Below are 41,238 nucleotides of genomic sequence, written 5' to 3' on the forward strand. Positions count from 1 at the left end.
GGATGGATGCCATTCACTTAAAAACCCTAAAATTAAGACATATCACCACAGAGCAACGCGCCAACTATCGGGGTTCCTTCCTGGATCCAGGCAGTGAAATATCCCCCGGAAAACTATGGATGGGCGGTAATGCTGGCTTAGATATTCTGGATATTGAGCAGGGCCAACGTCGGACCATTAAGGCTGATCCTGATCGACCCAGCGGTGTCAGTGCCAGTGTGTTATGGAAAGTGTTTAAAGATCGGGATGGTGGTGTCTGGTTGGCTACGGAAAATGGCGTTGATCACTACCAACCTAACCGCCTGAGCTTCCGTCATTTTTTTCATAATCCTTATCAGATCGACAGTTTAAATAGCAACTTGATCTATGCCCTGCATCAAGATCATCAAGGCAATATCTGGGTAGGTTCAGAAAAAGGATTACAACGATTTGACTTACAAACAGGTAAGGCTCTGGACTACCCTCTGAATTGGAACCTAGAGCAACCCAACCACGCCATTCAGATTACCCATATCACTTCAGATAGCACCGGCAACCTGTGGGTTGCCTCCCAAGCGGGTCTACAAAAAATTCCAGCTGATCATCAACCCCCCATTCACTATTGGGATGGTGCCAAGTCGCCCTACAGAAAGCTGGCGGATAACTTTATACAAGCCCTGGCTGTTGGTGATGATGGTACGGTTTGGCTGGGTAGTAAAGCAGGCGGGCTCACACGCATTGATGGCCATAGTGGGCATGCTACAACCATTCGAGAACATGGCACGTTAGGTACCTCCTTTGATTGGTTGAATGATCTTATGATCGACAAAAATGGTATTTTATGGGCCGCCACTGAAAATGGGGTTAATCGCTATAATCCAACGACCAATCAAATTACCCGTTTTTTACACAACCCCAAAGACCCAACATCCATCAGCAGCCATTTAATCCGAACAATATTTGAAGATCAGCAGGGTCGGTTTTGGCTGGCAACCAACCAAGGGTTAGATCTGTTTGACCCCAAACAGGGGCGTATACGCAACATTGCCCAATCTGACGGGATACCAAGTAACCTTATTCAATCTATACAGCAGGATAGTACAGGAAAACTCTGGCTTGGCACCGACCAGGGGTTAGCCAGCTATCATCCTCAAACAGGGGAGATACGCCGCTATGATGAGAGCCAGGGCGTTCAGGGGTTACAGTTCTACAGACACGCTGCACTCAGCTTAAATGATGGAACGTTATTAATGGGGGGTGGCAATGGTTTTAACCATTTTTTGCCCCACAAACAACCACGCTCTCAAGCACAACCCCATGTGGTTTTAACCGACTTTAAACTCTTTAATCAAGCTGTGGAGATTGGACCTGGGCATCCTCTTGGCCGGTCAATTACCTATACCGACGCTGTAACGCTCAACCCTGAACAGAGCACCTTTTCTTTCACCTTTTCAGCGTTGGATTACACCGCTCCACAAAAGATTCGTTATGCCTACACGTTAGAAGGCTTAGATAAGCAATGGGTTGAAACAGATGCCAAAAATCGGCAGGCAACCTATACCCATCTTGACCCAGGTTCCTACCAGTTTCGTGTAAAAGCCACCAATGTTGATGGGGTTTGGAGCCCTTATGAAGTTAATTTAGGAATTACAATCCTTCCCCCCTGGTGGCAAACAAAACTCTTTTTAAGCATAATGGTACTGACGTTTTTGCTGCTTCTATTTGGCATCTACCAACTACGGATGCAAACCATCCGTCAACGGCATCAACTTCTCGAGGAGCAGGTTGCACAACGCACCATTGAGCTCAAAAAACGTGAACATGACCTACGACAGGCCCATGATACCGCCCAACGGGCAAACCGAGCTAAAACCGATTTTTTAGCCATGGTCACCCATGAGATCCGCAGCCCATTGAATGGTATTTTGGGTATGATACAGCTGCTCAAGACCCAACCCCATGCTAAAGTCACACAAGAAAAACATGAAATTATAGAAGATTCCGCAGAAACACTCACAACACTGGTCGATGATATCCTCAATTTTTCTGCACTAGAAATGGGACGCCCACAGTTACAAAACAAGCCATTTTCCCCCTTACGGGTCATTAAGGGTGTGACCAATAGTTTTGAGGTAAGCATTCGTGAAAAAGGGCTACAACTCCACACGGAAATTCATCTGCACCCTGGGGAAGAGTTGGTAGGAGATGCAAACCGGTTGCGGCAGATCCTATTTAATCTACTGAACAATGCCATTAAGTTTACACACAAGGGGCATATTCATGTTCGGGCCAACTTGGATAATGACCATCAGCGGTCCCTTCTCAAAATTGAGGTTGAAGATAGTGGTATCGGTATTGAACCTCATCAAATAGAGAGCATTTTTACCCTTTTTCATCAGGCCGATCCCTCATCGCGCCGTCGACAAGAAGGTATGGGGCTAGGCTTGGCCATTACCCAACGCATTGTACAAGCACTGGATGGCGTTATTTCCGTGGAAAGTCAGGTTAATATCGGCAGCTGTTTTTACGTCCACCTGCCCTACCTACGCGGCCAATCCATTCAACAAGACTTCCGGCATAAACCATCCGAACATAAGCAAACTTTAGAGATTTTGGTGGTAGAGGATTTAGCCATCAATCGAGAGGTATTGGCGGGTATGCTCAAAAGCCATAACCATGAAGTCACACTGGCACATGATGGCACCCAAGCTTTACAGTTATTAAAAACCAAACTGTATGATCTAATTTTTTTAGATATTCGTATGCCAGATATGGATGGATTTGAGGTTTTGGCTAAGCTACGCCAACAAGCGGACACAACGTTAGCCCAAGTTGCTGTTTATGCCTACACCGCCAACCAAACGGACCCTGATGGATGCCAAGACTATTTACAGGCAGGATTTAACGGCGTATTGGCCAAACCCGTTCGTGACACAGCATTAACAGAAATCTTAAATGATTTTGGCAATCCCTTAGGTGACCTTCCAGCAACGTTACCCGTACAAAACCTGTCTGATCATACGATTTTGGATATCCCCTTTATTGAGCAAGATCGTGCGCTGTTAGGCACGACCAAACTGCAAGAGCTGACACAACTTTTTGAACAAAATGCACAGCAGATTTTTTCTCACATCGCCCAGGATATTGAAGAAGCAGATACGCATAGTCTAAGACAACGCTGTCACGATCTGGCCAGTGGAGCACTTAATATCGGGCTCCACAGCTTAGGGCAACAAGCTAAAAGCGTGGAAAATGAACTCTTAGAAAAAGGGTGGGATGGTGATGTTAAAAAATTTGAGTCCCTGACATCCCTTTACCACACCTCAATACATAGCCTTAAGGCACACCTTAAACACCCCTAAGTGGTTCTTGTTATGCAAGGATAGAGGTATTAGCAAGAACTCCTCATGCCCAACAATCAGGATAACTGTGTAGCTTGCTTACGCCACACAGTTTCTCCCAAACAGACGGTCACTCAAACCTTCTGTAGAAGAGATAATCTCAGACAGACATTTCATGTTTTTTTTTTCTAATGTCATCCAAAAACAAAAACTGCTCTCCCCATCGCATTCAAATGAGAGGGCGCCATGAAGATCCTCTTCAATGGTTTTTTTAACTTCTATCAACCTGTTATCGTCTTTGCCAAACTCTGATGTAAAAGGGTTATCACAAGTTTTATCGACAGGATAGCTGCCTGCTGGCTGACGTGATTCAACCCATAGCATCATCTTTTGGCCAAGATCCCGACACCCAATCACAATAAGAGAAGTGTTGCCCACACTCTCGCGAACTAAACGGGTTAGCCCAACCACTACTTTTTCCAGTAGCATGCCATTGGTATACAGATAAATATCATCTGAAGTGGGGTCCAACTGTACATGGATAGATGCAACCGGACTGGAATTATTATGGTTGCTACGCACGACATCCCTTAATAGTTGCAACGCATTAAAAGGCGTCTCAAAATAGGTTAACTGCCTCATGGTGCACGTCCTCTGTAAAATACCAGCCCCAGAATGGTGAGATCTATAACCATCTGAGTATAAAAATCTAGTTGAAGGTCAACATATTGATGTTGACGCCACATGGTATCGCAGAAGTTACAAGTCGTGAAGATAGGGAGATTGCCTAGGTAAAATTACCTGTTGCATTCGGTATTGAACGAGTCGTGCCCATAAGAAGAATAATCAGTGAAGAGAGAGCAGAGCTAAGTGATTATTCACAATATCGTATATTTTTTCAAGTAGATCTCTTGCCAAGGTTAGCATAAAAAAACTATCATACATCAATAAACTTAATCTAAACTACCTAGGTAAAAATCCTTAACCTGCGCATATTCATACGGACAAGTGTTATGGGGTCTTTATAGACTTTACCTAACCATTAGGGTTGTTAACATAGCTGAATTTTTAATTCCACAACAGACCATTATATACTGCACCAGGAGCTTCAATGTGTCCCAGAAAACAACAAATCGCCGATTGAAGATCAGCTCAATCATACGATTTAAATGGGATCAGCTACGCACATATGCCGGACGCCCCTACCATAAAATGCTCTTATTTTTCATTTTAACATTATTATTCATACCATTAAAAACTCATGCTGCAACCGTAATCATTGATGAGAACCTACCCCGAATCTCACTCGGACATGAACTACTACTGTTTGAAGAGCAGGATAATCAACAACGAACCATTGATGAGATTATCAACCAGGACAACACGCTCTCTTTTTTCTCCCCTAAGAAAAAAATTCCCTCATTTGTTGGAAAGAGCTACCCAATTTGGGGAAAAATCACGCTGTTAAACTCTTCTAATAAGCCACTTGATCGGCGTCTTGTGCTGGCACAAACCTCTCTTCATCATCTATCATTTTTTTCCCCTGAAGCTGAAACGGGGCGATATGTGGAAAAGAGATCAGATGCATCTAAACTGCTGAGGGATGTTGACCAACGACACCGACACTTTGTCTATAACATAACACTGCCCCCCCAACAGGTGATGACTTACTATGTACGTATTCAATCACCCAATATTAAATTATATCTCTACCTGTATGAACCAGACTATTTTGCGGATCAAACCTTACTAGGGACCATTATTCATGGGACTTTATTTGGATTTGTTTTGGCCGTTATTGCTTACCAATTAGCGCTTTTTTTTATGGCCAGAGATCCCTCTTATTGGTCTTTATTGCTATTTGCCATGACGGGGTTACTGCATCAGTTTTGGAAACTGGGCTACCACAATATGCTGCTAGAAGAGTATAGCGGCATCTTTTCTCTCTCGTGGGGGGTTATTCAGAGTTTAACATCTTCTTCCGTTGTCTATTTCAGCCGAGTATTCCTAACGACAAAGACGCATTTTCCGCGTTTGGATACGGCTTTAAAATTTTTTCAATATGCCGCTTTGGCAACCGCCGTACTCTCTTTAATCGATTACATCTCTGCCATGCGTGTTCTACAGGTTATCGTGCCTTTAGGTGTGCTAGTCATCTTCTGGGTAGCCATACGCGCAGTCATGTTAGGTATGGATCACTCACGGCACTATCTGGCAGGATGGATCCCAATTCTTGTCACTGGTTTCTACTCGGCCATGGTCGGTTCTGGCATTATGAGCGTTCAAAGTTGGGACCATCTTATGGTCCCTCTAGGGGTAACGCTTGCTCTCTTTCTTTTTGCCTTTGCCGTGGCCAACCGTATTGGCCATGAACGTATGGAACACAATGCGCTACGGGAAGAGCGCTCTCGCCTAACAGGTATTTTAGAAGCCAGCCCTGTGGCAGTGTTGGTTGTGAACCCTGTTAATGACTTGATTACCCTAGCTAATCGCAGAGCCAGTGATTTATTGCATTGGCAACAGGAGCCGTTAACCGATGCTCCAATTGCTCAATTTTTTGAAAATTCAGATGACCAAGAAGCACTTTTTGATATGGCTCGACAGGGTCAACTCATCCAAGATCATGATCTAATTTTACAAACCAGCCAAACCAGCCTTTTTCATGGTCTGGTCTCTGTCGTCCCCACAACTCTGGGTAAACAGGCACACTTTATTGTTTGGATCTATGATATTAGCCAAAGAAAAAAAGCCGAAGAACAGCTGCTCATTGCCAAACGTGAAGCCGATCGTGCTAACCGGGCAAAAAGTGACTTTTTAGCGATGATCAGCCATGAAGTCCGTACCCCCATGAATGGTATCTTGGGCATGGTTCAATTGTTATTACGCTCAACATTGAACCTGCAGCAACGGCACCAGATGGAAATTCTCTACAGCTCAAGCCAAAATCTATTAACTTTACTCAATGACCTGTTGGATCTCTCACGTATTGAAGCTGGTAAACTTAAACTCAATACAGCCCCGTTTTCCCCTTCACACATGGTGGACCGGGTCATCTCATTAGAGATGTCCCGTGCCGACCGTAAAGGGTTAAAGCTCTCCGTACACATAGACCCTGATATACCGGACTGGCTGTTGGGAGATGAAGACCGTCTACGTCAGGTTCTATTAAATCTGGTCAGTAACGCCATCAAGTTCACAGAGCAAGGTGAAGTAAAAATCCTTTTAAGCTATGAAGCTAAAGACCTAGCACGTGGTCAATTTATCGCCAAAGTTCAAGATACCGGTATCGGCATTCCAGAATCTTTCCAAAAACATCTGTTTGATAGCTTTGCCCAACACGATATGTCCAGCCAACGTACGCGTGAAGGGGCTGGGCTTGGTTTATCCATCTGTTTAAAGCTGATGGCAGCGATGAACGGCCAAATATTTTTTGAAAGTACAGAGGGAAAAGGAAGTCTATTTTGGTTCACACTGCCTCTTTCATTGACCCAAGCTCCCACAGAGATCCAACAGACGCAGAAGCATACTCCGATACCGCAGCCCCTACGTATTTTGGTTGCTGAAGATATGTATGCCAACCAACAGGTTATTTTGGGGATGTTAGAAGCGGGAAAACACCAAGTGACCCTCACATCCAATGGAAAAGAGGCGCTTGAAACCCTTCAAGAAGAGGATTTTGATCTGATTCTCATGGATCTAAGAATGCCTGTGATGGATGGTATAAGTACCACCCAAGCCATCCGTGTTTTAAAAGATCAGCATAAAGCAGCCATACCCATTGTCGCCATGACAGCCAACCTAATGGAAGATGTCATCACTAAGTGTTTGGATGCTGGCATGAGCCATGTTCTGGGTAAACCCATTGATTTACAACTACTGGATGACATTCTACTGGCCGCATCCACGCAGCAAGGCGCATCTCCCATCACGCAAGCATCCCATATTACGGCAACAGACAACCCCGTCGATTTCCAGTTATTTGAAAGCATTACTCAAAGGGCAGCAGGCACAGAGAGTCAGGATATTATCCAGCTCTGTCAACAGGCTTTAGACAGCAGTTTTAGCATATTTAAACAATCTCTTACTGAACAACATTGGCCCTCAGCCAAAGACGAGATTCACAAAATAAAAGGCGTAGCAGGACTCTATGGTTTTTCTATCGTATTGATGGCAGCTGAAACCTTAAACACCTACCTGCACACACATGAGCGACCTAGGATCGATACAGATGAGTTTACAGAGATGATGAAAAACCTTCAGGTCGCAATGGAAATCACTCAATCCACACTAACAGATATGAGAAAAAAGAGCTCAGAGCGTGTATCCTCTGTATAAATCTGTCGGTAAAGCACGTATGGTCTTGTTCCGTTTTGGTGAAGCATCTAGAGGTTAGCTATGACCCACACACTTCAAACCGCTTTGATCGCCGATGATCATGAAATTGTTTGTGATGGTATTGAACAACTTCTCAAAACCCGTTGGCCTAAAATCCAGGTGTACAAAGCCATGGATGGTGTTGCTGCGCGGGATCTTGCAATTAAAGAGCAACCCCAATTGCTTATCCTGGATCTCTCCATGCCAAAAATGTTTGGGTCCGATGTCGCTCGGGAAATTCGTCGAAGCTGCCCCAAAGCACATATCATCATTTTGACAGCATTTAGTAATGAACAGAATATCCGGGAAGCTGCTCGCGCCAATGCAGATGCCATTGTGCTCAAAGATGATGGGAACCAACAGTTATTGGATGCTATTGAGAAAGTCCTTAATGGGGCTCGCTACTACTCCAAAAAACTCCATCCACTGCTTGCATCTCTACAGAATGAACAAGAGGGAGATCAATCCACCAAAAAACGCAGTGACACCTTAACCCCTAGAGAACGCCAAATATTAAAGCTTGTGGCGGAAGGATACTCCAGTAAGGAGATTGCGCGCTTTTTGGAGTTAAGCCCCAGAACGGTGGATAACCACAGACGACATTTAATGCTCAAATTGAACGCAAAAAATGCCCTTGAACTATCAGCTTATGCCCACTCAGCTGGAATTATTTAATTTCCCAATAACAGGTCAGACATACAGACCTTTTAACCACACATCCACCAAGTAAAGCACGGCCAACCGCTGCGGATATGCGCTTACGCTCTTGACAGATGCATGCATCGCTTACATCGCATCAACATTGAATCATCTCAGTTAAATGCCAGAGCCGCAAATCATCGTAGATATGCCCTTATTCTCAGCTAGGTGTGTGCAGCTTGCACACCCTCAACACGTCCATCATCCTGCTTAAGGGTGCGCACGCCCAATCGTAGGATGATCTTGAGGGATTGACCAATAGCGCTGCTGATCCACACTCTCTCTCGGCTGTAAGGCACGTTCTGATACAGACTTACCGAGAAAGACCCCCCGAATATCTTTTAATAGCTGGCGGATCTTAGCATAGTACCCGTGCCCAATATCACTCACGTTCACCTTTGAGACATCCACCATATCAATGCCAGAGACTGGCACAATGGGTTCACTAGAGTCCCCTAAACGATGAAACCCCCCGTGAAACTCTTTAGATACTCTTAACGCCATATCCTGACTGGCAGCATAAACCGTGGTTCTTTTAGCCAGCTGACGCATGGCCGGGGCAATCTCTTTTTGGAAGGTTCCTGCATCAATATCCGGTGCTGCTAGAACAATTTCATTAAACAAGGGTCTGGTGTTTTCTTTCAGTTTACCTTCAATTTTTTCCAAGGCCATACCCAACAGATTTGTTCCCATACTGTGGGCTAAAAGGTAGATGTTATCGACCTTTTCACGCTGCGCAATGGTAAGCAAAAACTCTGCAAGGTCCCCTTTAGACCAATCCTTATTGGTCCAGGCATAGGAGTACTGTAATGGCGAAACAGAATCACCAGAAGGCCAAGTAAACAGAACAGGAACCAACGAGATACCTTCTGCATTCAGATCATAGGTAATTTGTGCGGTTCGGCGGGCAGCTTCTTCAAAACCATTATTAAAGCCATGGACATAGACAAGCATATCCCGTTTTTTTTGGCCATCCAAAGTCTTGGTCAACGACTGTTTAAAAGCTTCTTTGCTTAGGCTTTTAACCTTGAGTAACACCACATGTTTGCTGGGGTCCTGGGTGAACTCAAACCGTATCAGATCCGGACTTTCCATCTCACCCGGTGCATGGTTGGGGGGAATACTCACCCAAAGATGCCCAAATTCAAGTTGCCCCCGCTGGTTTCCAAACAGCTTAACACCCCGATCATTTGGCTTTTCCTCTGCCCGGTTGGTGCCGTAAAAAACCTTAACCGAAACAAAGTCACCCCCCTGCTCTTTTTGGATAACACCACGGGTTTTAGCCTTCTTTTTACCTTTGCGAACAGCCTTTGATGCCCTATTGACCTGTACTGGAAAGCTCACTTGATCGGTAAACCACTCTTCAGGAACCAGAGAAAAACTCCCCCGCTTGTTGCTCATGGTATGCTCAAAGAGTTGTTCCAAAGGGTTCGACCCTCCCCGTGAGGTCGCAACGGCTACGGCTTTACCTGTTAGTCCTCGACTCTCTAACAAACTGGCACGGATGGGTGAGGGAGAGACCAGAATTTTCAGTATCTCCTCCCCGTGACTCTCTACTTCAAAGGCATCATTTAAATCAACGGTACTTTTGGCGGATATCTTAGCTGAACTGGTCAGGTGCATTTTTTTTCGGGGTGGTGAGATCGCTTCAACCTTACCCTCTTCAGTGATATTAAGTATATAGACAAACCAATCCTTATCGGTTGGGTTATCTATTTGAAAGGTAAGGACATCTCCATAGTTGAGCGTTTGCTTGGCCAAACCATGCATTGGCTGCGGCTTACCGACCCGGTAACTCACTTTTTTGCCACCAGGTTTAGGGCGAGCCGTCACACAGTTTGCAGACCGACGTTTACGGCAGCGTGTATCGGGCACTAAGTGTGTGACCTTAATCTTTAACGGGCTAGGCTTGCTGCTGCTCAAGGCCTTCAACTCACGTAACCGTAAAATTTTACGTAAATTATCCTGTAGTAGAGCGATCCCTGATTGGGGCTCCTGCATAGAGATTGACAGTTGGTTAAAGAGCGGCTTACCTGCTGGGCTTAAAATCCATAATTCAGGCTCCCCTTCCCGGTAAGCAGGGGGTAATACAGAAAGACGCCCTTGGGCATCATACTGAGCGCGGGGCGTCAGAGCTTTCCGTCGGTCCAAACGCATAACCCGCAGCAGCATATCGGCTTGTTCAGAAGCAGATACCAGCTCAAATCCCGGTAAGCCTGTTAGCTGCTGCTGTATGCGCTGGAGTAAAGAGGCATCCAGATCCTTGGCAAACTCCGCACTCAGGTGGAGCTTCATCGGCTCAAAGGCATGGACATGCTCAATCTCTTCCAACATATCCCCCACCACCAAGGGTGCAGAGGCTTTGCCAATGCTGGTGAAGGTATCGACCTCTGTCAGAACTACCGTTGTTAAAGATTGGGGGTCTTTAACATGGGGTTGATACAGTCGATAAACAGATCCCTCTGTCGCGCCACTTAACTGCCCAGTCTCTAAGAGTACCTCCCCCTCAGTATAAACTTCAGAAATGGCAACCCTTGGTAACTTGGGAGCAAATTGCCCCCCAAATACCTGGCGGTTCCCGACCCCTGTCAGTTGAGGCGTTTGATCACCGTTGCCCTCTAACTTGACCTGAGCTTGAGCACGCGTAAACAGGTCTTCCCAGGTCTCACCAGGCTGAGTCTGTTTCATCGCTTCAACCCAGCGCCAAGTAAAGAGCCCATAACTGGCCCCGTCATCATTTCGGTATTCCGAGGCTGTTTCACTATCCCGGGCAGAACCAATTTGGATACCTTTGGAGAAATCCGGCGCATTGTAGGTTGCGCGCCCCAAGGGGTGTAAGCGCTGATCCAAAGGTACAGCACGTGAGGCTACGGTCTTCACACCGCGGGAGACCGTTGCTGAATGGCAACTGTCTGAGACTAAGATAACCTGACCCGCTTTGGCATAGATGGGTGCTAACCAATGGCCTAACTGATCATCCAACAGATCATAGTTATCCTTCGCCGTGCTCTGGGTATCGTGCCGTGCACCATAGACCACCCAGGTTTGATCTTCTCCAGAGGCTTCATCACCATTTAAATCCGTGGTAAACGAGCCATGACCAGAGTAGTGGATATAGACAAAGTCCCCCTGGTTAATACGGTTAAGTAGCGTTTTAAACCCCTGCTCAACCCCACCTAGCGTGGCCTGCTCATTGAGTAGCGTGGTAATGCCTTGCTCTGTAAACCCAAAACGCTCTAAGAGTGTTTGCTTAACAATTTTTACATCATTCACAGCACCCGATAGAGAGGTCAAACCGCTCTTACTGTAATCATCAATACCAATTAAAAGCGCGTGTTTAGCAGCCTGGGCAGGTGTAGAAAAGAGAAATATTAAACCCATTAAAAATGGTACACAGCGTATCATCGCATATCCCTCACGGATGAGTTCTCAACCTAACTGAACATTTGGACCGTATCCCTCTAAAGACTATCTTTACCTCTATAAGCTAAGCCAGGATCAACTCTGCTCGATGTTGCGATTAAAGAGATCTACTTTAGTTAAACAAACCAAAATAACCATATATTAGAATGAAAAAAAATACGCTTCTTACTTTTCATTTTTTATCCGCCAGACCGCCACACAAACAGAGCTTCATGTTTTTTAAGTCATCGGGTCTCATTCACAGCAGCGAAATACAGATCATATACCCCTCGATACGCCATCTGTTTGTCTAAGTATTCAATAGCCGCCAGCCCCCTCAGCCCATGAAGGTGTTGCCCAAACGTGAATGCCCCCATATGCTATGGAGATTATTAAAAGCCTACCTTACTGGCTGGGGGATATATTGTGTCGATAAAAAAAAGACATGTCACAGGCGACCATCTATCTATACACAACATTTTTTTCTTTTTTATATTTGCCTTACTTAACCTACTCTCCAGCCCACTGTCCTGGGCTGATAAGCCGATTATACTGACCTACAAGCCCCTAAAAAATGCCAACGTCCATGATCATTATCAGACGAATATGACGTTTCGCTACTGGAAGCTCCAGGGGCAGAAACGCGTTGATGATCTCAAAGATTTCAAAACCTATATTACGGGTCGTGGGCGCTATCAAACCTATGCTTTTTCCACCGATGAGAACAATCAGCCATCCATTATGCGGTATGTTTTTGCGGATGAAAACCTTGGAGCAACAGGAGTCTATTCCAAACCAACCTACACGCAACGCCCCCTACATCGCCAAGGTTACACCGTGACCAAACAGCTGGATGGGAGTTGGTCCTTTACCCCGGATGAAAAATTCACCCCAGATGAAAAGCTCAAAAAACGTTTAATAAAGCTGGCCGATGCACCCTTTCTATTTGCAACCCTCGGCCAATGGATTGCTCAACACCCCTGGCAAAAGGGTGTACCACGCCCCTTTACGCCCGATCTATTAAACCGATTAAAATTAAAACAGGGCAAACTGACCCTTCTTCACCATGAAGAGCGTTGGCAAAGGCCGGTTTTACGCTTTGCGGTAACATGGCAGGAAAAAAGTGGACCACTGATCGCTCAGCAGATGCAAGGGGTGCTCTATATCGATGCCTTGAGCAGTCGGCCCATAAAACTTTCCCTCTCAGGCCCCATTTCTAAACCGTTATCTCTTAAAAAACAGCCCCACTTTATACAAGGTCAAAAGACTTTTTATCGAGCTTGGAGCTACAGTGACGACCCCAATATCAGCCTATCCGTTGAGACCATCCCCCAAATTGCCCCCGAGAGCCAGGTTGTCTCTATGGATCTCTCCCCAGATGGTAAAACATTGAGTTTTTTAACCGACTCAGAACAGTTGGTTTTTTGGGATGTAGATACACGTCGTACCATCGCCACCCATCAGGAATCCAAAAATGTACTGATGTATCATCGAGCTCCGATCGAGACCCCAGCCGAGACATTACCTATGCTGGTTCTCTTTGATAATATTGGCTATACAGCCGGTTACTCAGGTACCAGCGGAAAACTACGCTGGACCGGTACCCGCGATGCCGCACGTCGAGAGGTTAAAGACCGACCTAGAGCTTTTACCACCCTTGGCATCTATCCCATTATTGGCTACCCAGATAGTAAGATCGCCATGTTAAACATGGGATTTAGAAAAAATATCCCTATGTATTTTAGTACCGAGCAAGGGGGGATTATGGCACTCGGTAGTAATGACCGTGGTAATTTATTGGCCTCTTTGGGTAAGGATGGAACCTTACAGTTAAGAGAGCTTGCCTTTGATCATAACTGTACAAAGATGGAATTCGATCTCGGTGAATGGTGTGAAGATCTATATTTGGATGAAGAGACCCTTATCGCACAGTTGGATCAGGTCAATACTCAAGCTGTTCAGAGCTTATATGTACATCCGCAAGGCTCTTTAATCGCCTGGAGTGACGCAAACGCAGACATACACCTATGGTACCCTAAGCAGAATCATAGACATGTCATTAAGCAGGCAGGACGCTTTATAAGGTTTGATCAATCCGGTTTATTCATGGCGTCCGATCAAGGGATGTGGGATCTCTCATCCACCACACCTAAGCAAACTCAACGCTGGCCCTCAGATACAGCTGGACCCGTCGCACTGTCCAAAGATGGAAAAACTGTATTTCTAGCCCGCCAACAGCAGGAACGTTTTTTTGTCGAAATGCGAGACAGCAAAAACGGGGCACCATTGGATACCATTCATTCCAGCAGTTGGGGCATTACTTTTACCAGCCCCTTTAGTGATGGCCATACGTTTACACTGGGCAAGAACAAAAGTGGCATATGGGATCTCAAGACCCCATCATTTAAAAGCATGTCCATGCCCGTCACCCCAACTTTGACCGATGCAACCGTGCAAAAAAAAGGGGCAAGCCTTGCCTTTGGTACACCGGGTATGACGGTGGTCTCAGACTCTACTACAAATAATCAGGCAACCCGTATTAACACGGCTGGTTCAGCTCTGGCCTTGGCCAAGGATGGACGTTTGGCACTGGGAGGGTGGAACCTGAAGGCCCAGATCTTACTGTACAAAACCGACAGTGAAAAAAGACAACGGACCATTAAAACCGATGAAGAAGGGTTTGTTTGGAACCTTGCTTTTACCAACAGCCAAACAGGTATCGATCTAATTATGGTCACCAGTGATGGTGTCATAACGGCCTGGGATAAAACCGGGGAAAAACCGGTATGGCGCGTAGAGGAGGATAAAGCCTACACCACTTTAAAACTCGCGATGGATGCCAAAAGTCGCTATCTGGTGGTTGGGCCTGTTTCATCACTCAAAGGGGGTATGTGGAATAAGAGGATCCCGGTTATACGCATCTATAACTTGCAAACCGGTGAGCTTATTCGAGAAATGAACCCATTGTGGGATCTTAACAGTCAAATACAACTGGCGTTAAGCCCCGATGGCACAACCCTGGTCTGCTCCACAGAGAAGGGGAGCGTTTACCTGTATGATGTCGCGTCGGGTGTTACCCGCTCTAATTTTAAAGCCCATGATGTTGCCATTACCAGCCTTCGGTTTATGGAAGAGAGTACGCGTTTTTTTACCGCCAGTCAGGATGGTTCTATAAAGATTTGGACTGTACAAGAGCAGCCACCTATGAGCGCTGTTTTCTCTAAGTCGCGTCATCAGCTCATGTTAAAAGACCTTGACCTTCATAGAAAGAGCCATCATATCGCGACCTTAATTGGTGTCGGGGATGAAGAGTTTATCATCACCACACAAGATGGATACTACACAGCATCCCCAGGTGCATTACGGGCATTGGCGTTGGTTCAAGACAGTAAAGCTTTTGATTTTGAATCGTTTGATCTCTATATGAACCGACCGGATATCATCCTAAAGCGTTTAGGTTTTGCCGATGAACAGTATCTTAAGGTTTTAACAACAGCTCACCAAAAACGGTTAAAACGCGAAGGCTTTTCAGAGCTTCCTTCCCTACGTCTGAACGGGAATCAACCCCCCTCACTGGAGCTGTCCACCCCTGCCCCAGCCTTCACCAAAGCCCGTTCCGTTTCACTCCAACTTATGGCAACACGTGGGGAACAAGCCTTAAAGCGCCTAAGGGTTACGGTCAACTCTGTTCCTGTACCTAAGTGGAATGACCTCGCCATAGAGGATCAACCCACTTGGACACAAGAAATTGAGCTTAACCTAGCCCCAGGCCAAAACCGTATTAAACTATGGGTAGAAGATGTATGGGGTATCCGCAGCCCTGCACAGACGATGGTCATTACTCAAACAGCCCCACCACGCCAGCCTGACCTCTATTTTTTTGCTGTGGGGGTCTCTAAATACAACAACGCCAACCTGAACCTCAACTACTCCGCCAAGGATGCTCAAGATCTGGCGCAGTTATTTGGTCAATTTTCCGGTCAATCCTTTAATAAGGTCCATATAAAGACCGTACTGGACCAACAAGCCACAACCACCACGATTAAACAACAAGCTCAGAGCTTTTTGGCCAAGACACGTCCGAACGATCTGATCATTCTCTTTTTTGCTGGCCATGGTTTGTTGGATGAAAAGCTGAACTACTACTTCGCCACCACAGATATCGATCCCAACCAGCCACAAAAAGCTGGCTTAGCCTATGATGATATTCCTGGGCTACTTAAACAGACAGCCGCCCATAACCGTCTTATTTTGATTGATAGTTGTCACTCTGGTGAAGTGGATCCGGATATGACCAACCTTAAGCAGGTCTCTATGGAGCAGATCAACAATGGAAGTGCCAACATACGGGGTAGGATCATGGGGGTGAAATCCTCCAAAAAAGCCAAACCCAAGGTGGGGCTAAAAACCAGCTTCAAGCTCATGCAAGATCTGTTTGCCAATGTTGGAGATAGCGCAGGGGCAGTGGTGCTAGCAGCAGCAGGTGGGGCTGAGTATGCATTGGAGAATAGCCGGTGGCGTAATGGTGCGTTTACCTTCTCTTTACTTCAGGGGTTGAATACTGGTTTGGCCGATTTAAACAAAGATGGGGCGATTAAAATTACCGAGTTAACCCGTTGGGTCAAAAAACGTGTGGCAGAGTTAACCAAAAATGGTCAACACCCCACAGCCCGATCAAGAAATATTGATCTGGACTTTACCATTACCACCGTTTCCAAACAGGCGTCCCCTTAGAGAAATCAGGGGAAGATACAACCCCTTCCCCTGATCATAGCCTTAGACACAAGATCCAGTCAGTCATCGCTATAGTCTAAGACTTTCCTGCTCTCATCGTTATCTGAAGCACGATTGTCTAGATTAGGCAGCATATATGCCTGCATAGAGGGCCCACAAAAGAAGCTTAACCAAGATTTATAGGAACACACCCATAAAGCTTATGGGCACCCTTTTTTACCATGATTAACAGGGTAGGACAGATCGTTTTTGTGTCAAGTCCACCTGATCCATCCCACATCTTTATCTCGCCCGCAACACATGTCATCCCCTTCCCCATAGGAACAGAGTTAATTCTAGAAAAAAACCGGCTTTATAAAGATTTAGCATGTTTAACCCTATACGCTTACGATATGCTGTTTACTCTATAAGGCGAACGGCTTTATCTCTTGTGAGAGGTTATCCTTGTGTTAGCTACTATGCGTCGCCTGTTAGGCATTCAACAAGCCGAAGTTTCAGCTTTTCGTGCCGCCTACCTGCTGGCTTTTATCGATGGTCTGGGCAACCTTTTTTTGGTTGTTCCAGCAATGACCCTCTTTTTGAGCCACTATCCGGCAGATGAGCTACCCATAGCCTATATGTCTGGCGCTTTAATATCGGTTATTCTTTCTCTACTGCTGCTCAAATTACAGAAACTTCTTTCTACAAAACAACAAATTATCACTCTGTTTTTGATCCGCTTTGTAACCCTGCTTTTACTTACGGTAACATTGATATGGTGGCCAGAAACATGGCTGGCCATGGTGGTGCGTGTTTGGGCACTCACCGAAGGGCTCTTACGAAGCTTAAGTTTTTGGCAGACAATCCGCCCAATTTTTACCCCCAGACAGAGCAAACGCCTATTGCCTACCATTTTAGCCGGGCAATCTTTAGCCGCGGTAATCGCCGGGTTAAGTGTTGGGCACCTCGTCGCATCCATCGATATCTCTGGTGTTTACATCATTGTACTGCTGCTGAATATCATCTCTGTCTTTTTGACACTATCAGCCCTGAAACACCATCATCCGGCTGTTCCTACTCAGCAAGCAGAAACTCATTCATCCAATACCCTTAGCTGGTCACTACTCCGTCGTGGTTCAACAACCCCGCATCTTCGCCATTTATTATTTTTAAACATTGGGTTAACCGTTATTTATCTCCTGCTTGATAATGCGTATAACTCAGCATCGGTGGCGCGCTATTCTGACCCGAGTGAACTCTCTGGCTTTTTAGGTATGGTGGCCAGTAGCATCGAACTACTCATGCTCTTTGTTCAGTTTGCCTTAGCGGGACCACTAATGCGCCGCTATGGGCTTAGTCTTGGTGTGTTGGCTCCAGCAAGCATGACTGCACTGGTCACTTTTGTGTTTTTTATTCTAAACTTACCAAGTTTTCAACAGCTTCCAAATATGGATACACTCCTATTTGCGCTGGTCATACTAAGCTTTGCCGGCCAAAGCATCTGCTATAAGTTTGCTCGGCCCACCCTTGTAACCCTATATCTACCCCTGGGTAGCCAAGCACCATCCTGGCAAACCCTCAATGATGGCGTGTTATTACCGCTTGTTACCACACTGGTCGCAGGCGGTCTGCTGCTGCTGCGTGAATGGACCACCGTTGACGCCACCTTGTTACTCCAAATTGTTCTCCCCGTCAGTCTTATTACATTGGCGGCAGGTTGGGCGCTACTGCGCCAGTATCGGGTGACCATAGAGGGGCTCATCCATCGCGGAGGTCTTGCTTCTTATAGCCCTGTCAACTGGACACCGGCTATGGAGACTTGTCTTGTTCAAGAGTTATCCAGCCCCCATGCTCAACATGTTATCTACTGCATGGATCTACTCAAAGCCCATGATGCCGATGAGACCCTACAAGCAGCCCTACCAAAACTGTTAGAACATAAGGATGCTACGGTTCGCCGCCATGCCCTTCAAGCGCTGGATGTCACCCACTATGAGCAGTGGTATCAACCCATCATCAAACTGATTAAACACGACCCTGACAGCCATGTTCGGCAGGATGCCGCCACCCTGCTTATGAGCCACGAGCAATGTGATGAACAGCACCGGGTAACATCTATGACAAACCCAGACCAAGCGGTCTGTGAAGGGAGCATGGCCGGTGCCTTACGCTCTGGAGATGTCACCGCCATTGTTGCTGCGGGTACCCGGTTACAGACGTGGTTAGTCTCGGAGGACAAAGAGTGGCGTAAGGCCACATGCCGGGTCTTGATTCTCTATCGTCAACGGGGCTTGCACCAAACCCTTAAACAGCTACTGGATGATGAAGAGCCTGAGGTGATTTTATTGGCGATGGATGCTGTTCTAGCCAGTGGAGATCCAAGGGGTTGGCAGCAACTTGTCTCGATGCTTGGTGGTCCTTATACCCAGCAAATTCTGCGTCTGTTAAGGATGGGGAATGAAGCCGCTATTGATGCCATGATCGAAGGATTTGGCCATCATACACACCACCCTGCTTTGGGGCTTCGCCTACTCCGAGCGCTAGAGGCCCACCCCAACAGTCGTGCTCTTCCCTTCTTACTGGATCAGGTCACACATGGTCCAACCTGGGCACAGATTGGCAGTTTACATACCCTGGTTAAGTGGGGCTATACACCACCAACAGAGGTTGCACAGCAGTTACAGAAAGAGCTATCCACCCAGCTGGATTATGCACGAACCATGTTGGCAGCAGAGGTGGCCTTTAACCAGTCTTCAGATCCTGGTAAAGAAGACCTATCCTCCCTTATTCAAGCTGCTAAGGATGCCGTTGCTGGTGCCACACAACGTATTCTCTACCTATTGTCACTTTTGCACGGACCACAAGCTGAGCGGGTTAGACGTTCTTTTGAACAAGGAACCATGGCTGAAAAAGCCTTTGCTGCCGAGTGGCTGGATAGCACCTTAGCCGCCCCACTTAAAAACCATATTGCCTATTTACTGGATACGCAGGCTTCACCTCTAGAGCGTTTACGGGGCATGGGCGGATCTGTAGCAGACCTATCTGCAACGGTACAACAGTGGTTGCAACCCGAAACAAATGGTCTGGATAGCTGGTTTAGTTGTGTCGCTTTACACTATATGGTGTCAACCGATCCCACCCTGGCAAGTGCGTTCTGCCAACACCAACAAAAACACCCAGATCCCCTAATCACCCAACATGTGGCCTGGGCACAAAGCATACTCGCAGGGGATCAGCCAAGCAGTCCGCTCACCCTGGTACAACAACTCCGTAAGTTCTCCCTGCTTGCATCCTTTGGTGATGCCTGGCTCGCCCGGCTACTACCCTTGCTGCAAGAGCATCACTATAAACCCGAAGAGATTGTCGTCTCTGCACAGAGCATGAATCAAAGCCTCTATCTCATATTAGATGGGCAAATTGAGGTCTCTTTGCATGGCCAACAAGTAGCTGTTGTCGGTGCGCATGACTATGTGGGAGAACTCGGCAGCCTAACCGCAGGGCACTACCCGGTTGTTTTAAGAAGTGTACAAGAGAGCCACTGTTACGAACTGGATTTCTCAACCCTTTGTGAATTAATGGCTTGGAACCGAACACTGATCGCCCAGTTAACCGAAGCCACCTTTAACCGTGTACTGGATTATGCCGATGTGGTGGGGGTAAAATCATGAAGAATGAATCCATACTCTTTCAAAAAATCATACTGCTTCAAAGCTTTCCACTGTTTGCTCACCTTTCTCGGAATACATTGACCAGCCTTGCTGCTTCGGTAGAAGAAAAAACCCATCCCAGTGGTACCATTCTGTTTAAAAAAGGTGATCCAGGTCACACCTTACATGCCATCTGTTGTGGCCAAGTAACGGTCACCTTAGAACCCCAGCCTGCACAAACCCTAGGCCGTGGCGACGTTGTGGGGGAGATTGCACTTCTGACGCAGCGGCCACGTAGTGCGACCGTTATGGTCACAGAACATGCACGGTTACTAACCCTGGACCGGAACCATTTTTTAGATCTGGTGGCCGAAGATCCCCAGGCCCTGCAAGCCATGACCACGATGGTTCTCCAGCGTTTTTTAGCCTAAAAAAAAAGAGGAGGCAGCGCCCCCTCTTTTTAAGAATTCGCTGGCCCATCCTATCTAGTTTAAGGTCGGCCAAACACATTAAAGGCAGCCCAAGCTGCAGGGTGGGCTAGATCCCCTTTCATATCGATCATCTCTCGCTGTGCACGAGCTAGCGCACTGAAGATATTCTTCCCTTCATCCAGATGACCATAAAAACGACGCATCAAAGCTAAGGTGGCCTGATCATGTACCGACCAAAGGGATGCCACCACCGTTGGTACTTGAGCATGGGCAAAAGCGCGCGCCAAGGTGACATACTCCATGCCATCCCGCCCAATGCCAGATTGACAGGCCGATAATACCACTAAGTCGGTCTGCTCCAGATCCAGCATGGCGATATCAACCATACCCAATTGGCTTTTTCCTGCCAATAACAGATAGCTATCCGCCGGTTTGTCCTGATCAAGCAGGCCGTGGGTTGCCAAGTGAACAATACGCTTATCTGAGATGGCATCTGTCATACTCTCCAAAGAAGCCTCTGCACCAATGAGCTTGGTTGAGGCACTCTCTAGAGACTCCCCGACCGCTTTGACTTCAGCCCGCGCCCCCGGCAAACTACCATCAGGATCTGCCAATAAGAGCACATCATCGGCAAAGGAAGGTTTGGCTCGTAATACCAAATTTAGATGAAACAGAGAGGGCATAACCCCCAGTTGATAACGCTGAGCCGCATACTCGGGCTGTTGACCAGGTGCGCGGATGAGCGCACTGAACGGTAGATATGTTAAGGGACCAACAGGGGTTAAATAGACCTGCTTGGCCTGATCCAGCTCATACTCAACCGGCCGTAACAACTGTTGGTAGAGCCAGTGAAGATCCTCATTCAACTGTTCTGCTGAAAACTCCAGATCATCCTCATCCTCATCTTTCAGTGAAAAACCATGACCACGCTTGTTCCGGGTTAAACGCCCCTCAATTTTCAGATAATCCACAGAGCTTTGTAGAATACGGGCCACGCGAACAACCCGTTCAAACAGTTGCTGACTGGGTACCTGGACCTCCACAATACGAGAAGCATCCCGGCTGGCCAGCTGAATAAATAGTTTCTGGGGCGTGGGCAGATACTGCACCATCAACTCCCCTGCTTTCAGCTCCTTACGCATAGCCTGGAGCTCTCTAGGATCCAGGCGTAGCATTTGGAACAGACCGTAATGATCCTGCTCTAACTGGTTGAGCAGACGTTTCATGGCACGTTCGCGGCTTTTAAGCCGTTTTTTATAGCTTTGACTCGTCTCTTCTTGCGTCTCGGCTCTCGCCCCTTCTCCACCACTGGTTTGGCGGATCCCGCTGTTATTCTGTTTTCCACCCCCCGTTAAGTGTGCTTTAAGCTCATTAAGCTCACGATCCAAGGCTTGGTAGCGTGTAAGGATACGGCCCTGTTTACTGGCAGGGTCGATTTTATCCAAGAAGATATCCTTAAGCGCTGCTTGCTGCTGGCTCTCTTGATCGGCAAAAACCGAGTGGGCATAGCCATTGTCGATCAAGAGTGAGGTTACATTGTGGGCTTCATAAATGGTCAACCCAAGGTCCGTACCCATATAGATACGCCCTTTAGGGTCGGTGGCAACAGCGTGTACTGTACGTGCCCCATATTGACCAAAGGCCCGATCCTCTGGTAACAGTTGGTTCAACCGATCTGGGTAGAACCAACGCCCATCGTGGTAGAGCACCACACCACCAGCGGCAGGGAAGATCCAATCCTTTTTATCTTTACCCAACGCCGCCCCTTTGCGCCCCAACCAGAGCATGGGAAAACGCTCTTTTAGTTTGGCGTAGGAGTGAATTTCTGTATAATTCCGTCGTGGTGCCCCTTTGCGATCTTGGAAAAAACCATCTGAGGTTCCCACCACCGCTTGTGTATCATCAAGCTTGGTATATCCGGTCACAAAAAAACCACGTTTGGATCTTTTTAGCCGATCAAAACCTTCACCATTCCACTGCAATAAACCGCCACTAAGCTCCACCCCCTGCTCTTCCAAATGCCCTTCATCCGATGCAATAACCTGGATATGACCTTCCACATTTTCAAAGACTCTGGAGATCATTTCACTCCGACTTGGAAAACGCTTGGCATCCATCAGCCAATTAAACTCTTCCGCTTTTTGGCCGGTCTTCCAACGAAAGATCGAAGAGCCTGAAGCCACCCAGATCGTACCATCTGCCGTTGGTAAAATATTTTTTACCGGCCCCTGCCAACCTGCTTTATCGGGTGTACTGCGGGCTTCAAACAGCTCATAGGGTTTTTCATTCCCAGGGAAAAAACGGATAATCCGATGATGATCATTGGCCAGAAGTGAACCGTCTGCAGCCATTGCCAACTGTGTAGCTGCTGCTTGGTTGAAAAAGCGTGGGGTCATCTGCGGATCATCATGGTCAACATAATCAATACGCTTGCCACGGGCCAGGTAGGTAATGCCCTGCTTGTGGTCTACAGCGATAGAGACTACTGGCAGACGTTTATCCTGCCTGACATCACTAAAGCGAAAACCATACACACCATCCTGAGCCGATAACCAGAGGTTGCCACGGTGATCTTGAGCAGCCAACTCCGGTCCAATTTTTAAACCACCCCGTGCTGATGAAAAGGGCATTTCCATATATTGAAAGTGCGCTTCATGGAACAGAGCCAACCCCTGATCGGTAAGTACCCCCAACCGATCCCCTTTACCGGTAACCGGAATACGACTGAGACCATGAATAGCACGAGCTGCCAACACATCGGCTTTGGTCGCCAGTAAAAGAGGTTTGCCTTCAGTGAGAGTTAAACCATCCCAAACCACCCGGTAAATACGATCTCCCGAGAGCATGTACAGCCACTTTGATTCAGGCAGATAAACAGCATCTTGCATGGGTTTATCATGAAGTTTTACAGGGGTATTTGTCTCATTTAATGCATAAACACCATCCGCCTGCCCAACCAATAGATGCTCTTCTTCTTGCGCTGCTGAAAGAAAGGAGACCTCACCCTTCATCAACAAAGGTGGCTGTGGGCCGTGTTTGGTGAGCGGTTGAATACCTGCACTGGTGGCAACATACCCCCCCTTTTTATGGAAGGCTAAGTGGGTCACACGGGGTGCTGCTAGCCCTTGCTGTTGGGTCATCCAATATTGGGTTTCACCCGCATAAGTCGGCCCAGCCAAGCGGATTAACCCATTGGCAGTACCGACCCAGAGGGTACCCTGCTTATCTTCAGCTAGGGCCAATACCTGAGCACTGGCTTTTAACGAATTTTTGGAGATTGTACTGGAAAAACGTTGATTAAGAGCATCGTACCCCATCCAAACCCAATGTCCTTTTGTAAAGACATTCAGCCCCTTATCCCCACCGACTAAAACATCACCATTTTGCCGGATCAACAGGGTGTGACGTGAAGCGGACTCGCCCCCTAGAACGCGGTTGGTATAACGGTGCCAAAACCCTTCGTTGGTTAATTCGGAGTGAGCCAACCACTTGGTGTCTTTCAACAGCTTTTGAGGCCTCTCATCTAGCTTGGCCAATACCTGTCCAAAGGGATTTCCAACCCCGGCATGGACCATACCCCGCAGCCAATTTCGGTGGGTGGACCACTGTTCAAAATCTTCAACCGGTAACCCGCGGGGCTTAACCTGGAGATGGAGCTGGCTCCAAAGCGCTATGGCCTGCGCAGCCTGTTGTTGTGCCTGCGTTGGCTCGGACACAACAATGCTTTGGTGAATGCCTGCTTCGATGTGTTCTTCCAACAGATCTTTGGCTTGTGAGTAGTAATCTCGATTATCCGCAATATGCTCTACCAAGTAGTGTGCATACGCCAGCTCTGCTTCTTGTCGTTTAAGCCCACGGCTAGAGAGCATGCTCTGTTGCAAAGCATCATGTTTTACATCGGTGAAGGGAATACGGGGTAGACGATCATTACGCTGGTAATTTTCAAAAATTTTGGCCATGGAGAGCAAGTTTTGGAACGCTTGCGTCACCTTTAAAGCCATGCGGTGGCCTTGATCAGATTTGACCGATTCTATCTCACCTTGTGCATCGTAACGTACCCGGATCGCACCAACACCTTCAATACGGATGAGGGTGGGTTTTTCCAACGCACCATATTCAAAGCTTAAGACTTGATCAGGTTTATTGGGCTGTTGACCAACCATACTGGTGATGAGATCACGTGAATCATAGATCAGATCAATCTGTTTACCGGCTGAGGTACGCATTTGGCTAAGATTACCGCGATCATCATACTTGGCTGAAATATAGGAAGCCCCCATACCCAAATGGACGATCTTGCCAAAAATGGGGTGATCACGACGGGTCAACACCTCTCCATTGGGGTAGATGATCTCTACCTCTGCCTGATCGTTTTCAAACTTGTAGTGAATTTGATTACGATCCTTTGTCAACACCTGTTTGCGGGCGTTATGGTACCAGTTGACATACCGGTCACTATCACTAATAGCCTTACTCCCCATGTAGGAGGCAAAGCCAGAGACAGTATCCCCCAACTTGGAACGTGCTTTTTTCTCGTAGTAGCTCAAGTTGGTGTCTAGTCCCAGTTTTTTCACACGATCAATATGTTTTAACGACAGGATCGGACCATTTAACCAGAAGTTCAGAAAACGGACATATTGCTGGCTTTTTTTAATATTATAAGGATCACGGCGTACCATCGTATATCCATACGCTTTGGCTTCATCCCGTGTATGCTCTTGATAGTCCGTCGCCAAGTTGCTGTAGATACTTGTACTATCCAGATTAAACTTGGAACGGGCAATGACATGTTCTGCCGCTTTTTTCTTATGCCCCAAAGCCCCTTGCATCATCACCATATAACGATGGTACTGATCTAAATTTCCCCCTTCGTCACGGTAGATGTTCAATGATTCCATCTGTTGTTTAATCAATGCCTTATCAACACGCTGTTTACGACTTTGTTGGTTCACAACCCAGGCGATTAGAATACGTACGAACAGTCGCTCCCCCCAGCTTTGCGATGAAGCGGCAACGGAGTGTTGATAATTCCGCAAAATGGCCAGAGCTTCACCCCATTTCTGTTTATTCAGGTAGAGATCAGAGAGCTGTTCATGCCCCCATAACCTATCGGGGGTACGGGCCACGACACCACGCCAAAAAGCGACGCGTTCGGGTTGGTTTTTAAGTTGGTTACTGGCATACCAGGTGTGCAAAACCTTAGACCATGGGTAGTGGGCTAACTGTCTCTGCCAAAAAGGCAAAACAGCCCCTTTATCAAGAACCTTTGTCGCCGATTGATGTAAGGCTTTAATGGTCTCTTCATGTTGAGGATTTTGCTCCAACTGTGCTTTTAACAGATCAAAAGCTTGTTGATGCTTGCCCATCTTGACCAACTGTTCAGCCCAAGCCAGCTGAGCGGCAAGCTCCAGAGGAAACCTTTGGGCAATCTGCTCCAAAAGGCGTGACTGCTGTTCTTTTTTACCCAATGCCCCCATCAGTTCCACCCCTTGATGGAGCAATGCCCGATCAGGGGTATGGGTATCCTTTTTTAAAGCCTGCCAAGCGACCAAAGCTTGCTCATGACGCTTTAACGACTGCAGCAACTCAATTTCCAAGGTGCGACCAGTGTGATCTTTAGGATCAAGCTTACGGATCGCCTGCACTTGTTCCAAAGCATGGGTAAAGCGCTTATCATGCTTTTCAATCTTTGCCAGTAAGACCCGCCACTTAATTGAGCCTGGGTTGACCTTAATCTCATCTTCCGCCAACTGCCGTGCTTTACCATAATTCCCTGCGTCTTTAAAAGCATAGGCAACCTGTCGCCGGGACCATCCATCCAACTCACGTTCTGAAGGCTGCTCTAACTGACTGAAGTTAGGTGCGAGTATTTTACTGTAAGCCAAAGCCTGATCAGGACGGTTAAGTTTGACCAGCTGGTCAATACCATTGTCATAGTTGGCATAAAAAGGGGAGAAAACGAGCCCTTTTAAATGGGCTAACAGTGCGGCCTCATGACGGTTATTACTCTTGAGGTCATATCCTAAGGAGGTCCAAGCCCGTCCATCGTGTGGAAAGGACTGTAACCACTGTTCGGTTAAGTAACGTTCATCGTCTCGGCTTCTTCGGTGTAAAGAGAGGATGGGGGCAATCATCTTGGCAAACTGGCTGTTTTGAACCCCAGGTTCTGCCAATAACGCCTGCACCTTCTGCCTCATGATGGGTTTTTCCAGCAAATTACTGTCAGAGAGAACCCAGGCCATTTGGTAAACGTTAGGGTCCAGCCTCACCGCAACGGTGAGATAATTCATCATCTGTTCATAGTCCGACAGTGCTTTGGCAGCATACGCCAACTTTATCAGAGCAAATAGATCATGCTTTTTAAATGCATAGTCAGGAGGGTAGAGCTTAAGAGCCTGCGCCTCACGCTCCTGAACGTCCATCTGTTTCCATACCGCATAGGGAGCCAGTACATTCTTGAGCTTTTGATCGTGTAACTTCTGCCAAACCTGTTCGAAGGCATTGTCATTGTTATTTAATGTGACCCAGGCAATAACCGCAATAGGGTGTGGATGATCAGAGTTTAAATTGCGTTCCAGAGAACTTTTAAGTCGTTCATGCGCATAGGCTAGATAGAGTGCATTCCAGTAGTGCACCAAAGGGGATTCAAAAAGCCCATATGGCTCAGTCGTCTGTTTGGGCTCCTGCATCTGAGCCACCAATTGTTTTAATACACCGGTATGACCATGCAAAATGGCATAGTGCCAAGGTAATAGCCCATCACCATCGGCTTGGTCGGTGGCTATGCCTTGCTTAAGAAGTGCATCCATCACCCCTTGCACACCATGAATAATGGCCAAAGAGAGCGTATTTTTTCCGCCATGCCCTTTCAAAGAGGGATCAACCCCATGGGACAATAGCCATAGCGCCAATGGGTCATTACCTTGGGCCAAAACCATATGCAGAGGACGCACCCCCTGACGGTCTGCAAAATTGGGGTCTGCCCCCAGTTCAACCAACTGCTGAGCCAGTTTTGACTGCTTGTTATGTAAAGCCAGAGTTAGGGGCGTACGTCCCTGATCATCATAGACATTCAGGTCCAACCCCTGTTTGGCCATGCGCGCCAACAGTGGGGCGCGATTATGTTTAACACCATAGTGAAAAGCATTTCCCCCCCCATGGATGGATACATCCACCTTTAACCCTGCAGCCATGCTTGCTGTTAGGATGGCCTCACTATCCAGATCAAGGACCATCTCTAAAAAGGAGGTCGCTTGGTCTTGGCCAACAGTAAACTGTGCACCATGCTCTAAAAGCAGTTGAACCAACTTCGGGTGCCGATTGGTCAACACTTGCTGTAAGGGGGATGTGTCATCTTGACCAGCAAGGTTGGGATCCGCCCTGTTCTGAAGCAATAGCGCAACAGCTTGCTCGGCATCATCCCGATTCAAAGCCAGCAAAAGGGGGGTATCCCCCGCACGATCTATAAGGTTGATATCCTTAATAGAAGCTAAAAAATATTCCACCGTCCTAAGCTCTGCTTGAACCATGATCTGATGGAAGAGTGTGGTCTCCCCCATGGGCATGGAGGGATCCAACCCTTGATCCAACATGAAGACCAACACCTCATGGTTATTGTCTTCATACATCAACGCACGAATAGCTTTCTGTAACGAAGAGGAGGTGCTGTCAAACTTGGCCCCTTGCTCGATCAAAGCCTTTACCTGCTCTAAATCATTTTGAGCAAGTGCTGAGTGCAACTGCATCGTTCGTTTGAGTCGTTTTTCATCATCGGTAAAAAGAGGTTCCAGAAGAGCCAGAATCGTCGGGCTCTGTATTATCGGCAAAAAATCTATGGGTCTAACGACAGGGTCGGAGCTGAGCATATACCGTAAATCTGCCCCTTGTTGCAGAAGCTGCTTAACCAGACCATCCCGTTCATTTTCCAGCGCATAATAGAGCCAGTGCCCTAAGAGATGCCCACGCTGATCATCACTAACAAGCGACTCTAATGCGTTAAGGATTTTGGGGTGCATGTCATTAAAAGGATAACGTTCCGATACATCAGGCTGACTGTTATTCCAAGGGGGGGTTACATGGTCAAGAAGCGCACCCTGCTTTAATAACCCTATTAATCGCGAAAGGTCGCTCTCTGCTAATGCATAGTAGAGTTGTGCGTGTTGAATCTGCTTTAGTTCTTGGGCGTTCAGCAAAGGGGTGATCAGAGCTGTCAGTGCCTTATGATCAAAAATACCGACCATCTCCACAGGCATTTTGTCATAGTTCGGAGAGGGTAAGCGAATATCGGCGCCATGCTTTAGCAGCATCTCCACCAAAGCAACATCAAACGGCTCCCGGTCGAAAGCGGCCATAAATGCCGTAGATTCATCCCCCTCTGGACCGTTGGGAGATACCCCAGCTTTAAGCAGGGCAAGCGCATGGGAGCTGCCTGCGCCATAGGAGACCATTCTTACCAGCTCATCATACTGCTCAACTGTTGTTGATGGGTTGGTCGCGCTCTGCTTACTTTGCGTTTGTGGTGTGCCGTGGCGGCTTTGTGCAAAGCCTGCTGACACGGTTGTGAGCAAGAGCAGACAGGTTAAAAAGCCAATAACCTCAAATCGTTTAATAAAGAGCGTCGGCATAAGACTTTACCTTTAGATGAAACCGTTGAGAAATACCGATAAACCATACACATTAAAAGATAGGACGGACAGACCTACAAAAAATGAGAAAGAACCTGCTCTTTTTTGAACGATACCGTCCGCACAGTTGCTCAATGAGCCGAATCGACCTTCTAGATCTCTTTATAACAAACCATTAATGAACCACCTTATGCCCACGGCGGAAGATAAACCGCCCACCTTCATGGCCAGATCGATGAATGGGCGCCAGTTGGGGGGATTGCTCAGAGTGCCCGGCCACCTGTTCCTGGATATGATCACTAAAAAGCTGATCTACGGCAAATTGACGATGGGGAAAAGCGTTAAGACCTTCGAGCAAGGCACGGGCAAACACAGAGTGACCCTGACCACCTTGGTCCGCCACGGGTTCATCTGAACCGCTCGAGAGAATCATCCGGGATTTACGGCTATGCAGTTTGGCCAGTAGTTGTGTTTTTTCCGAATCGGCTAAATGCCCCTCTTTGGCTTCATGGCCCTCTTCAGCACCTCGGTTCATCGCACCAGAGTAGCAACTGTCAGAAATGATAAGAATATGGCGTACAGACATCATCCGCACCTGATCGGTGATAAAACTGGCGGAAAGGTAGGTGCCAAAATCATCATGCTCAGCATCAACAGGTAACCAATAGGCCTGATCAGCCCGGTGGCTACGCCAGCCATGCCCAGCATAGTAGATCAACAAGCTATCTTCTGGTTTAAGGTACCGCCGTAATTTACTGATGGTAGAGGTTATTTGGCGGCGGGTCGCATTGTTTAACAGCAGGGAAATCTCTTTATGGTTTGGGAGCATTAACGATGTTTTAAACCCAAACCCCGTATGTAAGAGATGTGCGACTTGTTGAGCATCTTGCAAAGGGGTCACCAATGATTTAAAGGCAGGATCGGCATAATCACGATTACCAATAATCAACGCATATTGTTGACCTAAGGGTAAATCTCCCCCTTTGACTTTGATCGGAACAACCTGCCTTTCAATGGCCCCATTGCGATAGATGGCAAGTAAGGTGACGGACTCTTTTCCCATCATTTGGGACAAACGCCCACGAAAAGCTCCTTCTGGATCGATGTGTAATGGTTGACCATCTGCCAACAGGGTTAATAACCCCTGAACAGGTTTAACCCGGCCAGCAATCAGAGGTTGTTGACCTTTAAGGGCAAGAAAACCGCCACGCATGGGAGAGAGCCCATCAAAAGAGAGCTCAATGTTTGGCTCATGAGAACCCTGCATGACAGAGCGGGTCAACGGATCCATGACAGAGACAACCGAAGGAAAAGGCTGTCGCTCAGGGTGGGTGGATTCGAATTGAGGTCGAATTTGCAGATCTTGAGTCCACGCCTCCACCTTTTCCCGTTGTTGATAGAATTGGTTCACTCTCTCTGCCAAGGCCTGAAATGAGCGCGCTTTACCTTCCAGCATGGTTGTTGCCAAGGAGAAAGAGAACTGGCCAAAGTGTTTTTGTTGCGCTTGATCCACCCCCAAAGGAAGCTGTAACTCCATGGCCAGTTGCTCAGTGCCAGTGGCATAAAAAGCGCTATACCCGGCAGCCTCTGGTAATAGCTGAGCTTTACTGGTTTTTTCTTCCTCGGCACAACATGACCAAATACGCTCGGTTTGAGCGGTACTGACTTTCAATGCAGCAGCATGGCAACTGTCTAGAGAGACAAAAACAAAAACACCACGGTTACGCAGAAGTGTTATGGCCGTTCGCAACTCCCGCCCCCACAAGCCCGGTTTAAACTCAGGCTTTGCGGGAGAGGTGAACGTTGAATCATACAGAACCAGCATGACCTCAACGGCCTGATCTGAGTGGGGAAGGAGGTACTCCATACCACTAAAGTGTAGGAAGAGTGTATCCCCACAACGGGCTTGCGCCATCTGTTCTTTTAAATGCTCCAGAACCTTCTGGCGGCTGGCTTGTGCGTTGCGTAATTGCACAATATGCTCATCGGCAACACCTTGAACCTGCAAAGCTTTAACCATGAGATCTAGATCATTGCCCGGACCATTCAAACTCGGTACAGCTTTGCTCTGAAGATGGTTAAGACCGATCAGTAACGCTCGGTTGGTTGGCTTGCCTATATTAAAACAAGGTTTTGCTGGTGCAACATCATGAAATGTATAGGCAGGTGGCAGTGTCTGAAGAGGTGTAGACTGCCCCCCAGAAGGAACTGTTGTTGGTGTATGGCTCTGGGTTGTCTGTTTGGCCGGATCTGTATGCAGAACAATCCCTGCCCAACTCAGTGAGGGAAGCATAACCCCCACCCCTAACAGCATCCCGACGACCCAACCTATTGTTAATTTAAATAAAGACAATTTTTCCCCCTGACATGCCCCCAAGGCAAACATCCCCAATGGATTGAGGGTTAGGGTTGAGGTTTTAAAAGTGCATCCAGCAAATAGGTTGCCTGCTTACATAACTGTTTATTGGGTGTTTTATCTTGTAATAGGGTGGCCTGTTGCAAGGTTTGATAAAAGGAGATCCCCTCACCCGACGCAGCCCCCTGAACAATGGTTGTTTGACCTCTCTGCATCGCTTGCCAAAACGCCTGGTCTGGTGCTGGCGTTGTATGGCACCCCAGATAGACCATCATCGCCCACTGACCGGAGATAAAACCGGGTTCAATGGCTGATGTGGTGCCCACACTCTTGGGTCTCTGTTGCAGATCTGGCAAAAAAGCCCGCAGTCGCATCCAGGCAGGATCGTTGAGTGATAACGCATCCAACCGTTCCCGCACCCCTGCGGCAAACGCTAGGATAAGGGCCTGATTTTGTAAAGCCAGGGCCTCTCGTGTTGCCCCACCCCGACGGGCAACATGCCATGCATCACCAGACGGACCACGCCATGCTGGCGATTGAGGGCTCAACCAAGGCCAAGTTTTGGCACCAGAGAGCTCAACCTGCGCCATGGTCAAATGGATCTGCCCCTCTGTGCGCCAATCCTGAGCAGGTTGCAGAACCACAAACCAAAGCGCAGCCGCGGCAGCAACACCCCCTACCGACCAGGATTGCCACCCAATTTTAAAACGTGACCGCCACTGTTGTTGATGCCGTTTGGAGGAGAGATCCGTGATACCAGAGATGTGATCTTCCCTCATTTCCATCACAGTAGACCAGTGCGTATAACACCGCTCACAATGGGCCAAGTGAGAAATAACCTGTTGTCGTGGCTCCCCTTCTAAGCTCTGTTCAGCAAATTGGGCCACTGTTTCGGGTGATAGACATTGTCCAGGCCTGTTCTTATGCGGGAGAAAAAGGGTAGCCAACAGACCTTTGACCCAAGAGGAGCGATCCATAACAGCCATTCCATCCTGTAAAGTAACCCGTTCATACTGCAACAAACAGCACACCTGGCATGACAGAGAAAAACCCTCTCCCTGGCAAGGCAGGGCAAGGGAATGATCATTATTGTTATGGCATTAAACCACTAAGTAAACCTTTTACACTCCTATGTAGAACGACCCTGATCCAGAATAAAAACAGCTCATATGCTGTCCATTCACACTTTTTTCAGGCCTCTTCTGGCAGTACCCCAAGAAAACGGAACATCTCCTCACACTCCAAATCTTCATCCAGCAGTGCTTGCGCAAAAGCTTGGCACATCCACTCAAACCGCTCTTCTGGCCCCCCTTCCACACGATCCAAAATTAATTGCAAACCGCTAATCACACTCTCTAACTGCTCATCCTCATACTGCAGGGCTAAATGTAAGCGCCCTAAATGACAGTAGAGAACCCCCTGCTCTGCATCGGTAAAAAAAGCGTGATAGGTGGACCAAAACCGTCGTTCCTGTTCACCACCATGTAGGCCAAAGGTCGCAGCCAACCACAGAGATACAGTATCGTCCAGCTCTTCTATACCTATGGGGGTTAAACCTGGGGCGGCTTTGTGTAAAATCCCTTTTAATAGATCCATCCCCTCTTCGGGCTCTGGTGAGGTTAGAGCTTTGGGTACAACAAATAGACGGGGAAGCGTCAACCCCTGCTCTGAAGCCTGCTCAGTCTTTTGCTCAGTGAACCGATCTTGTTCTATGACGGCTGCGGTGCTCATATCATCTCTCCCAAAAAAGTCCTCAGTATGGTGATTTTTTGTTAACCCAACGTGCAACCATGCACGGTACGGTTATGTATTTGGACGGACAGGTTTGGATAATTGCGATGATCCCATTGATTCTTTCGCACAAGAACACATTAAGACATTGAATCTATACACATAAAAATCACGGACTACTTTTCCAACGTAGAATACGCATATCTGAAGCTTCTAAAGTAGGCTCTTCCACCAAAGCAAAGCCCCCCCGGGTCAGCATGCTATCTGTTGCTTTCAGCTTGACCGCATGTCCAAACCCAACCTGTTTAAACAGTTCGGTTAGCGGTGTGTTTAAAATCCCTTGCGCTGAGGATACATCACGTAGCAGCGTCAAGCTCTCTTGCTGCAAAAAAGAGAAGTCTGTCTGTGGGGCGTTGGGTTGTGCTGCGACAGCAAGAAAGATCAACTGCTCCTGACCAATGGATAGAGACGGCTTACCATGATCATCTGCATAGGTGCTGTAAAAGGTCGGTTCAAGGACGGTTAACCGTCCACCCGCTTCAATACGGTTAGGGCCGCCATCCTGGGGGAACAGGGTTGTCACTCCGTAAGCGGCATCAACAAATAGAATGGTTACATCAACAGCACGGTCGGTTGGATTTTCCACCGCAAGGGTAATTTGATCACAGTTACGCAAGGTCGCAACCCGCTCAAAGGCAAAGGGAGTCCCTTGATCGAGGGGTAGCTTTGCGCAAGCTTCATGATCTAAATATCCTTGTATCGCCTGCTCTTGTGCAGCATTTAGCCCATGGCGTTTAACCGGACTGTGGTGACCAACAACCTCTACCCGCGCTTGATAACCCGGCTGATCGGTCATGATATCCCCCAGCCGTAATAATTGGATGACTTTGGCCATAGAGGTCAGGGAGGTCACCACTTTTTCCCGAAGCTGCTCAATCGAACCCTGACCTGTTATGGCATGGCTCTGCATATGACTCTCTTTAACGTGACGAACACCGCCTGGGGGAAGAAACCACAATTTACCATCCTCAATATGGAGCTGAATATCCGCGCCTTGCTGGGGCTTAACCCACTGTAGCTGCATGGTATCGGGTGGGTTCTCTTGTAATGAGGTCACGGCAGCCATTAGATGCCCTACAGAGCCCAAGGGTGCTAGGGGTGCGGCTACTTTTAGGGTCAATGCCATAGGCCGTGAGACCAACCGAGCATAGTAAGGCCGACCTTCGATCGTAGAGAGTTGCGGCTTGTTTAATCCTGCATGAGCAATCGGCTGGAGGTGGCTACGGGTTATCTGTGCCATCTCTACCTGGGCATAACCAAGTAGAGCCTCTTCTTTGGCTGCAGGCGTTGGATAGAGCGCCACCACACTACCCTGCCCCACTTGGTGCAGAGATCCCGCCTGCATCAACCATGTGCCAGCATCCAGTTGTACACGCCACTCTCTTTGCCATTCTCCTGGTTTTAACCCAAACACAGGGGCATCCAAAAATGACCCACCTTCAAATAGGGGCGTTGTGCTCTCCCGATTCATGGCGTAATCATGCAATATTCGTTGGGCCAACTGTCGGTAGGTTAGTCCACCATTACGGTGGAGCAATTGACTTAAGGTATAGGAGAATAATCCATACGGTTGCTTGTTAGGGTCGCCATAAGGGAGTTGACGTTCTGGGGTAACTTCTGATGTCTGGGCGGCAAAAAAAGCAACATACCCCCCCGCAGATTTAGACAAAGCCGCTTTTTCAGACATACTCGGAGCATCAGAACCCCCCACGTGTTGGCTTTGAGCCTGTCTAAACAATGTGGCATCCATCCCCAAATCCAGAACGGGGTCTACTTTTCGATCTTTTTCGTAAGGGGTCGTCATTCCACGGGTCATGGTGCCAGAGTGACAGGTATCAAAAACAGCCCAGACAAAAGCACCACGGTTGCGTATTTGATAAATGGACTGTGCAATTTCATCATCTAATAACGCATTACTTACCGTGCCTTGCGTACCATCCCATTGCCCACTGTCAATGGGGAGAAAGATTTCATTCAACCCATCGGCTTCCTCCGCCCCCTTCCCTGCCGTGACGGGGGCCTGTGAACCGTGCCCACCAAACAGTAAAAAAACAAAATCATCATGTTGGGCATCTTTGGCCAACTGCTGGAGCGCCGATAGAATATGAGCCCGAGTGGGTCGATTATCTGCCCCCTTTACGCCATCAGCCAACACCTTAATACGCTCAGGTATAAAGCCACGTTCCAGTAAAAGGTTGTGCATAAGCTGTACATCATTAGCAGGCCCATTTAACTGCAAGTGCTTAGGAAGATTATCGTATTGAGAGACCCCAACCAGAAGTGCATGTTTTTGCCCCGCTAAGACAGGAGAGGCAACAACGGGCAGGCAAAGCATGACCGCCCATACCAACCAGCTTAGCCAAAGCTGGCTTTTGGTTCCTCTCACATGCATGGTATCTAAGCCCTGCCTCATCTTCTTCTCTCCAAAAAACAAGCTTTTTTTATAACATTATTGGTCTGCTACTGACCCATTTGCCCTGTTTGCGGCTGCTACACAGACCCATAAAGAGGACAGTCATTAAGATACACAAAAAAAACCACCTGGCGGGGAGCAATCTCAAACGGGCTCTTCAGGGCTTACCCCCCTTTTTTTTACAGACGTACTAAAATCACAAACCTTGTTGTTTTATAGCTTGATCGCAATAATGTTCATCTACCTAAATGTTGTGGCATCCGGTAACGTACAGCGAAAGAGCGGAATTTCTTAATGGAATGGTCCAAACTGTTTTTCTCGACAGAGATACAGACCAAACTAAGCCGTCTACTCGCTCGCCGTTTTACAGACAGTACACTGGCAGAAGAGGCCTACAACTTTGTCTTGGAACATATTTCACAGGATAATTGGGCACGGTTACGTCAGTTTAAAGGACAAGCAAACCACAAGACGTTTATGCACTCGGTTTTTAGTCATCTATTAGAGGACTTTTCACGGCACAAATTTGGTCGCCCGCGCCCCCCGGCATGGCTAAAACGTCTAGGCCCCTTATGGTTACGTCTCTATCAGCTTCTCTGCCTGGAACGGGAAGATACCGAACAAGCTGTCTTTGTTTTAACCCAATATCATGTGCGGGATGCCGCCTTTGTGCGCGCTGCGGCCGATACGGTTAAGGGGCGTATTGCCGATTGTGGTCAAACGACAGGTTCCACCCCCTTTACACCGGATATGGTGGACACACTTCAAGATAAAAACAGTGAACATCAAACCGATACCCCTGAAGATTTATTAAGCCAAAAACAGCAACACCCTATCATGGCTGCCCTTCGTATGTTGCTTGGCTCACCCCCTGAACAGACAGATCCGCAACACACATGTACAAAGCCAAAACAGAAGCATCGACTAAATATTCAGTTGGATGATGAAGATCGCCTGATTTTGAAAATGCGTTTTCAAGATGCACTTAAGCGCAGTGTCGTGGCCAAACGATTAGGCTATACGGAATCCCAAATTCGCACGCGGGAACACCGTGCATTAACCACCATTCAGCAAGAGCTGGCCAAAGCAGATATTGACTCATCGGACATTCACGCCTTATCCAACTTTTAGAAATAGAGAAAACATAACCACAGTGAGCTATTGCACTCTTATATACAAATATCCACACATACACAGAAAAAACATTTAATGCTCAACAAGCCAATACACTAACTCTGGTTAATATTTCTATCAATCTGTCTAAATTCTGCCAAAATATCATTTCTTTTATCTGTTGTTGCTGGTTACTTTTTGGCACTATTTAAAAGGGGATGTAGAGAAAACCTAGTGTCATGAGGCTGACTGGATGGATACTCACACCGATCACGATGCGCCATACCCATTTTTGAAGGATGCCAGCATTGGCTTGGTGATCCTCGGCACCCTATTTATCATCAGCCAAACTAACTTTTTAGCCTTTCATGCTGTTGCTGAGATCTTCAGCATTCTTGTGGCCTTCAGTTTCTTTGTTCTGGTTTGGTATACCTACACATTTCATAACCACCACTATTTCCTCTTTCTTTCCACATTTTTTCTATCCATTGGTATTATCGATTTTTTGCATGTTCTCTCCTATAAAGGCATGCCTATTTTCCCAGGTTACGATGCCAATTTACCAACCCAACTATGGATTGCAGGGCGGTATATGCAGGCCATATCTTTATTAGTGGCCCCCTATTTTTTTAGTCATATCCTCAACAAAAAAACCCTTTTTTCAATCTCATCACTCACTGTTTCCATCATCTGTCTTCTTATTTTCTCTGGTTATTTTCCAGACTGCTATATAGAAGGTCACGGGTTAACTCCATTTAAGGTTTACTCAGAGTGGATCATTATTTGTCTTTTGCTCGTGGTGACATTTCAGCTCAACACGCGATATAAAGAAGAGTTTTCCAGAACCATTCGACAACTGATCACGCTGTCAGTTCTTCTTACAGCAGCTCAAGAACTCTGTTTTACTTTCTACGTTGGGGTTTACGATATCTCTAACGTGCTGGGGCATACCTTTAAAATTGTCGCCTGTTTTTTCCTGTTCCGGGCTGTGGTGATTATTGGATTGGAAAAACCTATTCAGGGGCTTTTTCACACCATGAAAAAAAGTGAACAGAACCTCTCCCGCGCACAAGCGGTGAGTCATGTAGGTAGTTGGGATTGGGATCTTATTTCAAATAAACTTACCTGGACAGATGAGATCTACCGCATTCTTGGCCATAAGCCTCAATCGTTTGAAGCCACCTATGAAGCTTTTTTTGACTCGGTACACCCACACGATCAAGCTATGTTAAGACAAGCTGTTCAAGCCTCCCTAAGAGATCCCTCAATCCCCTACGACCTGGAACATCGCATTCTCAAACCTGATGGAGATGAAGGGATTGTCAGGGAGCGAGGTGAGATCATCCGGGATGAAAACGGCACGCCCATTCATATGACCGGGACCGTTCAGGATATTACACGGCAAAAGCAGATGGAGGTGGCCTTACGCAATGCCATGCAAAAATCAAAACATGCCAACCAGGCGAAAAGTGATTTTCTGGCTGTTATGAGCCATGAGATACGCACACCTTTGAATGTTCTGTTAGGCATCAGTGATATTTTGCAGGAGAGTAATCTTACACCGGAACAGCGTCATCAACTTAATACCGTCCATAAAACCGGTGAACATTTGCTCTGTCTGATTAATGACATTCTTGATTATTCTAAAATTGAAGCAGGGGGATTAGTTCTTGAGCCCGCATCCTTTGATCTTAAAAACCTGTTGGATACGGTTGCCCAACTTATGCATGCAAGAGCCAGCTCCAAGGAGCTTACGTTTATACAGAACCACCCGTTTACAGAACCACATTGGGTGTATGGGGATGCAGGACGGTTAAGGCAGGTCATCGTTAATCTGATCGAAAATGCCATTAAGTTCACTCAACATGGTCAAGTCTGCTTAACGGTCACCACCAGCCCAACGCCAGACACCTATCAGATTACGATAACAGATACAGGCATGGGGATTGCCCCTGAACATTTGGATAAAATTTTTGATAAATTTACGCAAGCTGATGCAGGCATCTCTCGTCGTTTTGGGGGGTCTGGTTTAGGTTTGGCTATTTCCAAACAACTACTGACCCTGATGGGAGGGGAGGTAACAGCGACCAGCATCATCAACAAAGGCAGCCAATTTAATCTTTCCGTTTCTCTCCCCCCTACAGAGCCTGTTTTACAAGACCAACGTGAAAAATCTTTAAATATCCGTAGTGTTGGGCCTTTAAAAATTCTATTGGCTGAAGATTCGGAAGATAATCGGAACCTTATCGAGCTCTATCTCCGTGAAACAGGGTGGGATATTTTTTCAGTCTGTGATGGAAAAGAAGCGGTTAGACTGGTTCAGCAAGCCCAATTTGATATGGTTTTAATGGATATTCAAATGCCCCTTATGGATGGATTAACCGCAACCCGTGCTATCCGCACTTGGGAAGCTGAAAATCAACGCCCTGCTCTACCTATTTTAGCCCTTAGCGCCCATGCCATGGCTTCTGAGCAACAGAAAAGTTTGCAAGCAGGCTGCAACACCCACCTGACCAAACCCATTAAAAAACGACTCCTTATTCAAGAGATTATTCTTCACTTTCAAATGACATCATCCCCATAGTTTGGGTTGAAAGCCAAGCCCCCCCCCCTTTGCGGTGAAAGTCATGAACTATGACTCTCTGCGGTACGTCATATGCACTCATGAACTCATTATTAACTGACATCACCCCCATCGTTTGGATTTAAAGCCAAGCCCCACTTGCGGTGATTGTCATGGACTACGACCCTCTGCGGCAAATCATATAGCACATATAAACACGATTGAACGCATGTTCATGGATTCTGTTACGACGGTTCATGCATCTATGGTCCATGCTTCCACCTGTGTCACACATGTCACACATCTAAACGTACATAAAAAAGCAAAACGTATGACAACAGGCTCTAAATTGAAATCAGATAAAAACTGGAAGTAAAAATACGCGCAATTTGCTTAAAATTGATATAATATAGTGAGTTAATTTGGTTCACTACTTATGGTTCAAAAAGCTTCGGAGTTGGATTCGATTGGACAGGTTCCACTCTGAGGTGCAATGGAGGTCGAAGATGGAGGGACTTGATGTTTATATTACGCGCCTTCTTACGCCACCACCAAGGCGGCTTAAAGGAACATGGGAAGAGCTGAATGACATCAAAGACTTAAGCTTTTTACCGTCTATGGATCTGAACATGACAAAAGTAAAAGCTTTTCGAAACGATCATAAAGATGAGGCGCTACTAGTCACCCACGCCTCTCGCCCTAGAGGCTGGCTCTGGCACCATGTTGATCGGGGTCCGTGGCAAGAGGTTGAATCCTTCAAAGGTACCGGCGAGTGGTATTCTCGATCACTGGGTATGGTGATCCTTTAATGCCCCAAGCCGGATACCCCCATAAATTTGATCTAAGCTGTTTCTCTATGGGTTTAGTTGATTGGAAAGTCACTGGTAAGGTGGACGTGAGTTAAGCCCATTGCCCCAGAGTGCACATGGTTCAGGACTTGTTTATCCCCTCGCAAAATGCATCCGTTCCTGATTGCAAAAAGTCTCCATATACTCTAAAAATGCCCTGTTAAGCCTACACTCTGGCCTGACAGACCGCGTGGTACACCAACTCCGTTCTCAGAGTTTTAAAAACACACCCCTTAGGTGAATGATCCCAGCCTCCCCCTTTACCGCGCATACTGCACTTGATTCCACGCTTGTCCATTAAAGGCTGGTAGTCCTTACGGGCATATTGACGACCTTGATCTGAGAGGGCCATCAGACCAGCAGATGGGGAGCGCTGTTTTAAGCCATTTCCAAAACATCAATGAGCAAATGGTTGCTCATGCGTGGCCCTTTTGACCAACCTATGACCTCCGAGCATAGAGATCCATGACGGCAGCCCGCTAGAGTCAGCTCTCTACGGTCCATGCCTAGCTGTTGTCACAACCCGCTGTCACATTAGGGTGCATCACTGAGAAATCCCGATTAAAAAGATTAGGGGCAACAGGAAGGTTGTGATGGGAGTTCGTCGTGACACGGAACGTCCTCTTCAGCTTCGCCCAGTTCTCCTATTCCTGGCGATGCCTTTTAACCCTCTAAAGCTCACTTTGAATCCGGAATGGGAACCACCAAACACCTGGTAGTTGAGGCTGGTATCCTGCATCTCCTGGTGCTCACGAATGAATTATAATTTCATTTCAGTCCCTATAAGAAGATGCGTATCACCTTTTTAGATTTCTCGCGCCGCCATCAAACACTTCTTTGTTCAACATAAGCGGCGAAGCTCTTCCTCTTGAGGAAGACGATGCACTTTGCCAGGCGATGCAGCCTGACCATTTATCTACAAAGAGCTTTCCAGGTCCTCATAC

At 47.2% G+C, this 41,238-nt stretch carries 16 protein-coding genes (1 of these 16 cut by a window edge); 9 read left to right on the plus strand and 7 right to left on the minus strand.

The genetic code is table 11. The features are described 5' to 3' along the window. Positions 1-3,341, plus strand: the 3' portion of a protein-coding gene (locus V5T57_RS13855) for a two-component regulator propeller domain-containing protein (RefSeq protein ID WP_332891829.1). It extends 787 nt beyond the left edge of the window; only the last 3,341 of its 4,128 coding nucleotides appear in the window; the start codon falls outside the window, past its left edge; its stop codon occupies positions 3,339-3,341. A gap of 78 nt (positions 3,342-3,419) precedes the next feature. Here V5T57_RS13855 and V5T57_RS13860 read toward each other — a convergent pair whose 3' ends face one another. Next, positions 3,420-3,962, minus strand: a complete 543-nt coding sequence (locus V5T57_RS13860) for a hypothetical protein (RefSeq protein ID WP_332891830.1) — start codon at positions 3,960-3,962, stop codon at positions 3,420-3,422. A gap of 471 nt (positions 3,963-4,433) precedes the next feature. Between V5T57_RS13860 and V5T57_RS13865 the strand changes: the two genes are divergently transcribed. Together V5T57_RS13865 and V5T57_RS13870 are read left to right on the plus strand one after the other, a co-directional pair. Further along, positions 4,434-7,655 (plus strand): ATP-binding protein, encoded by a 3,222-nt coding sequence (locus V5T57_RS13865; RefSeq protein ID WP_332891831.1) that lies wholly within the window; start codon positions 4,434-4,436, stop codon positions 7,653-7,655. Positions 7,656-7,715: 60 nt separating this feature from the next. After that, positions 7,716-8,369 carry a response regulator gene (locus V5T57_RS13870; protein WP_332891832.1) on the plus strand — a complete coding sequence of 218 codons (654 nt, stop codon included), beginning with the start codon at positions 7,716-7,718 and terminating at the stop codon, positions 8,367-8,369. 234 nt (positions 8,370-8,603) lie between these two features. On the opposite strand, the gene V5T57_RS13875 is transcribed toward V5T57_RS13870, so the two are convergent. Next, the gene (locus V5T57_RS13875; protein ID WP_332891833.1) at positions 8,604-11,798 is read right to left on the minus strand and encodes an alpha/beta hydrolase; all 3,195 of its coding nucleotides are present in this window, start codon (positions 11,796-11,798) and stop codon (positions 8,604-8,606) included. A gap of 603 nt (positions 11,799-12,401) precedes the next feature. Between V5T57_RS13875 and V5T57_RS13880 the strand changes: the two genes are divergently transcribed. From V5T57_RS13880 to V5T57_RS13890, 3 genes are all read left to right on the plus strand, one after another. Then, the gene (locus tag V5T57_RS13880; protein ID WP_332891834.1) at positions 12,402-16,529 is read left to right on the plus strand and encodes a caspase family protein; all 4,128 of its coding nucleotides are present in this window, start codon (positions 12,402-12,404) and stop codon (positions 16,527-16,529) included. 446 nt (positions 16,530-16,975) lie between these two features. Next, entirely contained in the window at positions 16,976-20,176 is a 3,201-nt protein-coding gene (locus V5T57_RS13885) for a cyclic nucleotide-binding domain-containing protein (protein ID WP_332891835.1), read from the plus strand. Beyond that, positions 20,173-20,586, plus strand: a complete 414-nt coding sequence (locus V5T57_RS13890) for a cyclic nucleotide-binding domain-containing protein (protein WP_332891836.1) — start codon at positions 20,173-20,175, stop codon at positions 20,584-20,586. The genes V5T57_RS13885 and V5T57_RS13890 overlap by 4 nt, the downstream gene beginning before the upstream one ends. Positions 20,587-20,645: 59 nt before the next feature. Here the strand turns inward: V5T57_RS13890 and V5T57_RS13895 are convergent, their stop codons facing one another. The 5 genes from V5T57_RS13895 to V5T57_RS13915 all read right to left on the minus strand — a co-directional run bounded on the left by V5T57_RS13895 (position 20,646) and on the right by V5T57_RS13915 (position 35,770). Continuing rightward, entirely contained in the window at positions 20,646-29,210 is an 8,565-nt protein-coding gene (locus V5T57_RS13895) for a CHAT domain-containing protein (RefSeq protein ID WP_332891837.1), read from the minus strand. A gap of 175 nt (positions 29,211-29,385) precedes the next feature. Next, on the minus strand, positions 29,386-31,503 hold the full coding sequence (locus V5T57_RS13900) for a caspase family protein (RefSeq protein ID WP_332891838.1): 2,118 nt from the start codon (positions 31,501-31,503) through the stop codon (positions 29,386-29,388). A gap of 110 nt (positions 31,504-31,613) precedes the next feature. Continuing rightward, positions 31,614-32,543: a hypothetical protein gene (locus V5T57_RS13905; RefSeq protein WP_332891839.1), complete on the minus strand. Its 930-nt coding sequence runs from the start codon at positions 32,541-32,543 to the stop codon at positions 31,614-31,616. Positions 32,544-32,757: 214 nt separating this feature from the next. Beyond that, complete coding sequence (locus V5T57_RS13910) at positions 32,758-33,297, minus strand: hypothetical protein (RefSeq protein WP_332891840.1); 540 nt, start codon at positions 33,295-33,297, stop codon at positions 32,758-32,760. Between the two features lie 169 nt (positions 33,298-33,466). Continuing rightward, positions 33,467-35,770: a caspase family protein gene (locus tag V5T57_RS13915; protein ID WP_332891841.1), complete on the minus strand. Its 2,304-nt coding sequence runs from the start codon at positions 35,768-35,770 to the stop codon at positions 33,467-33,469. Between the two features lie 294 nt (positions 35,771-36,064). Here V5T57_RS13915 and V5T57_RS13920 point away from each other — a divergent pair, with 294 nt between their 5' ends. The 3 genes from V5T57_RS13920 to V5T57_RS13930 all read left to right on the plus strand — a co-directional run bounded on the left by V5T57_RS13920 (position 36,065) and on the right by V5T57_RS13930 (position 40,255). After that, positions 36,065-36,901, plus strand: a complete 837-nt coding sequence (locus V5T57_RS13920; RefSeq protein ID WP_332891842.1) for a sigma factor-like helix-turn-helix DNA-binding protein — start codon at positions 36,065-36,067, stop codon at positions 36,899-36,901. Between the two features lie 235 nt (positions 36,902-37,136). After that, on the plus strand, positions 37,137-39,467 hold the full coding sequence (locus V5T57_RS13925; protein WP_332891843.1) for an MASE3 domain-containing protein: 2,331 nt from the start codon (positions 37,137-37,139) through the stop codon (positions 39,465-39,467). A 485-nt stretch (positions 39,468-39,952) separates the two neighbouring features. After that, positions 39,953-40,255 (plus strand): hypothetical protein, encoded by a 303-nt coding sequence (locus tag V5T57_RS13930; protein WP_332891844.1) that lies wholly within the window; start codon positions 39,953-39,955, stop codon positions 40,253-40,255. Positions 40,256-41,238 lie beyond the last annotated feature (983 nt).

Source organism: Magnetococcus sp. PR-3, assembly GCF_036689865.1.
Taxonomy (GTDB): domain Bacteria; phylum Pseudomonadota; class Magnetococcia; order Magnetococcales; family Magnetococcaceae; genus Magnetococcus.

Bases quoted from the DNA above. Each gene is read 5' to 3' on its own strand.
- V5T57_RS13915 (WP_332891841.1), bottom strand. From the start codon at position 35,770: ATGAGGCAGGGCTTAGATACCATGCATGTGAGAGGAACCAAAAGCCAG.
- V5T57_RS13900 (WP_332891838.1), bottom strand. From the start codon at position 31,503: ATGCTTCCCTCACTGAGTTGGGCAGGGATTGTTCTGCATACAGATCCG.
- V5T57_RS13930 (WP_332891844.1), top strand. From the start codon at position 39,953: ATGGAGGGACTTGATGTTTATATTACGCGCCTTCTTACGCCACCACCA.
- V5T57_RS13910 (WP_332891840.1), bottom strand. From the start codon at position 33,297: ATGAGCACCGCAGCCGTCATAGAACAAGATCGGTTCACTGAGCAAAAG.
- V5T57_RS13860 (WP_332891830.1), bottom strand. From the start codon at position 3,962: ATGAGGCAGTTAACCTATTTTGAGACGCCTTTTAATGCGTTGCAACTA.
- V5T57_RS13875 (WP_332891833.1), bottom strand. From the start codon at position 11,798: ATGATACGCTGTGTACCATTTTTAATGGGTTTAATATTTCTCTTTTCT.
- V5T57_RS13905 (WP_332891839.1), bottom strand. From the start codon at position 32,543: ATGGATCGCTCCTCTTGGGTCAAAGGTCTGTTGGCTACCCTTTTTCTC.
- V5T57_RS13925 (WP_332891843.1), top strand. From the start codon at position 37,137: ATGGATACTCACACCGATCACGATGCGCCATACCCATTTTTGAAGGAT.
- V5T57_RS13920 (WP_332891842.1), top strand. From the start codon at position 36,065: ATGGAATGGTCCAAACTGTTTTTCTCGACAGAGATACAGACCAAACTA.
- V5T57_RS13880 (WP_332891834.1), top strand. From the start codon at position 12,402: ATGACGTTTCGCTACTGGAAGCTCCAGGGGCAGAAACGCGTTGATGAT.
- V5T57_RS13895 (WP_332891837.1), bottom strand. From the start codon at position 29,210: ATGCCGACGCTCTTTATTAAACGATTTGAGGTTATTGGCTTTTTAACC.
- V5T57_RS13890 (WP_332891836.1), top strand. From the start codon at position 20,173: ATGAAGAATGAATCCATACTCTTTCAAAAAATCATACTGCTTCAAAGC.
- V5T57_RS13870 (WP_332891832.1), top strand. From the start codon at position 7,716: ATGACCCACACACTTCAAACCGCTTTGATCGCCGATGATCATGAAATT.